The organism is Allotabrizicola aquatica (SeqCode) (assembly GCF_965194375.1).
GTDB classification, from domain to species: Bacteria; Pseudomonadota; Alphaproteobacteria; order Rhodobacterales; family Rhodobacteraceae; genus Tabrizicola_A; species Tabrizicola_A aquatica.
The window spans coordinates 55,978-112,504 of the sequence record NZ_CBDAEL010000007.1; the positions used below are offsets into that span (position 1 = coordinate 55,978).

The 56,527-nt window shown below is 61.8% G+C and carries 56 protein-coding genes and 1 pseudogene (1 of these 57 cut by a window edge); 19 read left to right on the forward strand and 38 right to left on the reverse strand.

Going from position 1 to position 56,527, the window contains the following annotated elements; all coding sequences use genetic code 11:
* Positions 1–107 precede the first annotated feature (107 nt).
* Together AC72UB_RS10250 and AC72UB_RS10255 are read right to left on the reverse strand one after the other, a co-directional pair.
* Positions 108–716, reverse strand: a complete 609-nt coding sequence (locus AC72UB_RS10250) for a glutathione S-transferase (protein ID WP_505189766.1) — start codon at positions 714–716, stop codon at positions 108–110.
* Between the two features lie 51 nt (positions 717–767).
* Positions 768–4,703 (reverse strand): non-ribosomal peptide synthetase, encoded by a 3,936-nt coding sequence (locus AC72UB_RS10255; protein ID WP_505189690.1) that lies wholly within the window; start codon positions 4,701–4,703, stop codon positions 768–770.
* A gap of 206 nt (positions 4,704–4,909) precedes the next feature.
* Between AC72UB_RS10255 and AC72UB_RS10260 the strand changes: the two genes are divergently transcribed.
* From AC72UB_RS10260 to AC72UB_RS10275, 4 genes are all read left to right on the forward strand, one after another.
* The gene (locus AC72UB_RS10260) at positions 4,910–5,119 is read left to right on the forward strand and encodes a twin transmembrane helix small protein (RefSeq protein ID WP_505189767.1); all 210 of its coding nucleotides are present in this window, start codon (positions 4,910–4,912) and stop codon (positions 5,117–5,119) included.
* Entirely contained in the window at positions 5,119–5,691 is a 573-nt protein-coding gene (locus AC72UB_RS10265) for a cob(I)yrinic acid a,c-diamide adenosyltransferase (RefSeq protein WP_505189691.1), read from the forward strand. The genes AC72UB_RS10260 and AC72UB_RS10265 overlap by 1 nt, the downstream gene beginning before the upstream one ends.
* Before the next feature lie 138 nt (positions 5,692–5,829).
* A complete protein-coding gene (locus tag AC72UB_RS10270; protein WP_505189692.1) occupies positions 5,830–6,591 on the forward strand; it encodes an electron transfer flavoprotein subunit beta/FixA family protein in 762 nt (253 codons plus the stop codon).
* Positions 6,591–7,502 (forward strand): electron transfer flavoprotein subunit alpha/FixB family protein, encoded by a 912-nt coding sequence (locus tag AC72UB_RS10275; RefSeq protein WP_505189693.1) that lies wholly within the window; start codon positions 6,591–6,593, stop codon positions 7,500–7,502. The genes AC72UB_RS10270 and AC72UB_RS10275 overlap by 1 nt, the downstream gene beginning before the upstream one ends.
* A gap of 238 nt (positions 7,503–7,740) precedes the next feature.
* On the opposite strand, the gene AC72UB_RS10280 is transcribed toward AC72UB_RS10275, so the two are convergent.
* The gene (locus tag AC72UB_RS10280) at positions 7,741–8,568 is read right to left on the reverse strand and encodes a DUF6473 family protein (RefSeq protein ID WP_505189694.1); all 828 of its coding nucleotides are present in this window, start codon (positions 8,566–8,568) and stop codon (positions 7,741–7,743) included.
* Positions 8,569–8,726: 158 nt separating this feature from the next.
* Here AC72UB_RS10280 and AC72UB_RS10285 point away from each other — a divergent pair, with 158 nt between their 5' ends.
* Positions 8,727–9,602, forward strand: a complete 876-nt coding sequence (locus AC72UB_RS10285; protein ID WP_505189695.1) for a 3-hydroxybutyryl-CoA dehydrogenase — start codon at positions 8,727–8,729, stop codon at positions 9,600–9,602.
* A gap of 68 nt (positions 9,603–9,670) precedes the next feature.
* On the opposite strand, the gene AC72UB_RS10290 is transcribed toward AC72UB_RS10285, so the two are convergent.
* Genes AC72UB_RS10290 through AC72UB_RS10320 form a run of 7 tightly spaced genes read right to left on the reverse strand, consistent with a single transcriptional unit; the run spans position 9,671 to position 15,017 of the window.
* Entirely contained in the window at positions 9,671–10,558 is an 888-nt protein-coding gene (locus AC72UB_RS10290; protein WP_505189696.1) for a lysophospholipid acyltransferase family protein, read from the reverse strand.
* Positions 10,559–10,588: 30 nt separating this feature from the next.
* Positions 10,589–10,858 (reverse strand): HPr family phosphocarrier protein, encoded by a 270-nt coding sequence (locus AC72UB_RS10295; RefSeq protein ID WP_505189697.1) that lies wholly within the window; start codon positions 10,856–10,858, stop codon positions 10,589–10,591.
* The gene (locus AC72UB_RS10300) at positions 10,855–11,256 is read right to left on the reverse strand and encodes a PTS sugar transporter subunit IIA (protein ID WP_463288732.1); all 402 of its coding nucleotides are present in this window, start codon (positions 11,254–11,256) and stop codon (positions 10,855–10,857) included. Before AC72UB_RS10300 ends, AC72UB_RS10295 begins: the two co-directional genes overlap by 4 nt.
* A gap of 7 nt (positions 11,257–11,263) precedes the next feature.
* Positions 11,264–12,175 (reverse strand): RNase adapter RapZ, encoded by a 912-nt coding sequence (rapZ, locus tag AC72UB_RS10305; RefSeq protein ID WP_505189698.1) that lies wholly within the window; start codon positions 12,173–12,175, stop codon positions 11,264–11,266.
* A gap of 14 nt (positions 12,176–12,189) precedes the next feature.
* Positions 12,190–12,624, reverse strand: coding sequence for an HPr kinase/phosphorylase (locus AC72UB_RS10310; protein WP_505189699.1), 435 nt, complete (start codon positions 12,622–12,624; stop codon positions 12,190–12,192).
* Complete coding sequence (locus AC72UB_RS10315) at positions 12,621–14,306, reverse strand: sensor N-terminal transmembrane domain-containing protein (RefSeq protein ID WP_505189700.1); 1,686 nt, start codon at positions 14,304–14,306, stop codon at positions 12,621–12,623. The genes AC72UB_RS10310 and AC72UB_RS10315 overlap by 4 nt, the downstream gene beginning before the upstream one ends.
* A gap of 9 nt (positions 14,307–14,315) precedes the next feature.
* A complete protein-coding gene (locus AC72UB_RS10320; RefSeq protein WP_463288736.1) occupies positions 14,316–15,017 on the reverse strand; it encodes a response regulator transcription factor in 702 nt (233 codons plus the stop codon).
* 352 nt (positions 15,018–15,369) lie between these two features.
* On the opposite strand from AC72UB_RS10320, the pseudogene AC72UB_RS10325 reads away from it, so the two are divergent.
* Positions 15,370–16,963 (forward strand): annotated as a pseudogene (locus AC72UB_RS10325) (phosphoenolpyruvate carboxykinase).
* Positions 16,964–17,044: 81 nt separating this feature from the next.
* Here AC72UB_RS10325 and AC72UB_RS10330 read toward each other — a convergent pair.
* On the reverse strand, positions 17,045–17,809 hold the full coding sequence (locus tag AC72UB_RS10330; protein ID WP_505189701.1) for a sulfite exporter TauE/SafE family protein: 765 nt from the start codon (positions 17,807–17,809) through the stop codon (positions 17,045–17,047).
* A 168-nt stretch (positions 17,810–17,977) separates the two neighbouring features.
* Between AC72UB_RS10330 and AC72UB_RS10335 the strand changes: the two genes are divergently transcribed.
* Both AC72UB_RS10335 and AC72UB_RS10340 read left to right on the forward strand, forming a co-directional pair.
* Positions 17,978–19,636 carry an acyl-CoA dehydrogenase family protein gene (locus tag AC72UB_RS10335; protein WP_505189702.1) on the forward strand — a complete coding sequence of 553 codons (1,659 nt, stop codon included), beginning with the start codon at positions 17,978–17,980 and terminating at the stop codon, positions 19,634–19,636.
* Between the two features lie 74 nt (positions 19,637–19,710).
* On the forward strand, positions 19,711–20,718 hold the full coding sequence (locus AC72UB_RS10340) for an NAD-dependent epimerase/dehydratase family protein (RefSeq protein WP_505189703.1): 1,008 nt from the start codon (positions 19,711–19,713) through the stop codon (positions 20,716–20,718).
* Here AC72UB_RS10340 and AC72UB_RS10345 read toward each other — a convergent pair.
* From AC72UB_RS10345 to folK, 12 genes are all read right to left on the reverse strand, one after another.
* A complete protein-coding gene (locus tag AC72UB_RS10345; protein ID WP_463288741.1) occupies positions 20,715–21,932 on the reverse strand; it encodes an MFS transporter in 1,218 nt (405 codons plus the stop codon). The genes AC72UB_RS10340 and AC72UB_RS10345 overlap by 4 nt on opposite strands.
* Positions 21,933–22,016: 84 nt before the next feature.
* Complete coding sequence (recO, locus tag AC72UB_RS10350) at positions 22,017–22,739, reverse strand: DNA repair protein RecO (RefSeq protein ID WP_505189704.1); 723 nt, start codon at positions 22,737–22,739, stop codon at positions 22,017–22,019.
* Between the two features lie 39 nt (positions 22,740–22,778).
* On the reverse strand, positions 22,779–23,117 hold the full coding sequence (locus AC72UB_RS10355; RefSeq protein WP_505189705.1) for a DUF1491 family protein: 339 nt from the start codon (positions 23,115–23,117) through the stop codon (positions 22,779–22,781).
* Between the two features lie 72 nt (positions 23,118–23,189).
* The gene (gene era, locus AC72UB_RS10360) at positions 23,190–24,116 is read right to left on the reverse strand and encodes a GTPase Era (protein ID WP_463288744.1); all 927 of its coding nucleotides are present in this window, start codon (positions 24,114–24,116) and stop codon (positions 23,190–23,192) included.
* On the reverse strand, positions 24,109–24,798 hold the full coding sequence (gene rnc / locus AC72UB_RS10365; protein ID WP_505189706.1) for a ribonuclease III: 690 nt from the start codon (positions 24,796–24,798) through the stop codon (positions 24,109–24,111). The genes era and rnc overlap by 8 nt, the downstream gene beginning before the upstream one ends.
* Positions 24,795–25,811, reverse strand: a complete 1,017-nt coding sequence (gene lepB / locus AC72UB_RS10370) for a signal peptidase I (protein ID WP_505189707.1) — start codon at positions 25,809–25,811, stop codon at positions 24,795–24,797. Before lepB (AC72UB_RS10370) ends, rnc begins: the two co-directional genes overlap by 4 nt.
* 2 nt (positions 25,812–25,813) lie before the next feature.
* Positions 25,814–26,593 (reverse strand): signal peptidase I, encoded by a 780-nt coding sequence (gene lepB, locus AC72UB_RS10375; protein ID WP_505189708.1) that lies wholly within the window; start codon positions 26,591–26,593, stop codon positions 25,814–25,816.
* Between the two features lie 105 nt (positions 26,594–26,698).
* Positions 26,699–27,448 (reverse strand): pyridoxine 5'-phosphate synthase, encoded by a 750-nt coding sequence (locus AC72UB_RS10380; RefSeq protein WP_505189709.1) that lies wholly within the window; start codon positions 27,446–27,448, stop codon positions 26,699–26,701.
* A gap of 19 nt (positions 27,449–27,467) precedes the next feature.
* The gene (locus AC72UB_RS10385; RefSeq protein WP_463288749.1) at positions 27,468–28,163 is read right to left on the reverse strand and encodes a DUF2062 domain-containing protein; all 696 of its coding nucleotides are present in this window, start codon (positions 28,161–28,163) and stop codon (positions 27,468–27,470) included.
* A gap of 66 nt (positions 28,164–28,229) precedes the next feature.
* Positions 28,230–30,347 (reverse strand): RelA/SpoT family protein, encoded by a 2,118-nt coding sequence (locus AC72UB_RS10390; RefSeq protein ID WP_505189710.1) that lies wholly within the window; start codon positions 30,345–30,347, stop codon positions 28,230–28,232.
* Positions 30,348–30,383: 36 nt separating this feature from the next.
* Positions 30,384–30,737, reverse strand: coding sequence for a DNA-directed RNA polymerase subunit omega (gene rpoZ, locus AC72UB_RS10395; protein WP_505189711.1), 354 nt, complete (start codon positions 30,735–30,737; stop codon positions 30,384–30,386).
* A 72-nt stretch (positions 30,738–30,809) separates the two neighbouring features.
* Positions 30,810–31,403 carry a 2-amino-4-hydroxy-6-hydroxymethyldihydropteridine diphosphokinase gene (gene folK / locus AC72UB_RS10400; RefSeq protein WP_505189712.1) on the reverse strand — a complete coding sequence of 198 codons (594 nt, stop codon included), beginning with the start codon at positions 31,401–31,403 and terminating at the stop codon, positions 30,810–30,812.
* A 141-nt stretch (positions 31,404–31,544) separates the two neighbouring features.
* On the opposite strand from folK, the gene AC72UB_RS10405 reads away from it, so the two are divergent.
* From AC72UB_RS10405 to ispH, 3 genes are all read left to right on the forward strand, one after another.
* On the forward strand, positions 31,545–32,120 hold the full coding sequence (locus AC72UB_RS10405) for a LabA-like NYN domain-containing protein (protein WP_463288753.1): 576 nt from the start codon (positions 31,545–31,547) through the stop codon (positions 32,118–32,120).
* 51 nt (positions 32,121–32,171) lie between these two features.
* A complete protein-coding gene (locus AC72UB_RS10410; RefSeq protein ID WP_505189713.1) occupies positions 32,172–32,606 on the forward strand; it encodes a YqaA family protein in 435 nt (144 codons plus the stop codon).
* Between the two features lie 69 nt (positions 32,607–32,675).
* Positions 32,676–33,629, forward strand: a complete 954-nt coding sequence (gene ispH, locus AC72UB_RS10415) for a 4-hydroxy-3-methylbut-2-enyl diphosphate reductase (RefSeq protein WP_505189714.1) — start codon at positions 32,676–32,678, stop codon at positions 33,627–33,629.
* A gap of 83 nt (positions 33,630–33,712) precedes the next feature.
* On the opposite strand, the gene AC72UB_RS10420 is transcribed toward ispH, so the two are convergent.
* The 3 genes from AC72UB_RS10420 to AC72UB_RS10430 form a co-directional block, all read right to left on the reverse strand.
* Positions 33,713–34,087, reverse strand: coding sequence for a hypothetical protein (locus tag AC72UB_RS10420; protein ID WP_505189715.1), 375 nt, complete (start codon positions 34,085–34,087; stop codon positions 33,713–33,715).
* Positions 34,088–34,095: 8 nt separating this feature from the next.
* Positions 34,096–34,869 (reverse strand): DUF6478 family protein, encoded by a 774-nt coding sequence (locus tag AC72UB_RS10425; RefSeq protein ID WP_505189716.1) that lies wholly within the window; start codon positions 34,867–34,869, stop codon positions 34,096–34,098.
* A gap of 130 nt (positions 34,870–34,999) precedes the next feature.
* Positions 35,000–35,578, reverse strand: a complete 579-nt coding sequence (locus AC72UB_RS10430) for a hypothetical protein (RefSeq protein ID WP_505189717.1) — start codon at positions 35,576–35,578, stop codon at positions 35,000–35,002.
* A gap of 193 nt (positions 35,579–35,771) precedes the next feature.
* Between AC72UB_RS10430 and AC72UB_RS10435 the strand changes: the two genes are divergently transcribed.
* Positions 35,772–36,662, forward strand: coding sequence for a peptidoglycan DD-metalloendopeptidase family protein (locus tag AC72UB_RS10435; protein ID WP_505189718.1), 891 nt, complete (start codon positions 35,772–35,774; stop codon positions 36,660–36,662).
* A gap of 144 nt (positions 36,663–36,806) precedes the next feature.
* Positions 36,807–37,712 carry a LysR family transcriptional regulator gene (locus tag AC72UB_RS10440; RefSeq protein ID WP_505189719.1) on the forward strand — a complete coding sequence of 302 codons (906 nt, stop codon included), beginning with the start codon at positions 36,807–36,809 and terminating at the stop codon, positions 37,710–37,712.
* Between the two features lie 32 nt (positions 37,713–37,744).
* Here the strand turns inward: AC72UB_RS10440 and AC72UB_RS10445 are convergent, their stop codons facing one another.
* From AC72UB_RS10445 to AC72UB_RS10455, 3 genes are all read right to left on the reverse strand, one after another.
* Entirely contained in the window at positions 37,745–38,641 is an 897-nt protein-coding gene (locus AC72UB_RS10445; RefSeq protein ID WP_505189720.1) for an OmpA family protein, read from the reverse strand.
* 142 nt (positions 38,642–38,783) lie between these two features.
* Positions 38,784–39,485, reverse strand: a complete 702-nt coding sequence (locus AC72UB_RS10450) for a GNAT family N-acetyltransferase (RefSeq protein ID WP_505189768.1) — start codon at positions 39,483–39,485, stop codon at positions 38,784–38,786.
* 2 nt (positions 39,486–39,487) lie between these two features.
* A complete protein-coding gene (locus AC72UB_RS10455; protein WP_505189721.1) occupies positions 39,488–40,207 on the reverse strand; it encodes a competence/damage-inducible protein A in 720 nt (239 codons plus the stop codon).
* 112 nt (positions 40,208–40,319) lie between these two features.
* On the opposite strand from AC72UB_RS10455, the gene map reads away from it, so the two are divergent.
* Positions 40,320–41,126, forward strand: a complete 807-nt coding sequence (map, locus tag AC72UB_RS10460) for a type I methionyl aminopeptidase (protein ID WP_505189722.1) — start codon at positions 40,320–40,322, stop codon at positions 41,124–41,126.
* Between the two features lie 156 nt (positions 41,127–41,282).
* Here the strand turns inward: map and AC72UB_RS10465 are convergent, their stop codons facing one another.
* From AC72UB_RS10465 to AC72UB_RS10480, 4 genes are read right to left on the reverse strand one after another with little or no spacing between them, the layout of a single operon-like run.
* Positions 41,283–44,672, reverse strand: coding sequence for an error-prone DNA polymerase (locus tag AC72UB_RS10465; protein ID WP_505189723.1), 3,390 nt, complete (start codon positions 44,670–44,672; stop codon positions 41,283–41,285).
* Entirely contained in the window at positions 44,669–46,096 is a 1,428-nt protein-coding gene (locus tag AC72UB_RS10470) for a Y-family DNA polymerase (RefSeq protein ID WP_505189724.1), read from the reverse strand. The genes AC72UB_RS10465 and AC72UB_RS10470 overlap by 4 nt, the downstream gene beginning before the upstream one ends.
* Positions 46,077–46,685: an ImuA family protein gene (locus AC72UB_RS10475; protein ID WP_505189725.1), complete on the reverse strand. Its 609-nt coding sequence runs from the start codon at positions 46,683–46,685 to the stop codon at positions 46,077–46,079. Before AC72UB_RS10475 ends, AC72UB_RS10470 begins: the two co-directional genes overlap by 20 nt.
* Entirely contained in the window at positions 46,675–47,331 is a 657-nt protein-coding gene (locus AC72UB_RS10480) for an SOS response-associated peptidase (RefSeq protein WP_505189726.1), read from the reverse strand. Before AC72UB_RS10480 ends, AC72UB_RS10475 begins: the two co-directional genes overlap by 11 nt.
* Positions 47,332–47,507: 176 nt before the next feature.
* Here AC72UB_RS10480 and AC72UB_RS10485 point away from each other — a divergent pair, with 176 nt between their 5' ends.
* Positions 47,508–48,260: a hypothetical protein gene (locus AC72UB_RS10485; protein ID WP_505189727.1), complete on the forward strand. Its 753-nt coding sequence runs from the start codon at positions 47,508–47,510 to the stop codon at positions 48,258–48,260.
* Between the two features lie 178 nt (positions 48,261–48,438).
* Entirely contained in the window at positions 48,439–49,428 is a 990-nt protein-coding gene (locus AC72UB_RS10490) for a flavin monoamine oxidase family protein (RefSeq protein WP_505189728.1), read from the forward strand.
* 242 nt (positions 49,429–49,670) lie between these two features.
* Here AC72UB_RS10490 and AC72UB_RS10495 read toward each other — a convergent pair whose 3' ends face one another.
* Positions 49,671–50,459, reverse strand: a complete 789-nt coding sequence (locus tag AC72UB_RS10495; RefSeq protein WP_505189729.1) for an exodeoxyribonuclease III — start codon at positions 50,457–50,459, stop codon at positions 49,671–49,673.
* A gap of 225 nt (positions 50,460–50,684) precedes the next feature.
* Between AC72UB_RS10495 and AC72UB_RS10500 the strand changes: the two genes are divergently transcribed.
* Positions 50,685–51,905 (forward strand): MFS transporter, encoded by a 1,221-nt coding sequence (locus AC72UB_RS10500; RefSeq protein WP_505189730.1) that lies wholly within the window; start codon positions 50,685–50,687, stop codon positions 51,903–51,905.
* Between the two features lie 179 nt (positions 51,906–52,084).
* Here the strand turns inward: AC72UB_RS10500 and AC72UB_RS10505 are convergent, their stop codons facing one another.
* On the reverse strand, positions 52,085–52,771 hold the full coding sequence (locus AC72UB_RS10505; RefSeq protein WP_463288819.1) for a response regulator transcription factor: 687 nt from the start codon (positions 52,769–52,771) through the stop codon (positions 52,085–52,087).
* 154 nt (positions 52,772–52,925) lie between these two features.
* Here AC72UB_RS10505 and ribA point away from each other — a divergent pair, with 154 nt between their 5' ends.
* Together ribA and AC72UB_RS10515 are read left to right on the forward strand one after the other, a co-directional pair.
* A complete protein-coding gene (ribA, locus tag AC72UB_RS10510; RefSeq protein ID WP_505189731.1) occupies positions 52,926–54,011 on the forward strand; it encodes a GTP cyclohydrolase II in 1,086 nt (361 codons plus the stop codon).
* A complete protein-coding gene (locus AC72UB_RS10515; RefSeq protein ID WP_505189732.1) occupies positions 54,008–54,508 on the forward strand; it encodes a L,D-transpeptidase family protein in 501 nt (166 codons plus the stop codon). The genes ribA and AC72UB_RS10515 overlap by 4 nt, the downstream gene beginning before the upstream one ends.
* 75 nt (positions 54,509–54,583) lie before the next feature.
* On the opposite strand, the gene pcaF is transcribed toward AC72UB_RS10515, so the two are convergent.
* From pcaF to AC72UB_RS10530, 3 genes are all read right to left on the reverse strand, one after another.
* A complete protein-coding gene (gene pcaF, locus AC72UB_RS10520) occupies positions 54,584–55,789 on the reverse strand; it encodes a 3-oxoadipyl-CoA thiolase (RefSeq protein WP_505189733.1) in 1,206 nt (401 codons plus the stop codon).
* A gap of 123 nt (positions 55,790–55,912) precedes the next feature.
* Entirely contained in the window at positions 55,913–56,263 is a 351-nt protein-coding gene (locus AC72UB_RS10525) for a DUF5368 domain-containing protein (RefSeq protein ID WP_505189734.1), read from the reverse strand.
* Between the two features lie 11 nt (positions 56,264–56,274).
* Positions 56,275–56,527 carry the 3' portion of an NAD(P)/FAD-dependent oxidoreductase gene (locus tag AC72UB_RS10530; RefSeq protein WP_505189735.1) on the reverse strand. Its footprint extends 1,091 nt past the window's final position, so only the last 253 of its 1,344 coding nucleotides appear in the window; its start codon lies beyond the right edge, outside the window; the stop codon is at positions 56,275–56,277.

Here is a 56,527-nt window from a genome sequence, read left to right on the forward strand (position 1 = left end):
CAAGGATTTTTCCGCCGTCCAGCGGTCAAAGGAGCGCAGGGGGGGCTGTTTTTCGCTTTTGTTGCCCGGCAGGGCTTGCAAAATCGTCCAGCGCGCCCAAAGGCCGCTTAGGCTGGGCGCGTTGAAACCATGGAGGCACGCGCCGAAAACCCTTGTTCCCAAGCTGCCAGCCGTGGCCGATCCTGCCGCCAATGCCGCTCGGCATGGCGGAAATCCAGATAGCTGAGCGCCACGGCCACTGCGACATGGGCCATGGTCAGACGCCCCTCCAAGAGCACCATGCCCCGGGCCTCAATCGCATCGAGCGCCCGGGAGACCTTGGCCCATTGGCCTTCAACCCAAGGGGCAAAGCGCAGCGCCTCGGGGCGCAGACGCGTCTCATAGACCATCAATAGCGCAGCCTCGAGCATGCCATCCGCCGTCGCCTCTAGCGTCAACACCGGCCAAAGGTCAGATCCGGCCGGGTACAGCCCCGCGCCCGACACATGGTCCAGATAGCGGCAGATCACCCGGCTGTCATAGAGGGCAGGGCCACCATCATCCGGGATCAGTGCAGGGATCTTGCCCAAGGGGTTCTGGTCCAAGGGCATCGAGCCCGGGTCCAGCGGGCTGCCCGCCACCGTCTGCACCTGCACTTGGTCAGCCAGACCCGATTCGTGGATCAGAACCATGACCTTGCGGCCAAAGGGCGTGGTCGGAGAGGTGAAAAGCTGCATGGTGGCCTCGCGCATGATCTGCCCGCAGACAATCCCGGCGGGGCGGCCCCGTCAAGCCGGGTCGCGCGCGCCTTGGCCACCGCCCTCAATCAGGCGACGCAGATGATCGGCCAAAACCTCGACATTGCCGGGGCGCAAGATTGACAGATGGGTGCCGGGCAGGTCATGCAACGTCATCCCTCCCCGTGCGACCGAGGCCCATCCCAGCCCCGTCGCCAGCGCCTCTGGGCTGTCCCAGAAACTGTGATCGGCGCGAAACACCGTGAGCGGCCCATCATAGGGTTTGGGCTTATAAAACTCGACCGCGCAGACATTGGCGGCAATCAGGTTGTGCGCGTTCACCTGATCCGGTGCCGCGCGCAGAGCCTCGCGCCGCTCGCGGTAACGATCCAGCCGGTTTTTCAGAACACGGCCAAAATGGCCGACGCCGTGCAGGCGCACCTGTTGGAGATGGGCGTGCAGTTTGTGGCGACCGGCCAGAGCGGGCCGACCATCGGGGCCCATCGCGTCCAATACCGCCAAAACCCGCACCTCACGCCCAGCGGCGTGCAGCAACTGCGCCAGCTCATAGGCGAAATACGCAGCCATAGACACGGCCCCCAGCCCGACGGGACCTGTCGGGAAATAGGTCTGGATCTCTTCAAAATAGATGCGCGCCGTGCGTTCAACATTGATGTCGTCCAGATTGCGCGGCATGCCGACCGAGAGGCCAAACACCGGCTGATCGGGGCCCAGCGCCGCTGCGAGAGGGCGGAATAGATCTTCGTTTCGTCCCAGAACATGAATGGCAAAAAAAGGGGGCTTCGATCCCTCAGGCTGGATCGCGATGGTATATCGCGGCGCGGTCACCCCGCTTTGCAGCATCTCGGCCAAGGCCGCAGCGCTGCCATGATGATGCAGATTTGCGGTCAACAAGGCATATCCGGTGCGCTGTTCGATCAGGCTGACCAACCGCAGCGCCAAGAGCGAATCGCCCCCCAGATCGCTGAACAGGGCGTCGGGTGGCACATGGGCGCGCTCCAACACCTCGGCCATGCAGGCCGCGATCACACGCGTTAATGGGTCGACAACCCGGCTGGCTGCCATCGCGCCACGCGCGGCCTCGGGGCGCGGCATCGGCAAGGCGCGGCGGTCGATCTTGCCATTGGCCCCAACCGGAAGGCTCTCAACGCCAATCACCAGCGGCACCATTGCGCGCGGCAGTTTGCGCCCAGCCGCAGCGGTGATGTCGTCAGCCGACAAACCCGGCTCTGCCACCACCCAAGCCACCAGCCGCGGGGCGGGTTCGTGCAGCACCGCGACATGCGCCGCGCGCACGCCAGGTAGAGCGGCCACCTGCCGCTCTACCTGATGCAGATCGATACGCTGGCCGCGCAGTTTGATCTGGCGGTCGCGGCGACCCAAGAACTCCAATTGCCCATCCGCCCGCCACCGCGCCTGATCACCAGTGCGGTAGATCCTCCCCCCCCGCACCCAAGGGTCTGGCTGAAATGCCTCTGCCTCGGCCAAATCGCCGAGATACCCGCCGGTCACCGCAGGTCCACCAATCCACAGCATCCCCGTGCCGCCCATCGGAGTCAGACTGCCGTCACAGGCGCGCAGTACCGTGCGGGCGTGAGCCAATGGGCGACCGATCGGCACCTCGCCTAGATCATCCGGCAAGGGCTGACTGGGCATGACCGCAAAGGCCGTCGCGGTGATCGTGGTCTCGGTTGGGCCATAGCCGTTCATGCAAGCCACATCCGGCGCAACCTCGCGCCAGCGGCGGAGCGCTTGGGGATTAATCCGTTCACTCCCCGCAATGACGAGCCGCAGTGCAGGCGCAAACCGCGCGCCAGTCAGGGCCATCTCCTCCACAAGCACATGCCAGAAACTCGCGGGGAGATTGGCCACCGTGACCGCCTCTCGCGCCAAGAAGGCGACAAAGGCGCGAACCGATTCCGCCGCAGCCTCATCGCGCACCACCACAGTGGCCCCGGCCAGAAGCGTTGGGAAAATCTCTTCCAACGCCACGTCAAAACCTAACCCGGCAAAATGCAAAACCCGGTCCGACGGCTGTAGCCCGAAGGCCGCGATCGTCGCGGACCCATGCGCCGAAAGCGCTCCACACAGCCCCCGCACCCCCTTGGGTGCGCCGGTCGATCCTGAGGTGAACACCACATACGCCAACCGATCCGCGTCAGGGATCGGGCGATCCGGCGGCACCTGCTGCTGATCCGCGAGATCAGGGGCCAGAACCACCGACGCGCCAAGCGCCTCCGCGCGGTCGCTGACCAGCACGCGGGCGCCGGCTTGGGCCGCCAGATCCGCCAGCCAACTGTCCGGCAGATCAGGGTCCAGCGGCAAAAAGGCTGCACCCAGCTTCAGCACCGCCAAAAGCGCCGTCACATGACCCGCCCCCCGCGGCATTTTGACCCCCACAACATCACCCGGCACGACCCCAGCCGCCTGCAACCGGGCGGCAAGGGCATTGGCGGCCAGGTCCAGCGCCCGATAGCTGAACACCCGCCCGACGGCAGGCTCGATCACCGCCGGGGCCTCAGGGTGCGCCGCTGCCACCGCCTCAAACCGGCTGGCAACACAGGGGGGTGCATCGCACAGCGCTGTGTCTGGCTGCCCCAACTTCAAAAGCACTGCGGTTTCGGATGTGGACAGCATGTCAACTTTGCCCAAGGGCGTTGCCGCATCGGCCTTGGCCATCTCGTTCAACAGCCGCACAACCTGCGCCAAAAGCGCCGCCGCCATATCCGGCGCGATACGCGCGGGATCATGTTCGATCACCATCTGCATTTCGGCATCATCGGCCACCGCCAAGGTGGCCGCCGCCGTGCCCTCCTCGACCAGCCGCACCGACCAATCCGCCCACTCACCCCCAAGGCCCCGCATCCGCGCCTCAAGCGAGCTGTGAGCGTGCATCACGATTGTGTCGAACAGCAGTGCCTCGCCCGAAAGCCCCGCCCAGCGCCGAACCTCGGTCAGGCTAGCATGGGCATGGGGGCGCATCTCCAGTGTCAGCGCGCGCAATCGCGCCAGAACGTCCCCAAGGCTGTCCTGCCCCTGCAACCGCAACCGCAGCGGCAAGGTGGAAATCAAACACCCCACAGTCCGGTCAAGCCCCGGCATCAGCCTGCGACCGGAGTCCACCAAGCCAAAGCACACCTCCTCTTGCCCCGTCCAGCGCGCCAGAACTATGGCCCAAGCCGATTGAACCGCGTTCAGGGGTGTTGCCCCCATAGCCCTAACCCGGTCCCGAAGGGTCACCGATTGGGCCAAAGACAGAGATGCCGCCTGTATCGCCATACGACCCGAGAGATCACCGCCCAACCGGGCCAAGGGTGCCGCGGCCGCCCCATCGGCAAACATCCGGGCAAAAAACGCCTCGGCCGCTGTCTTGTCGGTCTGGCGCACCTCGGCCGAAAACTTAGCAAAACTTTGTCCCTGATAGGGCGGCAACATCTGCCCGCCCAAAAGGATCCCCAACTCTTCGAGCATAATCGCCATCGACGCCCCATCGATCAGCGCATGATGAATGGTCCAGACCATGACAGCCCGTGAAGGGCTAAGCCGCAAGAGGTTGATCCGCCACCCGGGCCGTGCCTGCACATCCACGCCCGTAAGCCGGTCCTGTGCCAAAAAGGCCTGCAATGCAGCCGTCTGACCCTCAGGCGACAGATCGGACAGATCCTGCTCCGCTAGGACAAGATCGGGCTCGGGCAGAACCTGCTGCGCCACACCGCCCTGCGCATCCGGCACCAAGCGCATTCGCAACGCATCGTGCCGCGCGGCCAAGGCCAGCCACGCCGCGCGCATCGGCCCTGCCGCAAACTGTGGCAAGGTCCCGTCCACCACAATCTGCTCAAGATTGGCCCAAGGTCGCCCAGCCAGCGTGCTTTCCAAAAGCAAGCCCTGCTGCATCGCCGTCGCAGGGCCGACCCCACGAACCGTTTGTCGCGTCACACCAGACACTGACCGATGACCCCTACCCACGTTCCCGCCCCAACGCCCTTAAGCCGAGCTTGGCCCCAATTGCCGCGACACTGGCATTGAAGGCGGTCAATCCTGTGGCGCGTGGCGGGCGATTTCAAGACAAATGCCGCAGACCCAAGGCATTCGGCTGCGACAAAACTTTGCGGGTGAGAAGCCTTCGCTTTTTCCAATCCACACGCTAGATGGTGCGCAAAGAGGGACATATGATGCTCAACGATCCGCTGTTTATCGTCGCCGCCATCGCCAGCCTTATCGTTCTGGTCATCTTGATGATCGGCATCGGTGGCTTTGCCAAAGGCGGCGAGTTCAATCGCAAGCACGCCAACCGCGTGATGCGCTGGCGCATTGGCGCGCAGTTCGTCGCGGTGATCCTGATCGTGTCCTTCGCATATTTGCGCAGCCGGGGAGGCAACTGATGGTCGTTCTGTCGAAAATCTACACGAAAACTGGGGATGCGGGCGAAACTGCGCTGGGCAACGGCGCGCGTGTCGCCAAACACTCCACCCGCGTGTCGGCCTATGGCACGGTGGATGAAACCAACGCGACCGTTGGCCTCGCCCGCCAACATGCGACTGGTGACATGGACGCGGCCCTTGCCCGCATCTCGAACGACCTCTTCGATCTGGGTGCTGATCTGTGCACGCCGGACATGCACATGGATGCCACCCTGTCCTATACCCCGCTGCGCATGATTTCGGGCCAAGTCGACCGGCTGGAGCGTGAGATCGACGCGATGAATGACAAGCTGAACCCGCTGCGCAGCTTTATCCTACCCGGCGGCAGTGCGCTTGCCGCGCATCTGCACCTGTGCCGCACCGTTTGCCGCCGCGCTGAACGGTTGGTGGTAGAGCTTGCGACCATGGAAGAGGTGAACAACGACGCGGTGAAATACCTCAACCGCCTGTCGGATTGGTTCTTCGTCGCTGGCCGTATCGCCAACAACGATGGTAAGGATGACGTGCTCTGGGTGCCCGGCCTCACCCGCTGATCGGCTTTACCGCTCAATACGCGGCGTCTCGTCGCCCTTTCCTGTCGCATTTGCACTGTTGTCTGTGTCCGGGAATCGGTATTAGCCCATGCAAGAGCTTGAATTGGCCCTAAGGGCCGCTGTTGGGAGATTCTGCCGATGAAGGTCCTCGTGCCTGTCAAACGTGTGATCGACTACAACGTGAAGGTTCGCGTGAAGGCGGACGGTTCCGGTGTTGATCTTGCGAACGTGAAAATGTCGATGAACCCCTTTGACGAGATTGCCGTCGAAGAGGCGATCCGGCTGAAGGAAAAGGGCATCGCGACCGAGGTGGTCGTGGTGTCGATTGGCGTAAAGCAGGCGCAGGAAACCCTGCGCACCGCGCTCGCCATGGGCGCGGATCGCGCCATCCTGATCGAGGCCACCGCCGATGTTCAGACCGATATCGAGCCTTTGGCTGTGGCCAAGCTCTTGGCCGCAGTCGTCAAGGAAGAGGCCCCCGGCATCGTCCTGTGCGGCAAGCAGGCCATCGACAATGACATGAACGCCACTGGCCAGATGCTGGCGGCCCTTTTGGGCTGGTCGCAGGCCACCTTCGTGTCGGAACTCGCGATTGACGGCGACAAGGCTGTGGTGACCCGTGAAGTCGACGGCGGTCTGCAGTCCATCTCGGTCGCCATGCCGACCATCGTGACGGTCGATCTGCGTCTGAACGAGCCGCGCTATGCGTCGTTGCCGAACATCATGAAAGCCAAGGCCAAACCCTTGGCCACCAAGACCCCGGCAGATTACGGCGTTGACGTCGCGCCGCGTCTGACTGTGGTCAAGACCACCGAACCCGCAGGCCGCAAGGCTGGCGTCAAGGTTGGCTCGGTGGAAGAGCTGATTGCAAAACTCAAAGACGAAGCAGGGGTGATCTGATGGCCGTTCTTCTTCTTGCCGATGTGAATGGCGACCAACTGGCGACCGACGCGGTGGCCAAAGCGCTGACCGGTGTTAAGGGTCTGGGCGAAGTGCATCTTCTGGTCGCTGGTCCGGCTTCGGCTGCGGCTGAGGCGGCCAAGCTGGAAGGTGCCTCCAAGGTGCTGCACGCCGAAGACGCGGGCCACGGCCTTGCCGAATCGCTGGCTGATCTGGTGGTCGGTCTGGCCGGTGGCTACAGCCACATCGCCGCACCTGCGACCGCGTTTTCCAAGAATGTGCTTCCCCGCGTGGCTGCCCTTCTGGACGTGATGGTGCTGTCGGACGTGACCGCAGTGATCGACGCCGACACGTTCGAGCGCCCGATCTATGCCGGCAACGCGATCCAAACCGTGAAATCGGCTGACGCGAAGAAAGTCTTCACCGTGCGCACCGCGGCCTTCGCCGCAGCGGGCATGGGTGGCTCGGCATCGGTTGAGACGGTTGCGCCGAAAGCCTCGGCTCTGTCGACTTGGGTCGAAGACCGCGTCGCCGCCTCTGACCGGCCCGAGTTGACCTCGGCCAAGGTCGTGGTCTCGGGCGGCCGTGGCGTCGGCTCGAAGGAATCCTTCGATCTGATCGAAGGTCTGGCTGACAAGCTCGGCGCTGCCGTTGGTGCCTCGCGCGCTGCTGTGGACTCTGGCTATGCGCCGAACGACTGGCAGGTTGGCCAGACCGGCAAGGTTGTCGCCCCGCAGCTTTATGTCGCCGTCGGCATCTCGGGCGCGATCCAGCACCTTGCGGGGATGAAGGATTCCAAGATCATCGTTGCGATCAACAAAGACGAAGAAGCGCCGATCTTCCAAGTGGCCGATTATGGCCTCGTGGCCGACCTCTTCGCTGCTGTCCCGGAAATGACCGGCAAACTCTAAGGACGGAACCTGATTTCGTCTTCGCGGCGGGCGCCCTCGGGCGCCCGTTTGCGTTACAAGGGATGCAGATCTAGCCCCGGCATCCGCTCTGCTGCCAACGCGTTGACATACTGAAACTGCCACAGCGTGAACCTCAGCGGCATTGGCCCGCCCCGACCCTCTGGCGGTTTGACGCACCCCCACCCCAGGGGCGCCTTCTTTGCCCACAGAAGCGCGCAATAGCAATCAACCCGTCCAATCAGATCATCTGCCGCAGCACCGGAACCAGCCGCTTGGCCAATTCGTAATGCACGGCAGGCCCGGGCAGACGCGCAGCCGCCGGCGCCTCCAGCGGGCCAAAGGCCATACCCTCGGCCCCCTTGGCCCGCGCGGCGGCACTGGGCACCATCTCGACATAGGTGGTGGCCAAGGGTTTGACAGCGGCCACCATCTCCCTGTCCACCAGCATCGGCTCCCCGCTCAGATCGGCGCGCTTGCCGGGGTTGGGCGGCGGGGTATCGGCCAGCCACAGCAGCACCGTCGGACAACGAAGCTGCCCCAGAAGACCTTTCATCCGGGCGACCCAAGCGCTGCGCAACTCCTCGGCCAGCACCTCAAACCTGTCGGCCGAATGTCCCTGCAGCATGTGTATCATATGCCGGGTAAAGCTGAACTCGGTGAAATCCACCTGCCGAAACAGCGCCCGCAAAAGCGGCGTTGGACCGGTGAAACGGTCATTACGGCGCGGATGCACCGCGTAATACCGGTTCGTCAGGTTTTGCGCCCCAGTAATCTGCACCACACAGGCCGCTGCCCGCGACACCGATTCTAGCAGGGCATCTTCCCGCACAAAGACCTCAGGCCCGGCGTTCACGCAGCCGAAGTTCGCCACCTGCACATCCAGCATTTCTTCCAACAGGTCAGGAAATGGCGTTGGGATGAACTTCCCATAGGTCTCAGTCCCGCCCAGACAGGCCACGAAAGGCTCCCTCAAATCCGCTTTCGGACCCCGAAACAGAAGCCGCGAACCGGCATAGCTGCACGGTGAATAGTCAAGCGCCCCCGCGCCCGGAAAGGCATAGGCCATTTCACACACCCAAGTTTAGTCACACCCGGGACCAGATTGGCCGATTCCCCTTACCAACCTGCTAAACTTAGCATTTTCTTGAAATCCCATGAGTTTTGCTGGCCTTGCCCCCAAGGGTGGCCCCGGCCTATTGTGGGGCAGTCAAGCAAGAGGTCAGCATGGATATCCGGACAGTCGGGATCGTCGGCGCAGGTCAGATGGGCAACGGCATCGCCCATGTCTTCGCCCTGTCGGGATATGAGGTGCTGTTGAACGACATCTCGGACGAAGGGCTGAAACGCGCCGTCGCCACCATCGACAAGAATCTGGAACGGCAGGCCTCGCGCGGGAAGATCACCGAGGCGACCCGCGCTGAGGCCATGGCGCGCATTAAGACCACCCTTGTGCTGCCCGATCTGGGGGCTTGCGATCTGATCATTGAGGCGGCGACCGAAAAGGAAGCGGTCAAGAACCAGATCTTCGAAACGCTCGCCCCACATCTGGCGCCACAGACGATCCTGACCTCGAACACCTCTTCAATCTCGATCACCCGTCTCGCCTCGCGCACCGACCGGCCTGAACGCTTCATGGGGTTTCACTTCATGAACCCGGTGCCACTGATGCAACTGGTCGAACTGATCCGGGGTATCGCGACCAATGTTGAGACCTATGACACGCTCTTGGCCGTGGTCGGCCGTCTGGGCAAAACAGCGGCCAGCGCCGAGGATTACCCGGCCTTCATCGTCAACCGTATCCTGATCCCGATGATCAACGAGGCGGTCTATGCGCTTTATGAAGGCGTGGGCAATGTGCAGTCCATCGATCAGGCGCTGAAACTGGGGGCCAATCACCCGATGGGACCGCTGGAACTGGCCGATTTCATCGGGCTGGACACCTGCCTGGCCATCATGAACGTGCTGCATGAAGGGCTGGCCGATACCAAATATCGCCCCTGCCCGCTTTTGACGAAATATGTCGAGGCAGGCTGGCTGGGTCGCAAGACGCAGCGCGGATTTTACGATTACCGCGGCGAAACGCCGGTGCCGACGCGGTAACTCCTCGATCGCTTTGCGTCTCGTCGTGATGTCCCGACGAGCGTCTGAAAGACGACGAGGAGGGCGCGTTACATGCCCAAGTCCAGCGTGTGCTGACGCAACCACGCCAGAAAGCCGCGCGGGTTTCCTTCCCATTTTTCCAGCTCGCTCGCTGGAATGGGTGCACCCACAAAGGGCCGCTGGGGTTTGAACAAGGCGCGTTTGATCTCATGGAGCAGCAGCCCTTGCCGCAGCGTGTCGGACAGCTGATTTGCGATCTGAAACAGCCGGCTGTTCTGGCCTGTGAAATGCATTGGCACGATGGTCGCGCCGGAAGAGCGCACGATCTTGTGGGTGAAAACGTTCCACTCCGACTCAATCGCTGGGCCCCACCAGCCTTCGGACATTGCCACCTTGCCGGCTGGAAACAAAATGATCACACCGCCCGCGCGCAGGTGCTTCATGGTGTCGTCCCGCATCTGCAACCCCAGCTCGCGGGCGTTTTCCTCATGCGGGAAGGGAACCGGGATCATGAATTCCTCAACCTCGGGAATTCCGGTCAAAAGGCTGCGCGTCAGAATCTTGAAATCCGACCGCACCCGGTTGACCAGCTCGGCCATCACCATGCCATCCACCAACCCCGAGGGGTGGTTGGCCACAACGACCACCGGACCGGTGGCGGGGATGCGGGCAATTTCCTCTTCCGGGGTATCAATCCTGATCCCCATATGGTGGATTGCCTTAGGCCAGAACGGCGCCCCAAAGGGCGCGCCCGACTTTTCAAAGCTGCGGATCAGGCGCAGAAGCTGCACCTTCGCGGTCAACCACTCTAAGGTGCGGATCGTGTTGGCCTTGACGGGGCTTTTGAATGTCCCGGCATAAGACAGACGACGCATGTCATACTGACGCTCAGCCTTGGGCGTTTGCCCGGCCAAAACGGCGGCGCTGGCCTTGTCTGTATGCGGCGTGTCGGTCACGAACCTATGCCTTCCCGTTGGTGTCCAACCCTAGCGATCTTCGCCAAAGCGGCTGGCCACCAAAGCCTCAAGCGCGCGCGCAAGATCGCTGGCCTGCGTGCCACTTGTCCGAACCTCAATAGAGGTTCCGCGCGAGGCTGCCAACATCAAAAGACCCATGATCGAGTCGCCCGAAACGGTCATCCCGTCCTTCGTCACCTCGGCCATGGCGTCATGAGCCTCAACCACCTCGACGAACTTGGCCGAGGCGCGGGCGTGCAGCCCCTTTTCGTTCACGATTTTCAGGATCTGCCCAGTCATGCGGCGTCGCCCCCTCCCAGATCGAGGCTGTTGATATATTTGCGGCCCGCATCCATGGCCACCGCCACCGCCTCGGCCACCGGCAGGTCGCGCGACTTGGCCAGCTTGATTAGCATTGGCAGGTTGGCACCGTATAGAATCCGCCGTCCCGCCCCCGCACAGGCCATCAACGACAGGTTTGAAGGTGAGCCGCCGAACATGTCGGTCACCAGAACCACGCCGCTGCCTGCATCCACCTCATCGGTGGCGCGACAGATCTCGGCCTGTTTCTGGGCACGATCATGGTCATCCTCAATCGTGATCGCCCGGATCGCCGATTGCGGCCCGACGACATGCTCAATCGCGGCGAGATATTCCCGCGCCAGCCCACCATGTGCGACGATCACGATGCCGATCACGCGCCGATTACCCCGATTTTCCGGCCGAGGCGTCAGCCGCCCGGCGTTCCAGTTCCCGATGACGTTTTGACACCGCCCAGCCCGCTTCCGCAAGGACCTTGCTTAGTTTTTCTGCAACTGCAACCGATCGATGCTGCCCGCCTGTGCAACCAAAACCAATCGACAAATGCGCTTTTCCTTCAGCCAGATGGGCTGGCAACAACATCAACAAGAGCCCCGTGACACGATCCATAAACTCGAGAAATCGGGGGTCATTGCCGACATGGCTGGCGACTTCGAGATCGCGCCCATCCTTTTGCCGCAAAGCGGGGTCCCAATAGGGATTTCGTAAGAAGCGACAGTCGAACACCATGTCCAACCCCCGTGGCAGGCCACGCTTGTAGCTGAAGGATTGCACCGACACCGCCATGAGCGCCGTCGCCCCTTTGCGGAACCAGCCATGGATCTCGGCCTTCAGATCATGCGGCGACATTTCGGTGGTGTCGATCAGATGATCGGCGCGCACCCGGATGGGCTGCAGAAGGTCAATCTCACGCGTAATCCCGTCGGCCGGGGTTTCATCTAAGGCCAGTGGATGGCGTCGCTTGGTCTGGCTGTAGCGGTTGATCAGCGTGTCCGGCGCGCAATCTAGATACAAAAGCTCCAACCCCACCCGCGGATCGCGCGTCAGCGTGTCGACCAACTCGATCAGGGCCGTCGCGTTGAAGTCGCGGTTGCGCACGTCAATGCCAAGGGCGATGGGATGGTCCAGCGTCGGGCCGTCAATCAGATGAGGCACCAAAGACAAGGGCAGGTTGTCGATCACCTCATAACCGATGTCTTCCAGCGCATTGATCGCCGTGGAACGCCCTGCCCCAGAAGGGCCGGTGACCAGAACCAGCCGGTGTTCCGGCTGCGCTGCGTCGGTCTCTTTCGTCACAGGCCAACTTCCTTTCAGGCGCGCCGTCCATGAGCCAGATAGCACATAAGCGAAGCTGGAAGATGGGATGCCTCATGGGAATAGGCAAGGGCACAGGTGATGCCACAAAGCGTGATCTTGCGTTCGGGCGGCAGGCGTTCGGTCTCGCGGTGTGCCAGATCGATCACCAGTGCCACCTCGGCCTGTGGCACAGCGGACGCGTTGAGCAATCCCACAAAGCGCGCCTCGATCAAGCCCGAAAGCGCCTTAGGGGCGCGGGCAAGCAACCGGCCGTCCTGCGCCCAGACCAACGTCTGGTCATCGCTCACCAGACCGGCACCAAGCGCCATCATTTGCAAGGCGAGCGCCGACTTGCCAGCCCCTGACGGACCAAGGATCAGCAATCCCCGGCCATCAATGGCCACGCAACTGGCGTGCAAAAGAAGGTCAGGCACGACGGGGCCGGTCACACCGGCAGACCCACCACAAAACGAGCCCCGAGCGGTTCGGACGTCGGGTCGGCATTCGTGGGGCGAATGTTCTCGGCCCAGATCACCCCGCCATGGGCCTCGACAATTTGCTTCGAGATCGACAGGCCAAGGCCCGAATTGTTGCCGAAATGGGTGGCAGGCCGATCGGAATAGAACCGCTTGAACACCTTATTCAGCGCCTGATCGGGGATGCCAGGGCCGGTATCTTCAACAACGATCAGCACCCGGTTCTCACGCCGCCGCGTCCAGACCCGCACCGCGTCGCCATCATCACAAAACGAGATGGCATTGCTGATAAGATTGACGAACACCTGCGCCAGACGCCCTTCGAGCCCACGGATGGCAATCGGTTCCGCCGGGAAGTCGGTGATGAACTCCACCCCTTTTTCCGAAGCCTGCTGGCCGAGGAAATCGCACAGGTTGGTCAAGGTTGTGACAAGATTGAACTCTTCTTCCTCTTCCTTGACCAACTCACTGTCCAGCCGCGAGGCGTTGGAAATGTCACTCACCAAACGGTCAAGGCGGCGAACGTCATGATCGATCACATCCAGCAGCTTTTCGCGATGTTCTTCTTTCTTGACCATCCGCAAGGAGCCGACGGCCGAGCGCAACGATGCGAGCGGGTTCTTGATCTCGTGGCTGACATCGGCCGCAAACTGTTCGTTGGCGTCAATCCGGTCATACAGGGCGGCCACCATCCCTCGCATTGCAACAGACAGGCGACCAATCTCATCCGGCCGGGCGGCCAAATCGGGAATGCGGATGCGGCCGGGGGTCATCTTGCGTGCATCGCGGTCACGACCCAGCTCGGCAGCAGCGGCAAGATCTGACAACGGATTGGCAATAGTTGACGCCAGCACAAGGCTCAGGCCGATGGACACCAAAAGCGCGATCACGAACATCTGCAGGATCTGCTCACGCTCATAGCGCACCAAAAGGTCTATCTCGCCTTCGGCCGAAGCCAAAGCGACAACGCCCAAAACCGTTGTGCCTTGCACAACGGGCGTTGCGACCGAGAAGATCACCCCACCCTCTGAGCCCTTGCCAGTCACCGCAGTGGTGTCACCGGAAAGCGCCGGCACAAACAGACCACGCGCAAGCGATGCGCCCGTGTCAGGCTGATTCTGACCTTGGTCGCCGCCGATGACAGCGGATACCCCGCTCCAGATTGTATTGAGAAGGTCAGTGATGACGGTCGAGCGCGGTTGGTCCGGCGCGATGCCAGGGCGCTCTTGGCCAACCGTCTGGGCCACAAGTGCGCCACTTGGGTCAAACAAGAACACCTCAAGACCCGGACCAACAGAAACCCCACCCAAACTGCGCGGCAGGTTGCCCTCAGCCGTTTGAAGCGCGCTGACCACATTGGCGACCAACTGCGCCTCAGTCACCAAGGCGCGTTCGCGCTGGACGACCAGACTGTCGCGGAACGGGTTCAGGAACAGCACCCCTGCCACCAAAACGGTCAAGGCCAAGAGGTTAAAAACAATGATCTTGCGCGCCAAGGGCGACCGGTTGAGCGAAATCAGGCCACGCCGGGCGCGCCCCTCGCTGATGGTGGGGTCAACGCCAGCTTCGGGCGATTCCCAGTCTTCGCCAAGAAGAAGGTCTCCCTCCTTCACCGGCTTTGAACTGCGGATATCAATCTTACCGGCCACCGTCATCTTGCGGGGTCATTCTTCGTTATAGCGGTAACCGATGCCATACAGCGTCTCGATCGCCGAGAATTCCTCATCGACAGAGCGCATCTTCTTGCGCAAGCGCTTGATGTGGCTGTCGATCGTGCGATCATCGACATAGACCTGATCGTCATAGGCGACATCCATCAACTGATCGCGCGACTTCACAAAGCCGGGCCTCTGGGCCAAGGCCTGCAAGAGCATGAATTCGGTTACGGTCAAGGACACATCCTTGCCCTTCCAAGCCACGGAATGGCGCAACGGGTCCATCCGCAGATGGCCGCGTTCAATGATCTTGGTCTCTTCGCTGACCGCAACCTCGCCTGTGGCAATGGCGTCTTGACGACGCAAGAGCGAGCGGATCCGTTCAACCAGCAACCGCTGGCTAAAGGGTTTCTTCACATAATCATCTGCGCCCATCCGCAAACCTAAGACCTCATCGATCTCATCGTCTTTGGAGGTGAGGAAGATCACCGGCATGGTCGTTTTCTGCCGCAATCTTTGCAGCAGATCCATCCCGTCCATCCGGGGCATCTTTATATCCAGCACCGCCATGTCTGGCATGCGCCGGTTGAATGCGTCGAGGGCCGATTGGCCATCATTGTAGGTTTCAACTTCGAAACCTTCAGCCTCAAGAGTCATTGAAACCGACGTCAGGATGTTCCTGTCGTCGTCCACGAGGGCGATCCTTGCCATGGTTTGGGCTTCCCTATTCTGCTCGGCTTGCCTGATTTTTGCCACACAATCCCGTTTCCGCGCTCCGGAATCAACCAATATGTGCGAATCATCCCGCACATGGCCTCAATTCAACGTCGAAAAATGCCAAGGAATGACTAATTTGCCGCAGTTGTTTCCGATGGTGTCTATTGGTAGCCCTAATCCTGCGGTGGTTGCGCTAGCTGTGCGATTGCGTCCTATTCCCACCTAAATCAGAATGTTATCGGGCGGCCATGGGCGCGAATGCCCCATGGAACAGAGGCGGCCCATGGCCCGCGGGCGCCCAATCTCAGACCACCCCGCCTTACCGGTGGGAATAGGGCCTTGCAGGATGACAAATGGACGTATGAACCCCAAGGCAAGGCTTGAGGGGCAAAGCGTCATGGGACTGGGCAGCGTCGATTACAACTATATCGAGCTTGCTTTGGTCGAGACCACCATCGCACGCGGCGAAGGTCGTCTGGGCAAGGGAGGTGCCTTCCTGCGCACCACTGGCCAGTTCACTGGCCGTTCGCCGAAAGACAAATTCGTGGTCCGCACGCCTTCGGTCGAAAACACCATCTGGTGGGAAAACAACGCACCGATGTCGCCTGATGCCTTCGATCACCTGCATGCCGACATGCTGGCGCATATGAAGGGCCGCAACTATTTCGTGCAGGATCTCTTTGGTGGGGCGGATCCCGCATATCGGCTAAATGAGCGCGTGGTGACATAACTGGCATGGCATGGCCTGTTCATCCGCCACATGCTGCGCCTCCCCGAGCGCGCCGAGCTTGACAGCTTTACGCCCGAATGGACGATCATCAACTGCACGACCTTCAAGGCCGACCCGACCCGCCATGGCTGCCGCACAGAAACCGTGATCGCGCTGAACTTTGACAAAAAGCTGATTTTGATCGGCAACACAGCGTATGTGGGCGGGAACAAGAAGTCGGTCTTTACGCTCTTGAACTACCTGCTGCCCGAAAAGGGCGTGATGCCGATGCACTGCTCGGCCAACCATGCGCCGAGCAACGTGGATGAAACGGCGGTGTTCTTTGGCCTGTCCAGCACCGGCAAGACCACCCTTTCCACAGCTCCAGATCGCAGGCTGATTGGTGATGATGAACATGGCTGGTCGGATCGCGGCACCTTCAACTTTGAGGGCGGCTGCTATGCCAAGACTATCAACCTGTCAGCCGAGGCCGAGATCTATGCCACCACCCATGAATTCGCGACCGTGTTGGAAAACATGGTCAACGACCCCGAGACGCTGGAGCCGGACTTTGCCGACGCATCGCTGACGGAAAACACCCGCTGCGCCTATCCACTTGACTATATCTCGAACGCCTCGGCGACGGGTCTGGGCGGGATGCCGAAGAATGTCATTATGATTACCTGCGATGCCTATGGCGTGCTGCCACCCATCGCGCGGCTGACACCGGCACAGGCAATGTATTACTTTCTGTCCGGTTTCACCTCAAAAACCCCCGGTACCGAACGGGGTGTGGTCGAACCCACCCCACCTTCTCAACCTGCTTTGGCGCGCCTTTCATGCCGCGCAGGCCGGAAGTTTACGGCAAGCTGTTGCAGGAGAAGGTTGCAAAGACCGGGGCCGCTTGCTGGCTGGTCAACACCGGCTGGTCGGGGGGGGGGCGTTTGGCGCCGTACGGCGCATGCCGATCAGGGCCACCCGCGCACTCTTGTCGGCGGCTTTGGATGGCTCGCTGAACAAGGTGAAGTTCCGCGAGGATCCGAATTATGGCTTTGAAGTGCCCATCGAAGTGCCGGACGTTGACGCCACCCTTTTGGACCTACGCGCCACTTGGGCCGACAAGGCCGCCTGTGACGCGCAGGCGGCCAAGCTGGTCAAGATGTTCTCCGAGAACTTTGGCCAATATCTGCCCCATATCGATGCTGATGTGAAAGCCACCGCCATCGGCTAAACACCTGCTCTTCGAGCACATCGTGCACGCCTCGCGGATCGCCCGAAGGGTGCATGATGCACTTGAGGAGGGTTTCTAGCCTCAAAAGGCCCGCCAGATCAGATTGAGCCCGGTTAGCACCAACAGCGCTTGGGTCCAGCGACTAAACCGCACCTGATCCAGCCTGTCTTGTAATCTTTGACCCAGAAGCTGTCCCACCATGGCTGGCAACACCAGCGCGGTTGAGAACCACAGGTTCGGCCCCGCCATTACCCCGGTTTGCAGATGCGCGCCAAGCAAGACCACCGCGCCAAGGAAAAACACCACTCCCTGAACCCGCACGGTTTCCACCTTATCGGCGCCGATCGACAAGAGATACACAATCAACGGCGGCCCCCAGACCCCTGACACCCCGCCATATAGCCCGCCAATCGCCCCCATCGCCCATTCAGCCCGGTTGCGATGCTGAAGCTTCAGCGCCAACTTGCGCCCGGAAAGTTGCGCCAAGGCAAAGGCGGTGATCGGCACACCCAAAAGCATCAGGAATAGCCCTTGCGGAATAACTCGCACGAATTGGGCCGAGACGACAATCAACACCAGCGTTGCAATCAGAAAACGGTGATACTTTGTGACGCTTTCCCGCGCCGCGCCCATTCCCTGCCGGGTGGCTTGGCTGATATTGGTCACCAAGGTCGGCAGGATGAGCCCGGCCAGTGCCTGTTCCGGTGCCAAAAAGGCCGAGAAGCTGGAAATCATGATCAAGGGCATGGCAAAGCCCACCGCACCTTTGACAAAGCCCGCGAACAGGGTGATCGCCACGGCAGCCCAAAAGGCCGCAGGCCCAAGACCAAAAATCCCAAAATCCATTGCGCGCCCCGCTGTTTGGCAAAGCCATAGCGCGATGCAGGGGCTGCTGCACGGTGAAAAACGGCTGCGACATTTTAGATCGGAACACCACCCCCTTGACGAAAGGATGTTGCGCTGCAGATGCAAAGCTTCTAACCGTTTCGCAATCGCAGAATCTGAAGGTACGCCATGGCCCTTGATGCCCGCACCCCCGCCCTTCTTGACGACATCCTGTCCTTGACCGGATCCGCCCTTCCTGAAGTGGAAGCGCTCTTCACCGAGGCGCGCGAAAAGCTGCGTGGTCTGGTGACGGTGAATGGCAAGATTTCAAGTGCGGCACTCGAGGAACATCAGTTCGCCGCCCATGCCTTGGCTTGGCTGGCCACTTACACCGAAGCCTTGCGCCAAACGCAGGCTTGGGGTTTGCGCCTGAAGGAACAGGGCAGCTTTGGTGACATGGAGGCCCTTATCGTTCAGATCGCCTTTGGCGAATATCTAACCCAAATCCGTGGCGGCATCCCAATGTCGCAAGGCGAGATGGCTCGGCCGTCTGATTTGGGTATTTCCATGCCCGCACCTGGCGCTGCTGCGTCACGGCTGATCGCGATGGGCAACACCCATTCAGCAAGGGCCGAGCTGGTGTGTTTGATGCGCGACAATCAAGGCCGTGCGACCTTTGGCGCCTCAGGTCTGGGTGAAGAACTGGAAATGATCCGCGACCAGTTCCGCCGCTATGCCGAGGAAAAGGTTATCCCCTTTGCCCATGGCTGGCACCTGAAGGACGAATTGATCCCGATGCAGATCATCGAAGAACTCGCCGAAATGGGCGTGTTCGGCCTGACCATTCCGGAAGAATTCGGCGGCTTTGGCCTGTCAAAAGCATCAATGGTCGTGGTGTCAGAAGAGCTTTCGCGCGGCTATATCGGCGTCGGGTCGCTGGCCACCCGCACCGAGATTGCCGCCGAGTTGATCCTTTGCGGTGGCACGGCCGAGCAAAAGGCCAAATGGCTTCCGCGTCTGGCCAGCGGTGAGACGCTGCCGACGGCCGTGTTCACCGAGCCGAACACCGGGTCGGATCTGGGGTCCTTGCGCACCCGCGCCGTGCGGACCGAGGAGGGCTGGGAAGTCACCGGTAACAAGACATGGATCACCCATGCCGCGCGCACGCATGTGATGACCCTTTTGGCCCGCACCAACCCCGACACCACAGACTATCGCGGCCTGTCGATGTTTCTGGCCGAAAAGACCCCCGGCACCGACGAGGCCCCCTTCCCGACCCCCGGCATGACCGGCGGCGAGATCGAGGTTCTGGGTTATCGGGGCATGAAAGAATACGAGTTGGCTTTTGACGGGTTCAAGGTCTCGGCAGATAATCTTCTTGGCGGCGTTGAAGGCCAAGGCTTCAAGCAACTGATGCAGACCTTTGAATCCGCCCGCATCCAGACCGGCGCGCGCGCCATTGGCGTGGCACAATCGGCGCTGGAAATCGGCATGAAGTATGCCGAGGACCGCAAACAGTTTGGCAAATCGCTGGTTGAATTCCCACGGATCGTTTCGAAGCTCGCCATGATGGCGGTGGAAATCATGGTCGCCCGGCAGCTGACCTATTTCAGCGCTTGGCAAAAAGACAACGACAAGCGCTGCGATCTTGAGGCTGGCATGGCCAAGCTTCTGGGCGCCCGCGTGGCGTGGTCCAGTGCCGACAATGCCCTGCAGATCCATGGCGGCAACGGCTTTGCGTTGGAATACCAGATCAGCCGCATCCTGTGCGATGCCCGCATCCTGAACATCTTTGAAGGAGCCGCCGAGATTCAGGCGCAGGTGATCGCGCGCCGCTTGCTCGACTAAGCTTGATTGAGCTGGATTTGGGGGCAGAGACGGCTATCTAAGCCTCTCTGCCCTTTCTCATTTGGACTTTTGCAATGCCCCAAACCGTCTTTCTGACCGGCATTTCCGGTTTCATCGCCAAACATGTCGCGGCCAAGCTTCTGGCGGCAGGTCATACGGTCCGCGGATCGGTGCGCCGGCTGGACCGCGCAGATGAAGTGCGGGCTGCCCTTGCCCCGGTGGTGGGGCCAGAGGCGCTAGAGCGGCTGTCCTTCGTCGTGCTGGATCTTGAGGCGGATGCAGGCTGGCAAGACGCCATGCACGGGGTAAGCGCGCTGATCCACACCGCCTCGCCCTTTCCAGTGGCCCAGCCGAAAGACCCGCAGGTGCTGATCCGCCCCGCCGTTGAGGGCACCTTGCGGGCGCTTCGGGCGGCCAAGGCGGCAGGAGTTTCGCGGGTGGTGCTGACGTCCTCAACCGTGGCGGTGAGCGATACGTCCAAATCCGGGCTACAGGATGAGGCCGATTGGTGCGACCCGAACGCGGCTGACACCTCGGCCTATGGCCAGTCAAAGACCTTGGCCGAACAGGCCGCGTGGGAGTTCGCCGCGGCCAACGGGCTTCGCCTCACCACGATTAACCCCGGCTTTGTGATGGGCCCGCCGCTGGACCGCCATTACGGCAGTTCGATCGGGGTGATTGCCCGCATCCTGCGCGGCAAGGATCCGATGGTGCCGATGCTGGATTTCCCGGTGGTCGATGTGCGCGATGTCGCCGAAATGCACCTGCGCGCGCTGGAACGCCCCGCGGTGGCTGGCATGCGCATTCTGGCCGTGGCGGGCAATATGACCATGGCCGCCATGGCGACCGAGCTAAAGCGCGCCTACCCAAAGCGCCGGATCGCCACCCGCATCGCCCCAAAGGTGGTGCTGCGGCTTTTAGCGCTGTTTGACCCACAGATCAAAGCCATCCTGCCCGCCGTGGGCAAGTCGCACCCCATGTCAAACGCCCGCGCGCGTGAGGTTTTGGACATGCGCTTTATCTCGCCCGAAGGGGCCTTGCGCGCCAGCGCCGAGTGGCTTTTGCAAAAGGGCGAAGTCTAGGCCCCGCCGCGCGACGGGCGCTGCGTCCCAAGACGCGGGTGCAGGTTCAGCGCCAGCCACCATGACAGCGCAAAGGCCATGCCGCTGGCAGCAAAAATGCCCGAAAGCGGCAAGACCAACAGGACCAAATAGGCCGCACCTGGGGTCAGAATGCCCGAGACATCCCGGAAGCTGGAATACACCGCCGCCATCTCGGCCCGCTCCGACGGCTTTACCGACATCAGGAAGGGCAAGCCCCCCACAACGTCCAGCATCACAAGCCCAAACGAGGCAAGGAACAACAAGCCCAGCGCCAACCAAGGCATGGGCGATACCACGGTGGCCAAGATGAAGAGACCCGCACAATAAGCCATCGTCCAAAGCAAGGTCCGCCGCACCGAAAGCCGCCGCACAATCCCCGCCATCATCGGCGACAACAAAAGCGTCGCGTTGCTGATCGACAGCATGACGCCACCCAGCTTGTCGCCCAGCCCGCTTTCAATGCAAAAGACCGGCACATACACCACATAAACCCACCAGCCACAGCTGCGGAACACCGCAAACAGCCAACCAATGATGAGACGTGGCTGCCGGAAGAACCGTCCCAGATAGGCCAAGGGATTAACCGCCGGCCCCTTGGCCCGGGTGATCTGCTTGCCATTGCCCAGCCGCAGATACCAAAACACCGCCAGCAAGATCACGGCAAAGCCGCCTGCCACCAGAAACGGCAGCGGGTCCCAGATGCTGCGCAGCCAAACCCCGGTCAGCGGCCCGACGGCCCAAGGCACAGCGGCATAAACCATCTGCTGGCCTTGGGTCTTGCCAAGATCGGCCCGCGCGACATAGTCCAGCACATAGGCGTTCAGACAGACAAAGGTTGTCACCGTCGCCATGCCTGAAATCAAGATCGCGGCCTGAACCGACATTGGCGTGCCCATGATGAACAAAGCCATCGCGACGAGATACAGCGCACATCCCGTCGAATAGACCCAGCGGCGCGGAAGCATCTGGGTGATGCGGGGCACCAAAAGGCCCCAAAATAGCGTGATGATCCCCGCCGCAAGGTACACCGTCGACAGATCACTCGCCGAGCCAAAGGCATCATAAACCGCGATCGGCACCGTCGAAATCAACGTGCCACGCACCGCCGCCTCAAGCCCGGACAACACAGCAAAATCGGTAATCTTCGGCGTGGCCGAATGTTTCAGATGCAGGGGAATATATCGTAACGCCATAATCCGACCCTAATGGCTCCAACATAGGCATCTGCCACGCAGGCGACACAAGACGAGTCTGTTGGCGACCTTGGCGACGCCTGTTCAGGCCTTGTCGTTCAACATGTCGATCAATCGCATCCGCGCGGCGGGTAAGGCTTGACCGAACAGCACAGGCTCCAGCCCCTTCAACAGAAAATGCCCCGTCAGCGCAAAGCCTTGCCCCAACTCCTGCGGGCTGGCCGGCCCCTGACCCATCACCACCGACGGCAAAGGCAACAACCGCGCCGCCCACTCTCCCGCCCCCGCCACACTCACCGCGCGGCCGGTTCTCGGGCTGACATAGGCCAAGCCTTCGCGGCTGCCGGTCACCGCACAACGACCAAGGTCCAGCCCAAAGCCTAATTCATCCAACAGCGCGACCTCCCAACGCAGATACTGCGCAGGCCAATCGCCACCTTGCTCAATGTCAGCCAAGAGTGCCATCGTGCCGCGCCAAAGTGCGGGATGCGGCGCCCGTTCCGGCAAACAAACATGAATCATGGCGCAGATCGCGTTCAACCCGGCCAAGGACAGCCGATCCGCCATCAGCGCCGCCCGCGATTGCACCGGCTCCACGGCGAAAACGCCCATATGTTCAGAAAGCCGGGCCTGCCATTGTACGGCAACCTGACTGCCGGGCTGCAACACAGCCGCCATCCGGCGCGAAGCGCCCCCGCGCACCACGCCCGCATGACGGCCATGGGCCGCCGTGAACACCTCGATGATCGCAGCCGTTTCGCCATGCGCGCGCACAGCAATGACACAGCCTTCGTCCCGCCATTCCATGACTTGACTATCGACACGCCCGGGCAGGCTTGGCAAGCATCAGTCGCTGGCAAAGCCCTCTTCGCCAAGGAGCGCCAACCCCGACGGATCTTCGACATCAATCACCCAAAGATCAGGGTCGCGGCCACGTTCGCGCTGCAAAAGGGCGTCCACTTCGCGCTCATCACCCTCAGCCAACACGCGCCACAGGCGCGCCCCGCTGGCCAGATCAAAGCCGCGCACCATGGCCTTGCCGCGCCCGCCCGGCAGAACGACCTTGACCACCACTGCCCCAGCCGTCGCATCGCCCTTGGCCACCACATAGGCCGCCATCCCGGCCATCCGCAACCGTGCGAGATACGCCGCCACCCAGACCCCGGTTGCCAGACGCGCACTCATAATTTCATCTTGGCCAAAATACTCCCGCCGGAGGCTTCAACAGCCCCGCAAAAGCAACAGCTCAAGACACTCTCAAGCATCGCCGTCCTTGAACTCAAGCCCCATCTCGGAATAGCGCTCGGCCTCTTCCTGCCAGTTTTCCCGCACCTTGACCTGCAGGAAGAGATGCACCTTGCGATCCAAAAAGGACGAGATTTCAGCCCGCGCTGCCGTGCCGATGGATTTGATGGTCTCACCACCATTGCCCAGCACAATCCCCTTATGCCCATCGCGCGAGACATAGATGATCTGGTCGATCCGGGTTGATCCGTCGGGCTTGTCTTCCCATTTTTCGGTCTCAACGGTCAGCTGATAGGGCAGTTCTTCGTGCAGGCGAAGGGTCAGCTTTTCGCGCGTCATCTCGGCGGCGATCATCCGCATCGGCAGATCGGCAATCTGATCCTCGGGATAGAACCATGGGCCCGCAGGCACCTCGGCGGCGAGCCACTCGCGCAGATCATCGACCCCATACCCGCGCTCGGCCGAGATCATGAAGGTCTTGGCGAAGGGGAAGGCCTCATTCATCTTTTGGGTCAGCGCCAGCAGCACCTCAGCCTTCACCCGGTCAATCTTGTTGATCGCCAAGGCAACCGGCTTGCCGCGCGGCATCTCGTCCCGCAGACGGTCAATGATCGCCTGCGCCCCCTCAGTCAAACCGCGATGCGCTTCGATCAACAGGACCACAATGTCAGCGTCCGACGCACCGCCCCAAGCTGCCTTGACCATCGAGCGGTCCAAACGGCGGCGCGGGCGGAAAATGCCGGGCGTGTCCACGAACACGATCTGACTTTGCGCTTCAATCGCGATCCCCCGAATTCGAGCGCGGGTCGTTTGCACCTTATGGGTGACGATCGAGACCTTGGCCCCCACCATTCGGTTCAAAAGCGTCGATTTCCCCGCATTCGGTTCGCCGATCAGGGCGACGAATCCGGCGCGTGTTCCAAGGTTCGTCTCAGTCATTCAATTGCTCCATCCGGGCCAAAAGCGCCCGGGCTGCGGCCTGTTCGGCGGCGCGTTTCGTGCTGGCGCGGGCGGTTTCCACCTCGCCATTGTCAAGCTTTACCTCGACGGTGAATTGTGGGGCGTGATCGGGGCCATCACGACCAAGCTCTGTGTAACTGGGCACCTTCATCGCGCGGGCCTGCGCCCACTCCTGAAGGCTGGTCTTGGGATCGCGCGCATCGGTCTCGACCATGCCAACCCGCTGGCCCCAGAGCCGCAGGACCAAGACCTTGGCCGCCTCGAACCCGGAATCCAAATAGACAGCGGCAATCACTGCCTCCAAAGCATCCCCCAGAAGCGCATCCTTCCGCCGTCCGCCTGACAGCATTTCAGAGCGGCCAAGCTTCAGCACATCGCCCAGACCAATCTCGCGCGCCACATCGGCACAGGTTTCCTTGCGCACCAGCGCATTAAAGCGCGGCGCCAATTGCCCCTCGCTCGCCTTGCCATCAGCAGACAAAAGCGCCTCGGACATCACAAGGCCCAACACCCGGTCGCCCAGAAACTCCAGCCGCTGGTTGTCGGGCCGCGTCGGCGAGGAGATTGAGGAATGCGTGACAGCCCGCACCAAAAGCGAAGGCTGGCGAAACTGGTGCCCGATGCGGCCCTGAAAGGCCAAAAGATCCGCCGAAAGCCTCATTTCACCGACCTGAAGATGCGATCGTTGCGCCAAGCCCATACCGCCCAAGGCGAGCTGCCCGCTGACGAGAAGATCACCCGTGTCACACGTCCTATCACATTTTCAAGCGGGACAAAGCCCAGCCCTCCGGCAGCTTGGGCAAAGCGACTGTCAGCGGAATCGTCGCGATTATCGCCCAGCAGAAACATCTGACCCTCTGGCACGGTGAAGGGCCCAATATCATCGGCAAAGCCTCCATCCTCGATGTTCGCGACCCGATAGCTCCGCCCCTCGGGCAGGGTTTCAGACCGCAGATCCGTCTCGCAGATCGCGCCAACGCCAACCACCGTATTGGAACAGCGCGGCAAGCTGCCCAGCGGGCCTTGGGTCCCATAGATCTCTTGCAAAACGCCAGCATCCTCTTGCGGCAAGGTCTGGCCGTTCAAGACAAGCTGACCGCCCTGCATAGCCACGACATCTCCTGCAAGGCCGATCAACCGATGGATATGCGCCTCACCGCTGACAGGGTGGCGAAACACCACGAGATCTCCGCGCACCAAAGCAGCGGCCCCAAGATGGCGAACAGCAAGATAGTCCCCAGCGCTAAGCGTAGGCTTCATCGACACGGCCGGCGCCCAGTATGGGGCCCATGTCAGACGGCTCGCCGAAAGCAGGGTCAACAGCACAAGGCCCAGTGACCCAGCGAGTTGCAAGCCGGCCAAACCCCCATTGAAGGGCCTGTCAGCGCGCAGAAACAACACCATAAGCGAGGCAAGAAGGCCAAGGACGGGCACACACAAGGCCAAGGCCCAGACGCCGCTGCGCCCCGCATCATGCAACCGACGCACAGCAGTGGCCCACCACCAAACATAAACAAAGCCGACTAGCGGCACGACAAACCGGCTGTAGTTAGGCGCTAGCCGTTCGACCAGCATCGCCACAGCAATAGCGACCAGCAGCACAGCGAAAACCCGCAAGGCTTGCTTGCGGGTTGCCGTTCCATGCAAATCGAAAAGCGCCGTCAGAAGGGGCATGCCTATTCGATGGCCTCGTAGTAGCGGTCGCTCCGCCACGTCCAGAAATACAGCATCCGGCTGCCTGCAGATGAGAACATCACCCGATCGGCTCGGCCAATCAGGAACTCTTCCGCGACAAAGCCCACGCCACCCGCAGACTGCGGATAGCGGCTGTCGGTGGAATTGTCGCGGTTGTCACCCATGAAGAAGTAATGCTTCTCGGGCACGGTAAAGATGTCAGAATTGTCCGGAAGCCCGGTGGCATCCCCAATGTTCAAGATCGTATGGGTCACGCCATTGGGCAGCGTTTCGCGGAAGCGCGGCTTTTCACAAATCTCGCCCATCGAGGGGGCATTGGCGCAGCCGGGGCGGTTGGCCATCGGGCCTTGCGGCTCGAAGATTTCTTCAAACACCCCATCAGCCACCTGCGGAGCCGCAGCACCATTGATGTAAAGCACACCCTGCTTAATCTGGATCTGATCGCCCGGCAGACCGATCAGCCGCTTGATCATGTCAGACCCGTTGACCGGATGGCGGAACACCACCACATCGCCACGTTCGGGATCTGATCCCAGAACGCGCCCTGAGATTGGGCAGATGCCAAAGGGGCAGGAATAGCGCGAATAGCCGTAGGCCATCTTGTTGACGAAGATAAAGTCGCCGATCAGCAGCGTCGACTTCATCGACTCGGACGGGATCCAGAAAGGCTGAAAGAACAGTGAGCGGAAGGCACCCGCGATCAACAGCGCCCAGACCACGGTCTTGATGGTCTCGCCAATTCCGCCTTCGGATTTTGCCATCTTGGTCGCCTTCTTTCGTAGGGTTCGCCGTGCATCCTCGGCGCTACATGCGCGCGGGGGGACGGGGAGTCAAGTTGCAGGGGCGAAGCCCGGCAATGGGCGCGGTTATCCGCGCCGCGGCCGCGCCATGTCCATCCGGCGGCGCATTTCCTCGATGGCCGGGCCAAGACCCATGAACACCGCCTCGCCGATCAGGAAATGCCCGATGTTCAGCTCGCGCAGCTCGGGGATGGCTGCAATCGGGGCAACATTTTCATAAGTCAGCCCGTGCCCAGCATGCACTTCAAGGCCCAGCGCATGGGCCAGTGCAGCCCCCTTGCACAGGGCTGCCAACTCAGCCTCGGCCTCATCATGGCGGCCTTCGGCATGCAGGTCGGAGTAGTGGCCGGTGTGGAGTTCGACCACCGCCGCCCCGATGCGGGCCGAGGCTTCGATCTGGCGCGGATCATGACCGATGAACATCGACACACGGCAACCCGCATCACGCAGGGGCGCGATATAGCGGGCCAGCCGGGCTTCATCACCCGCGACATCCAAACCGCCCTCGGTCGTGCGCTCCTCGCGCCGCTCGGGCACAAGGCAAACCGCATGGGGCTTGAGCCGCAGCGCAATGGCGGCCATCTCATCGGTGGCGGCGCATTCGAAATTCAATGGAATACCGATGCCTGCCATCAGCGCCTCCATATCGGCGTCGCGGATATGGCGGCGATCTTCGCGCAGATGCGCGGTGATGCCATCGGCCCCGGCAGCTTCGGCCAAAAGCGCGGCACGCAGCGGATCGGGCCAAGCCGATCCACGCGCATTACGCACAGTGGCCACATGGTCGATATTCACACCCAGCCGCAGCTTTTCCAAAGCCCGCTTCCTTTCTTGGTCAGATCTTGGGGTCGCCCGAATCTTTGCGGTCGCCCCGTGTGTCTAGCTTGTCGCCGTCGCGGTGCGGGCGCAAGCGCGCCGCCGCCTCGGCAATGGTCGCCTTCAGCCGGGACCGCTTTTCTTTGCGATCATCCGCCTTTGCTGCGCGGGCCTTTTGATACGCCTCGACCAGCGGGATGGTGATGTAATAGCCAATCAGGCTTAAAATGATGCCCGGCCCCAAAGCTCCAATGAAGTAGGGCCAGTAGATTTCATGCCAAAACTGATAAAGCCCATCCCAGCGGGTGACATCGGCGGTGAATATGGCGGTGAAGTTGAACCAAAGGTCCACCGCGGCCTGCTCGGTTGCGCCTGAGATGTATTCCCACGACAAGGGCTTTTCTATGCCCAGCATCCAGTGGCCCAGCGTCATGGCCAGAACGGCAAAGAAAGGCGTGGTGATTGGGTTGGTGTTGAACGTGGCCAGCAGCGCGGCCAAAAGGTTGCCGTTGATCGCCCGGCTGGCTGCCCATGCAGCAAGGAACTGCAAGCCGGGCAAGGGCAGGAAACCCACCAAAGACCCAGCAAACACCCCGCGCGCCACCTTGTGAGGTTGGTCTGGTAGGCGGGTCATGCGGTGGATGACATAACGGGTCGCGCGGCGAAAACCGCTGCGCGGATAGATCTGCTCACGCAGCCATGCGCCCCAACTCATGGGATCTCGGCGCTTGAAAACCAACCCGTTTCCTTCCTTGCGGGCCAATACCCGCATTTGCCCAGCTTAGGGCTTTCGCGTCACATCCCGATGACGGGCAACCTGTGCCACATCCGTCTCGGCTTCAAGCGCGGTCATGACCATGTGCAAATGTTCAACGTCGCGCAAGTCAACGTCAACGATCACTCGGTAAAAATCTGGTTTGCGTTCTGTGAACCGCAGATCCGAGATATTGGCCTTCTGTTCGCCGATCAAGGTACAGACGCGGCCCAAGACCCCGGCATCGTTCGAGATCGTGATTTCAAGGCTGACCGCGTTCACCGCCTTGTGACGACCTGCATGCCAGTGAAGATCAACCCAACGAGACGGTTGTTCTTCGAATTCTTCGAGCGCCGGGCAGTCGATGGCATGGATAACAACCCCCTGCCCGCGATAGGCGATGCCAACGATCCGTTCCCCCGGCAGGGGTTGGCAGCATTGGGCGCGGCGGAAGGTTTGGCTGTCGTCCAGCCCGACAACCGGGCGGGCGGTCTCAACCTCTTCGGTCGCAGACTTGGATAGCTCAGGATAAAGCGTTTCGACCACCTTACGCGCCGTCAACTCGGCCGAACCGAGCCGGGCCAGAAGCTCTACCTCATCCGGTACGCCCAGCATTTTGGCTGCCGTACGCAGCGCCTTGTCGGTGGCCTTCTTGCCGACATGCTCAAACGCCGCCCGTGCCAGCTCTTGACCCAGACGCACAAAGCGCCCCCGGTCCTCTTCGCGCAAAGACCGACGGATCGCGGCCTTGGCGCGCCCGGTGGTGACAATGTCAATCCAACTGGCCTGCGGTCGCTGGCCCTCGGCCGTAATGATTTCCACCGACTGGCCGTTCTTCAGCCGCGTCCACAAAGGCACGCGGATGCCGTCAACCTTGGCCGACACGCAAGAGTTCCCGATGCGCGTATGGATCGAATAGGCATAATCCAAAGGGGTCGCCCCGCGCGGCAGCTGCACGACATCGCCCTTGGGCGTAAAGCAGAACACCTGATCGGAATACATCTCAAGCTTCACATGCTCGAGAAACTCGTCGTGGTCCTCTTCGTCCAGACGCTCGGTCAGGCTGGCGATCCACTTGGCAGGATCAACGGCAAAGGGGTTCTTGGCACGCACGCCTTCGCGGTAAGACCAGTGCGCGGCAACGCCAGCCTCGGCCACCTCATGCATCTCACGCGTGCGGATCTGCACCTCAACTCGTTTGCCGTCGCGGCCAGACACCGTGGTGTGGATCGACCGATAGCCGTTGTTCTTGGGCTGGCTGATGTAATCCTTGAACCGCCCCGGTACGGCGCGCCAGCGCTGGTGGATGACGCCAAGGATCCGATAGCAGTCAGCCATAGAATCGCAAATCACTCGAAAGCCGTAGATGTCGGACAGGCGCGAAAAGGCCAAATCCTTCTCTTGCATCTTGCGCCAGATAGAATAGGGCTTTTTCGCCCGACCATAGACCGAAGCTTCAATCTGCACTTTTTCAAGTTCAGAGCGGATGTCGGCGGTGATCTTGTGAACCACATCGCCCGCTTCTTTCTGCAAGGTCAGAAACCGGCGGATGATCGAGTTGCGCGCCTCGGGGTTCAGAACCTTGAAGGACAGATCCTCCAACTCCTCGCGCATCCATTGCATCCCCATGCGACCAGCCAAGGGCGCATAGATCTCCATGGTTTCGCGGGCCTTTTGCACCTGCTTTTCCGGCTTCATGCTGCGAATGGTGCGCATGTTGTGGAGCCGGTCAGCCAGCTTGACCAAAATCACCCGCAGGTCTTTCGACATCGCCATGAACAGCTTGCGAAAGTTCTCAGCCTGCTGCGATTCGGTCGAGGAGAGCTGCAGGTTGGTCAGCTTGGTCACGCCATCGACCAACTCGGCCACTTCGGTGCCAAAGAGCCGCTCCACCTCAGAATAGGTGGATTTGGTGTCCTCGATCGTGTCGTGCAACAAGGCCGTGACGATGGTGGCATCGTCGAGTTGCTGTTCGGTCAGAATGGCCGCAACGGCAACGGGGTGGGTAAAGTAAGGCTCACCCGATTTTCGAAACTGCCCCTCATGCATCTGAATGCCGTAGGCATAAGCACGGCGGATCAGATCAGCGTTGGAACGGGGGTTGTAGTTTCGGACAAGGGCGATGAGGTCTTCAACGTCGATCATCACCGCCCCGCCCGGCCTTGCGGCCTTGAGTCACGCTCAGTTTTCGCCCTGGGCTTCCATCAGCATGCGCAGCATCCGCTCTTCCGACATGTCGTCGGCCATCGGGCGATCAATCTCGCCCGACATCAAAAGCGCCATCTGGTCTTCTTCCGGCTCGTCCACCTCGATCTGGGTCTGGTGCGACTCGATCATCCGCTCGCGCAGCGAACCGGCAAGCTGGGTTTCTTCTGCAATCTCGCGCAGAGCAACAACGGGGTTTTTGTCGTTGTCGCGGTCCACAGTGGTGACAGACCCAGACTGAATTTCGCGCGCCCGATGGGCGGCCAGCATCACCAGTTCAAACCGGTTGGGAACCTTGTCAACGCAATCTTCGACCGTCACGCGGGCCATGGGATGCTCCAGGGGCTTGGGAAAATGGAAGCGCCTATTTAGGCGCGAACCGGGGGCTTGACAAGCCTATAATCAAAAGGATGCAGCGGGGTTCAGGCGGACGACCTCGGCGCGGGCACTGGCAGGCAAAGCGGCCAGCATTTCGGCCACGCTCAGCCCCAAAACCGGGTGGCGCCAGTCGGCAGCCACATCTGCAAGGGGCACCAGCACAAAAGCCCTGTCTTGCAGGCGCGGATGTGGCAAAATCAAGCGGTCCGGCGCAACTCGCGCCTGATCTTCGGACGGCAGGGTGCGCCATCTGCCTTGCTCGGCCAGATCGGGCAGCACCGCATCGCCCATGGCCAAAAGATCAATGTCCAGCGTGCGGGCACCCCAACGGGTGATGCGCTGGCGGCCAAAGCGGGCCTCAATCTGGTGCAAGGTCTGCAAGGCCTGATCCGCCGCAACCGGACGTGGCACAGTCACCAGCGCTGCGGCGTTCACATAATCGGGGCCCGCGCCAACCGGAAAACACGGCGTCCTATACAGCGCACTCAACCGCAGCGCGCCACCGAATTCGAGCGCGATCTGGCGCGCGGCTTCGGGCACAAGCTGATCTGGCGTCCATCGCTCGAACGGTTGATTGGCCCCCAGCGCGACCAAGAGTTGGGTTCCCGCACTATCCACCGATGAAACCCTCTCTTTAGTTAGGCTTGTCGCGACATCAGCAGCGCTGCTATCGAACCCCGTTGGCTCGATGGATCTCTACATCACGAAGACCACTGGCAGAAGTTCGATTGACGCGCAACTGATTGAGGGGACAAGGCAATGTTTTACAAGGACGAGCGGCTGGCGCTGTTCATTGACGGATCAAACCTTTACGCGGCGGCAAAGTCGCTGGGGTTCGACATCGACTACAAGCTTCTGCGTCAAGAATTCCTGCGCCGCGGGAAACTGCTGCGCGCCTTCTACTACACAGCGCTTTTGGAGAATGACGACTATTCCCCGATCCGCCCGCTGGTGGACTGGCTGCATTACAACGGCTTTACCATGCGCACCAAGCCGGCCAAGGAATACACCGACAGCCAAGGCCGTCGGAAAGTCAAAGGCAACATGGACATCGAACTGACCGTCGATGCGATGGAGCTGGCCAACCGTGTTGATCACATCGTGATCTTCTCGGGCGACGGCGATTTCCGCCCGTTGGTCGAAAGCCTTCAGCGTCAGGGTGTGCGGGTTTCGGTCGTATCGACCATCCGCAGCCAGCCGCCGATGATCTCGGATGAACTGCGCCGCCAGTGCGACAACTTCATCGAACTGGACGAGCTGCGCGATGTCATCGGCCGCCCGCCGCGCGACCCGCGTCCCTTGGAGCGTGACGAGCTACAAGTCGAAGAGAAGTGATCGAAACCCATTGGGCTTGGAAGTCCGCTCCTGCGGGACTACCTATGCCCGATGTGGTCTGAAATTTCTGTGCTTTCGGGAATGTTTCTGGCGGCCTTTCTGGCCGCCACCCCAATTCCCATGCAGTCAGAACTGGCCTTTATCGCCTTGGCGGCAAGCGGCTGGTCGATCACAGCCCTTGTGATCGTGGCCAGCCTTGGCAACATCCTTGGATCCTGTGTGACCTATGCCGCAGGCCGTGGCCTTGGCGGCCTTGGCCTTTGGCGCTGGTTTCGTCTGCCACCCGAAAAGATGGCGCGGGCCGAAACATGGTTCGCACGCTGGGGCCGCTGGTCGCTTTTGCTGTCTTGGCTGCCCGGCGGTGATCTGTTGGTGCTGCTCGCCGGGACCTTGCGGATGCCGCTTTTGCCCTTCATTGCGCTGATCACACTGGCCAAGACGGGGCGCTATGTTGCTTTGGCAATGGCAACCAACGCCGCACTTTGACACAATCCCCTCTAGACCAAAGCCGCGCGACGCCTTAGCTCTGTGCTGCCCCCTCTCAAAGGTGACACCATGAGCCTGCCGCCCCTGACCCTTTACCTTGCCGCGCCGCGTGGCTTTTGCGCTGGTGTAGACCGCGCGATTAAGATCGTCGAACTGGCGATCGAGAAATGGGGCGCGCCGGTCTATGTGCGCCATGAGATCGTGCACAACAAATTCGTCGTTGACGGGTTGCGCGCCAAGGGCGCGGTCTTTGTCGAAGAGTTGGACGAATGCCCGACGGACAGACCTGTCATCTTTTCGGCCCATGGCGTGCCCAAGGCCGTTCCAGCCGAAGCGGCCAGCCGCAACATGATTGCCGTCGATGCCACCTGCCCCCTTGTCACCAAGGTGCATAACGAGGCGGCCCGGCATTTTGAAAACGGCATCCAGATGATCATGATCGGCCACGTGGGCCACCCCGAGGTGATCGGAACCATGGGTCAGTTGCCGCCCGGTGAGGTGCTTTTGGTTGAAACCACCGAGGATGTCGCCAAGCTGAGCGTGCGGGATGAAAGCAAACTTGCCTTCATCACTCAGACGACCCTTTCGGTGGATGACACGGCCGAAATCGCCCTTGCCTTGCAAGCCCGCTTTCCCAAGATCATTGCGCCTGCCCATGATGATATATGCTATGCCACCACCAACCGGCAGGCGGCGGTCAAGGCGATTGCGCCAAAAATCGACGCGCTTTTGGTGATCGGTGCGCCGAACTCGTCCAACTCCAAACGGCTGGTCGAGGTCGGCAGCGCGGCGGGCTGCGGTTATAGCCAGTTGATCCAGCGGGCAACCGACATTGACTGGCGCGCGCTGGACGGCATTGGTGCGGTTGGCGTGACCGCCGGGGCCTCGGCGCCTGAGCTGTTGGTCAATGAGGTGATCGACGCGTTCAAAGCGCGCTTTGCCACCACGGTGGAGCTGGTGGAAACCGCGCAGGAACATGTGGAATTCAAAGTGCCGCGCGTGCTGCGCAGCGCCGAAACCTGATCACGCATCGCTCATCGTTGTCTGCGACACTCTTCGCGCGGGCCACCCGACGAGACGCCGAAGGCGCCCGAGGAGGCCCGTCGTCAGCCCATGGTTTCCAGACAATGCCGCCGAAACGCGCGCTTGAGCATGTCCAACTCAGCGCGTAACAGATCCACCTCGGCGCGAAGGTCATCCTCCATCGCCACCCCGGTGATGATGGTGAAATGCTGCAGCTTTTCGCCCGTCGCCGCATCGCGGATCAAAAAAGTCTGAACGCCCTCGCTGAGCAACTCGACCGGCACCGGCACGCGAACCAGCCATTCCCCCTCGCGCTCTGGCACAACCGACACCGTCACCCCCGCCACGGGTTTTTCCAGATGCTGGACATCAAGCACCGGTTCTACGGGGCTGCCCGCCAGCACGCCCTCCCAGACACCGGCGCGAATGCGGGTTTTGGTCAGGGTCAATTCGGTCATCATCGGCCTCACAGTTCCGCACGGGGACGGCGCGAGAAGGTGACATCGCGCAAGATCACCTGATTCATCTCTGGCCCCTCAAAGATCAGGTCCACCCACAACCGTTCGACGCGCTTTTCGTTCATCTTGGAATAGGCGAGGTCAAATTCCACCATCACCTCTTCCTCGTTCAGCGGCAATTCACGCACGATCTGTTCGACGTTCGGCCCGTGCTTGATGTTCAACCGCGCGAAAATCTCCAGCGGCTTCTCCATTTCCACGATCACATCCATCCGCAACAAATGCTTTTGCCGCAGACCGCGCGCGGCCTCTTCGGGCAGGTCCAGCACCAAGGACAGGAAGGATCCGTCAAAGCGAAACACGTCCATGCGAAAGCCAAAGGGCGCGATATCGGCCTCACGGGTGTTGCGAATCTGGCGAACCGTCAACTCGCTGCGGCGGCAATCATGAAAGATCGTGGCACCGGGATAGACTTCGGCCTTGTTCGGCACAGATGAAAAGCCCGGCACCGGGATTGCCCCTTTCCACAGATTGGGGCGCCAAGCCCAATCGGTCCCCATCGGCTTGCGGATGATGTTTGACCCGATGACCGGCAAGGCAAGCCGATGTTCGGCTTCGTGGATAACACGGTCCAGATTGCGGCGCAGCGCACGGGCCCGCGCGCGCATGCCACGCAGCGATTCCAGATCGGTAGAGTTGGCCACGTCTCCGGCCTGCGCCCAGCGCCGCAGGACCCTTTTGTGCAGGACCCTGTCGAAAAACTTGCTGACCACCCCAGCCATTCTAGCCCAATCTACGTCTTGTAAAAGCATAGAGGCAAAATTGTTGCCCAAATAGAAACGAATCGCTTATCGCCTGAAATGGTTAATGAGTTGGCGGGGTCCGGTCCACGGGAATATCGCGCAGGGCCTGTCAAAGCCGGTTGGCACGTTGCAGCGACGCGATGGCACGATCCAAAACCTCACGGCCTGACTCGCTTGCAAGGGCGTTGTCGCCCGCAGCCCTAACAGAAACCGACACCAGCCGACCACGCGTGCCCATGATCGCACGCCAATAGTCCGGGCCGCCACGCTCTTGCAGACGCATGACAAAGATTTCCCCGGTCTCCCCCGTCGAGCGCGCCTCAAGCACACGCACAGCTGAGGCTTCGCCACTGGCCGAAAGGGTCGCCCGTCCTTCGTCCGAGGTAAAGAAGGCCGCAAGTTCTTCGCCTCCCGCCAGCATGACACCGGCTGAACCTGGTGCGCCCACAGAAACGCTGATCAAGGCTGGCGCGACCGGGCTGTTCTGCCGGCAGCGCCCGATCAGATAGATGCCACTGTCTGCGGTTTCCCGACTGGCCTTTGCGTCCATGCAATAGCCTGTGGGCGCATCAATGGTGAATCCCCCCTGCAACACTGGTCGCGCAGCGCCTGCACCAAAACCTAAGCCCTCAACGCAGCCCAGCAGGATCAGTCCACCTGCCAAAAGCGCCCATATCGGATGTTTCAATCTCATGCCCCGCCACTGCTGCCCTGACGCAGCCGTGCAGCCGCTCTTTTCTGGTCAGGCAGGCTAATCCAGCACGCTTTGCCACAACAAGCGGGCAGGCACGAGATTTTCAAACCGTTGCCGCCTTGCGCCGTTTGGGGCTTTGACCTTGGCCAATGCGGCATGCAACACAGGCATCAAAGGGAGAAACACCATGACACGCGCCGCCAAGATCTCTGCCGCACTGACCGGAAAGGCCGATCTTTACGCCGCCCTGCGCGGGCTTGCGGCACAACTGCCAGACCTGTCGCTGACCGAGGTGCTGGCCGCAGCGCCAAAGCATGAGGCCGCACGGTTGCGTGGCGTGGATCAGGGGTTGCTGCGCGCGGTGATCCGGCGCGGCCAAGGTCTGCCTGCGGCGGCGATAGAACCAGCGCTGCGCCAGTATCTCACACAGGCCAAGGTATCGCCGCTTTTCCTGCCCGCCATCAGCGAAGGACCCAGCCTTGCCCTGCTGACGCGCGGTGAGCATCCCGACATGCCCGCCTTTTCTGACCGCACCTTTGACGCTTGGTTTGCTGCCAAGGGCGTGCCTTACGGTCTGGGCAGCTATGGCGAGAAACGCTCGGTTTATGCCACCGACCAATTCGCCGACAGCGCCAGCCCGGAACGGCGCACCTATCACCTTGGGATTGATGTCTTTGCCCCAGCGATGACGCCGGTTTATGCCCCGCTGCCCGGCAAAGTGGCCTTTGTCACCTATAACGCCGATCCTTTGGACTACGGCCACACGCTCATTCTAGAACACGAGGCAGAGGATGTGACCTTCCACACGCTCTATGGCCATCTGGCCGAAACACTGCCGGGCCTGTGCAAGGTGGGCGATACCGTGGCGGTGGGTCAGTTGATTGCCCATCTGGGTGACTGGCACGAAAACGGCGGTTGGGCGGCGCATATCCATTTCCAGATCATGGCCGATATGCTGGAACAGACCGACGGAAACTTCTTTGGCGTCGGCCATGAAAGCCTTTGGGACGTCTGGCAATCCATCTGCCCAGACCCCAATTTGATCTTGCGCTTGGCGCCTGAACGGTTTCGGGTCTGACGTCCATGACAGGCGGCAAGTTCGTTTCCGCGCCATGAACGATCCGCGCAATTACCCCGGATAGAACGCACCCGCGCCCCGTTCCTGCCCGATTTCGAGGTCAATAACAGTCCATCTGCCCACTCTGCTCGCTTGGGGAAACAAATGGACCGACTGACTGAAATGGAAGCCTTTGCCACGGTCGTAGACCAAGGCGGCTTCACCGACGCCGCCAAAAAGATGGGGATTTCGAAATCTGCCGTTTCGAAACACGTCTCGGCGCTGGAGGCCCGCCTTGGCGCGCGCCTCTTGAACCGCACCACCCGCCGCGTCTCACCGACCGAGATCGGCCTTGCCTATTACGACCGCGCCCGCCGCGTGCTGAACGACGCGGGCGAGGCCGACGCGCTGGTCACTTCGATGCAATCCGCGCCTTCGGGCCTTTTGCGCGTCTCGGTGGCCACTGATTTCGGCGTAAACCTTTTGTCCCCCATTCTGGGCGACTTCCTGCTGGAATACCCCGATATCACTGTCAACATGGTGCTGAACAACCGCTATGTGGAACTGATCTCGGAGGGTTTCGATCTGGCCATTCGGGTTGGAGAGCTGGAGGACAGCTCGCTGCGCGCCCGCAAGCTGACCGAAACCACCCGCCGCATGATCGCCTCGCCGTCCTATTTCCATAAATATGGTCGGCCGTTGAAGATTGACGATCTGAACGATCACAAGCTGCTGCATTATTCCAATCAGGCCAACGGCAACGTCTGGAAGCTGACCGCACCTTCAGGCGAAAAGCGTCAGGTCCGCACGGCTGGCTGGCTCACGGTCAACGACGGCCAATCGCTTTTGAACGCGGCTGTGTCCGGCCTCGGCATCGCCTATCTGCCCTCGTTCCTTTATGCCGATGCGATGAAAGACGGTCTGGTGGAGGAGGCTATTCCGGGCCTTCCGGTTGAAACCCTTGGCATCTATGCGGTTTACCCGCCGGGCCGCTTTACCCAGCCCAAAGTTCGCGCCTTCATCGACTTTCTGGCGCGCCGTTACATCGACAAAGGCCCTGACCTGTGGTGACGGCCTAACCCCGCCCCACAATGGCGCCATTCTTAACGCTCAAGCAGTTCGGTCGAGGTCACCATGACCTCGACCCTTCTGTTTTGGCGCCGACCTTCTTCGGTCAGGTTGGTGACACGGGGGGCCAGCGGGCCGATGCCCTCTACCTGCACCTGATCTGGCACAACCCCTTGGATCGACAGCAAGGCCTGCCGCACACTTTCAGCGCGCAACCGCGACAGACGGAGGTTTGCCTCAAATCCCCCCGATGCGTCGGTATGCCCGACAAGCATAACCTTTCGGCGCGGATCAGTAGCCAGCCAGCCAGCAAGTTGCACCACCGATTCATATTGCCCGGTTGAAAGACTGGATGAACCGGGTTCAAAGACAAGATCAGCCATCACCATCGAGAGGCCAGACTCAAGACCCGCGATCAGCGAAGGCGCGGCCATCGGCGTCGCCGTCTCACCAAGATCGGTGACAAGTTTTGGTGGATCACCCGCAACAAGCGGCGTCGTAACCTCTGGAGTGGTCAACCTCCCTGCGTCACGCGCCACTCGCATGACTTGCACGAACCCGATCTGACCCGCGCGGCTGACCAACACGGCCAAGTCCTCTGCCGCGCCGCGCCGGGCGGACAGATATCGAAAATCGCTAAGATTCACATGCATGTCAGGCTCGGGTAGCACATCAAGGCCATAGCGAAAATCAAACCCGCCACAAACCTCGGTCTCGCAGTCAAAGATCACCGCAAAGCCCGCTGTGGCCAATTGCTCTTGCAGGATCTGCATCAATTCCAGCGTCGAGCCATTCTCTAGGGGCACCCGATAGGCCGTGATTTCCACCGCGCCCTCAACCCGCTCAGTCGGCAAGGTTCCATTTGCATAAGGCCCAATCGGCAATTGCAGCGATGACATCGCTTCGGCACGACCGGCGGTCGTTTCGGTCAAGGGGGGAAAGGCCAAATCAAGCGCTCGTGCCTGCGGCGCGAGGCCCCAAAGCGCCAGCGTTGCACAGACCACCCCAACCCGGGTAGGCGACCCTGTCAGCCCGTCAAGAAACGCCATTATCATGCAGAGCCCTTGGAAGAGGCTATCGTTGCCGGTAGTGATAGCGCCCAACTGGCCTCATGCCCATCCGCGCATAAAGTGCGCGGGCCGGGCCATTGGCTTCGGTCACCACCAAGCCAAGAGTATCAGCCCCTTGCGCCCCGGCCCATCCCGCCGCCGCGCGCAGCATATCCTGCGCGGAACCTTGCCGACGCAGGGCAGGCACGACCTCCAGCGCATGCAGCATAGCCTGCCGCCCATGACAGGCGATAAAGGCCACGCCAGAGGCACGATCATTGGCCCGCCCGAGGATCACCGCTTTGGCCCCGTCAACCCGCTCCATCACCGCAAGCCGCGCCGGGCCGATCCCGGCATCAGCCCAGATCTGCCGCGCAATCTGCATCGGCGGCCAATGGGGAAAGGTGGTCATCCGGCGAGGACCCTCGCCGATTAGGTCCGCCACGGGCGCTTCATAGGCGATGACGGGATCAACCACCCGATAACCACGCGCCACCAAGGCCTCATCCAGCGCGCCATCCCCTGCCCGGATCAAGAACAATGGATCCACGCCCATTTCGGCCTCGGCCAGGGTCAGATCCTCTTGCTGCCAAGGGCCTTCGACCGTTGCCGCCGAAACCCGCTTGCCCCCACCTTTTCCCTCACGCAAGAGGAACGGGCCGCAGGGATGACACGCGGCAGGGGGCCAAGTGGCCTCCATCACTTCGGCGAGGGTTTGCGGATCCATGCTCATCCGAACAACGCGCAGAGCCGGGTCATTGCCTGATCCAGCCGCCCCGGATCGGTGCCCCGGATCACCAAATTGGTGCCGTAAACCCCATTGGTGTTGAACGGATAGCTGCCCATCTGCAAATCGGGGAATTCGCCCGCCAAGGCCCCGAAGTCGGCGGCAATCTCGCCCTCACCCCGGTTCACCCGCAAAGACTGGCTCAGAAGCGGTGCCCCGCCGGTAAGCTTGGGCAGAACACTTGCCACCATGGCCTGAAAGATCGACGGCACGCCGGCCATGACATGGACATTGCCCAAGGTGAAGCCGGGTGCTGTGGAGATCGGATTTTCGATCAACACCGCCCCATCGGGAATGCGTGCCATACGTTGACGCGCCTCGTTGAAGGGCAGCCCCTGCCGCTCATAATGCGCGCCCAAAAGGGCCATGGCGTCGGCTCGGTGGGTGATCGGCGCGCCAAAGGCCGCCGCAATCGCATCGGCGGTGATGTCATCATGGGTGGGACCGATGCCACCGCTGGTGAACACATTGTCATAAGCCGCGCGCAGGGCATTCACCGCAGCAACGATTGCTTCATGTTCATCGGCCACCACCCGGACTTCGGCCAACCGGATCCCGATCCGCGTCAGTTCGCCGGCCAGATAATGCATATTGCTGTCACGGGTCCGACCGGACAGGATTTCGTCGCCGATGACCAGCATCGCAGCGGTGGGGTTGGACATGACGCGCCTCCTTGGCTTTCCTCAGGGTATAGCCCTGCGCCGGGGCAAGGCAAACCCCTCTGGCCAAGAACCGACGCTTGGCCTATCTAGGCGCAGAACCGGAGAAAGACTGATGGACGACACCCGTGGCCGCGTGACCAAAGACGGCATCCGTATCTATGAGGACGCGGATTTTGCCGGCATGCGCACAGCCGGTCGGGTGGCCGCTGAAATTCTCGACATGATGGGCCCGATGGTGGAACCCGGTGTCAGCACGGCCGCGCTAGATGACTTCATCCGGGAAGAGATCGTGCGGCGTGGCGTGGTGTCGGCCACCATCGGTTACAAAGGTTACCAGCACGCGAGCTGTATTTCGGTCAACCACGTGGTCTGCCATGGCATTCCGGGGGGCAAAGTGCTGGCCGATGGTGACATTCTGAACATCGATGTCACAGTCATCGTGGATGGCTGGTTCGGGGACACCAGCCGCATGTATGTGGCCGGCACCGCCCCGCGAAAAGCCGAACGCCTGATCGAAGTGACCCACGAATCCCTGATGCGCGGGATTGCGGCCGTGAAGCCCGGGAACACCTTCGGCGACATCGGGTATGCCATTCAGGCCTATGTCGAAGCCAACCGCATGTCGGTTGTGCGCGATTTCTGCGGCCACGGCCTTGGCCGAGTGTTCCACGCGCCGCCGAATGTCCTGCACTATGGCCGCCCCGGCAAGGGTGCGGTGCTGGAAGAGGGCATGTTCTTCACCATCGAACCCATGGTGAACCTCGGCCGCCCAGAAACCAAGACGCTGGCCGATGACTGGACGGCGGTCACCCGCGACAAGTCGCTCTCGGCGCAGTTCGAACATTCCATCGGCGTGACCGCGACAGGCTGCGAGATCTTCACGCTCTCGCCGGCAGGTAGATTCTTCCACACCCGCTGAAGCGCCCAAAGCAGGCGCGTCGAGTCGTTCCGGCGCTCTTTGCTTTCATCTTGGTCTAAATACTCCCCGCGGAGCGTTCGGCATCGGCCATAGGAGCCTCCGGCGGGAGTATTTTTGCCAAGATGAAATTATGGGCCGTCTGGTGTTTTGAGGGGGTCAGTGAAAATCGCGGCTGGGAAACAGCGCCTTGGCTTGGTCGCGGGGGTGGTATTTGCGCGGGGCGACGGCGCGGCGGGTTTCGTCGGCGCGGCCTTCGGTGGGGTCGATGAGATGGCTTCGGCCAAGGCTCGACAGGAGGGGGGAGATGTCTTCGACCTGTTCAGCGATCAGGTGGGTGATGGGGCCGTCGTGTTCGATACGTCCGGTGACCCGCAAAAGGCGGCCCGCGATCACGGCGCGGCGGAAGGTCTCGTAGATACGCGTCCAGACCACCACGTTGGACACCCCGGTTTCATCCTCAAGCGTCAGGAAGATCACGCCCGAGGCAGTGCCCGGGCGTTGGCGGGTGATGACCAGCCCGGCGACGCTGATGCGGCCTTTGGCGGTGGGCAGGCGGTCATGTGGGGTCAGGCCGGGCAGGCGGGGGCGCAACAGTTCCATCGGATGGCCACGCAGCGACAGGCGCAGCGAAAGGTAGTCTTCGATCATTTCCTGCCCAAGGGTCATGCCGGGCAGGGTGACTGTCGGTTCCACCCCGCCCTCGCCATCCGCGCCAAACAGGGGCAGAGGAGCAGGCCCACGCAGTGCCTTGGCGGCCCAGAGTGCTTCGCGCCGTGTTAGGCCAAGCGGCGTGAAGGCATCGGCTTCGGCCAGACGTTCCAGAACATCAGGGCCAACACCAGCCCGGCGCCACAGGCTTTCAACATCCGGGTAGCCATTGCCGCGCGCCGCCACGATCCAGTCGGCATCTTCCGCCTTGAGGCCCTTGATCTGGCGAAAGCCCAAGCGCAGGGCAAGCTGGCCATCGGGGCGGGGTTCCAGCGTACAATCCCATGCCGAATGGTCCACCGAGATCGGTCGCACCTCGACCCCGCGCTCACGGGCATCGCGCACCAGTTGGGCGGGGGCATAAAAGCCCATGGATTGCGAGTTCAAAAGCGCACAGGTGAAGGCCGCCTGATGATGGCGTTTCAGCCAAGCCGAGATATAGACCAACCGGGCAAAGCTGGCCGCGTGGCTTTCGGGAAAGCCATAGCTGCCGAACCCCTCGATCTGGGCAAAGCAGCGCGCGGCAAAATCGGCCTGATAGCCGCGTTCAAGCATGCCCGAGATGAACCGATCGCGAAAGCCACCGATGGTACCCATGCGTTTGAAGGTGGCCAAGGACCGCCGCAGCCGGTCTGCCTCGGCCGGGGTAAAGCCTGCGGCCACCACGGCGATCTGCATGGCCTGTTCTTGGAACAAGGGCACGCCATAGGTGCGGCCCAAGACCTCCATCATGGCGGGGCCCAGATCTTCTACCGGTTCCTTACCCTGACGGCGATTGATGAAGGGATGCACCATGCCGCCCTGAATGGGGCCGGGCCGGACAATGGCAACCTCGCAGACCAGATCGTAAAATTCTCTCGGCCGCATGCGGGGCAGAAAGTTAAGTTGCGCCCGGCTTTCCACCTGAAAGACCCCAATCGCATCGGCACGGCACAGCATGTCATAGACCTGCGGATCCTCGGCTGGGACATTGGCGAGCGTCAGACCAAGGCCGCGATGCTGCGCCAAAAGGTCAAACGCCTTGCGGATGCAGGTCAGCATCCCCAGCGCGAGGATATCCACCTTGAGAAGCCCCAGCGCGTCGATGTCGTCCTTGTCCCATTCGATGATAGTGCGATCCTCCATCGCGGCGTTCTCGATGGGGCAAAGCTCATCCAGCCGCCCTTGGGTGATGACAAAGCCGCCGACATGTTGCGACAGGTGGCGGGGAAAGCCGATGATGTCGCCGATCAACTGCAAGGCCAGCATCACGCGGCGGTCGGCAGGATCAAGCCCCGCGTCACGGACCCGATCTGCCGAGGGGGCAGAAGAGGACCAGCCCCAGATCTGCCCTGCCAGACGCGCGATCACGTCTTGGCTGAGGCCCATCGCCTTGCCCACCTCGCGGATGGCGGCGCGGCTGCGGAAGTGGATAACCACCGCCGTCAGCCCCGCGCGGTCGCGGCCATAGCGGTCATAGATCCACTGGATCACCTCTTCGCGCCGTTCATGTTCGAAATCGACGTCAATATCAGGCGGCTCGCCGCGTTCTTTACTGATGAAGCGTTCGAAGATCAGAGTGATGCTTTCAGGCGGCACCTCGGTGATCCCCAGAAGATAGCAGACCACCGAATTCGCCGCCGAGCCGCGCCCTTGGCACAGGATGCCTTTGGATCGGGCGAATTGCACGATGTCATGCACGGTGAGGAAATAAGGGGCATAGTCCACCTCGCGGATCAGGGTCAGTTCCTTGTCGACGCGGGCGATGATCTTGGGCGGGGCACCTTGGGGATAGCGCCACAACAGGCCCTCACGCGTCAGCCGTTCTAGCCGGGATTGAGCCGGTTCGCCGTTCTGCGCCTCATCGGGGTATTGATAGCGCAGCTCGTCCAAGCTGAAACTGCAGCGGGTGGCGATATCAATCGTGCGGCGCAGCGCGGCGGGGTAGCGGTGAAAGAGCCGCGCCATTTCTGCGCCCGATTTCAGACGACGCTCGCCATTGGGCAGGCGGTGCGGGCCGATTTCATCAATGGTGATGCCAAGGCGAAGGCAGGTCAGCACATCGGCCAAGGGGCGGCGGGCGGCGCGGTGCATCAGCACATCGCCCACCGCCACCATGGGCAAGCCGGTGGTCTGGCAGATCTGAGCCAGCGCATCCAGCCGGGGCTGATCGCGCCCATCATAGCGCGGGGCGGCGCCCAGATGGGCAAAACCCGGAAAGCGACGGGCGATCTGCATCAGATCAGCCTTGGGGGATGGGGCCGACAGCGGATCAGGCGGCAGGGCGATCAGCACCATGCCCTGCCCCCAATCCAGAAGATCGGCACGGGTCAGGTGACATTCGCCCTTGGGCGCACGGCGTTTGCCCAAGGACAAAAGCCGCGTCAGCCGGGAATAGGCGGCCATGTCGGTGGGCAGCGCCAACCAATCCACGGCGCTATCGGTCAGCACCAGCCGCGCGCCGATGATGAGGCGTGGCAAGGATTGCACCATGGGCACCGGAGTTTCGGGGGCATGGGCTTGTCGGCTGGAGGGATCGGTGCGCGCTTGCGAGCGGATGGCTGCACCATGCTCGGCAGGCTCCTCGCCCAAGCGGCGCAATTCCTTGAGCGCCGAATGGGCCCGCACCACCCCGGCCAGCGAATTGCGGTCGGTGATGGCGATGGCGGCAAGGCCCAGTTCGGCGGCGCGGGTGACCAGTTCCTCGGGGTGGGAGGCCCCGGTGAGGAAGGTGAAATTGGAGGTCACGCAAAGCTCGGCATAAGGGGGGGCGTTGCCCCCGTCGCGACCCCGATCAGATCGGGGCCGCGCCTCCCCCAGAGTATTTGGGCCAAGATGAAAATGGGGGGGCGGTGTCATGCAAACTCCCCTTGGGCATACCAGCCAGGCGATTGCGGCGTTTGGAACAGCCACAGGCGCGGGCCTTCGCAGGTTTCGATCCGCCAATAGTCGCGCAGGCCCGTGCGCCAGTTCGGATCATCAAACCACCATTCGGGGGCGATGCGTTCAGGCCCGGTGGCGCGCAGGGTGGAAAAGGACATCCGCCGCCAGCGAAAGCGCACGGGCGGAAGGCCCGAGGCGCTGACAGGTTCAGGCGGGAAAAGGATCAGCGGGCGCGGATGGGCCGGCACGGGGCGGGGAGCAGGGGTGGAATAGGCCGATGGGGCGACAAGAAAGCTGCGCTCGGGGATCAGGCTGGTGGCGGGCAGAAGATGCTGGATGGCGTCGAAACCAAGGCGATTGCCCAGCCGCGTCACAAGATCGGCCAGCCCGTCCTGCGGGGCGGCCTGACCGGGCGTGATCTGGGTGGTGGCGATCTGGGTTGGCGCAAGGGGTTCGGTGACGGGGGCCGTCAGGCGCAAAGCGTCAATGCCGAACCCTGCGTCCACGTCGTCGACCCCGCGTTGGAAGAGGGCCGCGATCCGGCCTGCATCGCGCATGGCCTGGGCAAGGCCGATCTCGACTGTGACCGTTTCACGATCCACCCGCTGCAGATCCAACCTCAGACGGCGCGCGCCCCTTTGGTGATGGGCAAGCGTGGCGCAGAGCCGGTCAAGCAGCCGCAGCAGGCCTGCCATGACATCGTCCTGCCGCCCGATCGGTTCGGGCAGGGTCATCCGCACGCCGAAATGCGGCGCGTCCACGGGAGCGGCGACGGGTTCAGGCTGCGTGCCCAGCATCTGATCCAGCCGATACATCAGATCCGGACCAAAGCGGCGCGCCAAAGGGGCGCGGGGCTGCGCCATGAGATCGGCAATGCGCGCGAGGCCAAGGCGGGCAAGGCCTTCAGCCGTGGCCCTGTCGATCCGCAGCGCCGCCACCGGCAAGGGGCCCAGCGCGCGGGACAGCCCAGCTTCACCAATCACGCCGCCCGCGCCGTGGCGCGCCAAGGCATGCGCCGCCCCCCGAGTTTCGGCAATGGCGCTGACAGCAGTCAGGCCCATCCGGTCAAGGGCGGCATGCAGATCGGCGCGCAACTCACTCTCACCGCCAAAAAGATGCCCGACCCCGGTGACATCAGCGATCAACCCATCGGGGCCATCTGCCGCCACCATCGGCGCATAGCGCACCGCCCAGCGCCGCACCGTTTCCAGCGCCGCGGCCTCGGCCTGCAGATCGGCCGGGCGGGTGGACAGATCGGGGCAAATGGCACGGGCATCCGCCAGCGCCATGCCCCGCACAAGCCCCAAGGCCAGCGCCGCCCGGTTCACACAATGCAGATGATCGGTATTGCCTGACCGCAGGGTCAGGGCAAACGGCCCCTCACAGGGGCGGCGGCGCAAGGCTTGGTCGCTCGCCAGCCTTGGAAACCAGATAGAAAGCAGCCGACGCACCATTCCAACGAACCGTCCAATCTCCAAGTGTTCCTGATTTGTTCTTGATAAGGGACCACCGATGCAGAGTCGAGTCTGCATCTGCAGGGACGGCAGGATTGGGCATAGGTGCGCAGACCCAACGGGTTTCCGTGGCGTTGCTGCCCTGGCCCTGCCGGATCAGCATCAGCCCCAGCGTGCGCCCGGCCTCGGCGGCCAGTTGCAGCCGACGCCCGGCGGTCAGGCTTAGGGGTTTGTCCGGCTCGGCCAGAACGGCCCCGACATTGGCGCTGCGCAGGGCCTCTTCGGTGGCCCATAAGAGATCGGTTTCGCCCTTGGCCCGCACCAGATGCAGCCGTTCAGCCATGCCTTGCGGCAGCCCCCAGAGCATCGGGCCTTCGGGCACATAGGCGGGCAGGATCCAGAAGATCGGCCCCTTGGTCTGCGCGGCCTGCAAGAGGGCAAAGAGCCGTCCGCTACGGCCTTCCACCTCATGCACACGGCGCGCACGGAGGGTCAGGGGGTCGTCCGGGGCCTTGGGTCTGAGATCAAGGCCCATCGGCGCGCGAACCTTCGGCCACGATGTCCAACTCGCCATCGGGCAAGGGGCGCTGGAGTTCCAGCGCGCGCGGCGTGGGGGCGCTTAGCCATTGCGCCCATTCTTCGGGCCGGGTCAGGATCACCGGCATCGCCTTGGGGTGAATACGGCCCACCTCGCGGTTCGGATCGCAGGTGAGAAAGGCGAAACAGGGCACTGTCACCTCGCCGTCCTTCACCTTGCGCACCGAGGTCCACTCGGTCCACAGGCCTGCAAAACAGGCCAGCGGGCGGTCAGGACCCAACGCGAACCAGATCGGGTGGTTGCGCGGAGCGTCAGGCCGGGTGTCGATTTCACAAAAACTGGTGAACGGCACCAGACAGCGATGCTCCACCCCCAGCCAGCGCCGCCAATGCGGCGAGGCGGTGTTGCGGATATTGGCTACGCCCGGATCGCTGCGCTTGCCTGTCAGAAACTGGGGCGGGGTCGGCATACCCCAACGCGCCAGAGACAGACGTCGGCCCTGCGGCGTGGCGGTGATGATCGGCGCCGGGTAATCGGGGAAAATCCCGGTCAGGGGTGGCAGATTGCCAGCCTGATCGTCAACCACGTCAAAGACATGGCGCATGGCGTCTTGGCTTTTGGTTTGCGAGTAAAGGTTGCACATGGCGGCCACGCTGAGGGAATCATATAGAACAATAGAGGAACATTTGGCAAATTCAAACGGGGCGGAATTGCCACGCCTGCAGGGTCCGCATTGTGCCCTTGGGTGACAGCATGGCGCGCTTGGGCTAAGTTGCCGCCAATTTCAGCACGCACAGGTTCCCGGCCCCCATGTCGAACATGTCGAAAAGCCCCTTTGTCATCATCACCCTGCCCCGCAGCGGATCTTACCACATGCGCGCCCTTCTCGACAGCGCGCCCGACATTCGCTGCTATGGCGAGATTTTCAAAGGCAGCGAGGTGGAATTGCCGCCCGAAGAGCTGGCCTTTGTCGAGCTGGGCAAGAAAGACACCGACAAGCGTGACGAGTTGGGCATGGCGCTGTTGAACCGCCTGCGCAAAAAGACTGACGCCGAGGGGGTGATCTTTGGCTTCAAGGATTTCCGCTTCAACCTGACGCGGGTGAAAATCTATCAGCAGATACTGAACTCAAAGGGCTGGCGGAAGGTGTTTTTGTTCCGCAACCCGATTGAGCGCTACATCTCGATGGAGCGAGCCGATCTGACCGGGGTGTTTGTGGTGACAGAAAAGAACAAGGACGCGGGCCTTGATCTGAAACGCCCGATCCGGTTCGACGCGACGCGGTTTGAAAAGTCGATGGGCAGCCACCGCCGCCTGACCGAGGACGCGCAAAAGGCGCTGGAGAAAAACGGGCCAGAGGTGACGCATGTGCTGGACTATGACCGCATCAACGACGTGACCGCCCGCAAGGCGCTGATGGGGTTTCTGGGGTCTGCCGGCGACGGGGCGCTTTTGGCCTCTGACCACGTGAAGCAATTCACCGCACCCTTGGAAAGCGGGGTGGAGAATTGGCAAGAGATGGCGGCCTATCTGCGCGACACCCAGCAGATGGGGCTGATGCCGGGGCGGTAGAGAGGCTTTTGGCCTCTTGGGTCGGCGCTGTGGAACGGGCAAACCGTTCCAGTGTCTGGCAGGTCTGGCCAGACATACCTTTAACACTGGATGAAGCTGTGCAATTGCTACGGCGCGCGCGGGCGTGTTGGTGGGCGGGTCGCCACCCGCATCAAAAAACAAAAGGCCATGCATAAACATGGATACAGATATCTGCATCATCGGCGCAGGGCTTTCAGGTCTTTCACTGGCAACAGCGCTAAAAGCTGAGGGGCGAGATGTGATGGTGCTGGAAGCCAGGGACCGGGTCGGCGGCAGAGTTCTGTCACACAACGGCTATGACCTTGGGCCATCTTGGATTTGGCCGCACAACCACCGCATGTTGGCGCTGCTTAACGATCTGGGTCTGCAGACCTTTGACCAACACGCATCCGGGCGGCTGGTGTTTGAAGACATCGAAGGAAGGATCCGTCGGGATCTCGATTTTGCAACCATGAGCGGCGCGCTGCGTGTCGAGGGTGGGTTGTCGCGGGTAACCCATGCCTTGGCGGGAAAGCTGGGCACCAACCTGCGCCTTGCGTGCCGCGTGCGCCAAGTGGTCGAAGAGGCCAGCGGCGTGAGCGTCTTGACGATGGAGGGCATCACGCGCGCCAAACGCGTCGTCGTTGCGATGCCACCACGTCTGGCCGCAGGTCTCGGCATTTCTGTCCCCGATGTGCCCACATGGATGGCAGGGCATGCCAAGCTGGTTGCGATCTATCCCAAGGCCTTTTGGCGCGAAATGGGGCTGAATGGTGATGCGATCTCGCACTGTGGGCCAATGGCCGAAATTCACGACGCCTCGCCCGTTAATGCAAAGACAGGTGCGCTGTTCGGTTTCGCCCAACTCGGTGCGGCGCGTCAGCCCGGCTTTCGTGACGCAGCCATCGCCCAATTGGTGCGGCTGTTTGGGCACGGGGCGGCGTCGCCCGATGATGTGATCATCAAGGATTGGAGCACGGACAGCGCAACGGCCACAGATGCCGACCGAACACCACCTCCCGCTCACCCGACCTACACCGCATTACCACCCACCCGCCGCCTGATCTTCGCCGGAACCGAGGCAGCGCCTGAAGCTGGCGGGTTTTTGGAAGGTGCGCTGGAGGCCGCCGAAGCGGCGCATACCGCCCTTCGTGTTGTCGCGGTCTGATTTTAACGTAGCGAAGCTCCCCATACCGCAATCTGCTCTGCTTCGGGGCTAAGCGTTCGGTGACGCCGTTGCATATCCGAGTGGATCAAATTTGGACGATAGGTGCGCCCTTCGCTGAAGGGCTGGACATGTTCCATGAACCACCTTGTCGGGGAAACCAAACTGCAGGGTTAAGGCCGGACCTGCGATTTCGGTCTTGCCTTCCTGCAGTTCCGCTTATTGGACTTTTCTCCCCCCACGCATCACACATCAAACGTCGCGAAAACCGGCACATGGTCGCTCGGCTGCTCCCAACCACGGGCGGGGCGCAGGATCCGGCTGCCATGCGCAGCACTCGAAATGTCAGGCGTGGCCCAGATATGGTCCAACCGGCGGCCCTTGTCGGCGGCATTCCAGTCGGCGGCGCGGTAACTCCACCAGCTGTAAAGCTTGCCCTGGGGAGCATCGGCGCGGGTGATATCCACCCATTTCCCGGCCTCTTGCGTGTCCGTCAGATGCGCCACTTCGATCGGGGTGTGCGACACAATCTTCAACAGCGATTTGTGATCCCAGACATCATCTTCGCGCGGTGCAATGTTCAGATCGCCCACCAGAATGGCTTTCTGCGGCGCATCCGCCCGGAAGGCATCACGCATCTCGGTCAGGAAATCGAGCTTCTGGCCGAATTTTTCATTCTCGGTCCGGTCGGGAATATCCCCACCTGCAGGCACATAGAAATTGTGGATGGTCACGCCGTTGTCCAGCCGGGCCGCCACATGCCGGGCATGGCCAAGGCTGGCGTAATCCTGTCCACCCGCATCGGTGAGCGGCAGCTTCGACAGGATCGCCACGCCGTTATAACCCTTTTGACCCCGCGCCACCATGTAGCGGTAGCCAAGCGCCTGAAACTGCTCAACCGGGATCTTCTCCACCGGGCTTTTGCACTCTTGCAGGCACAGCACGTCCGGGGCCTCCTCGGACATCAGTTTGGCCACCAGCCCCTCGCGCAAGCGGACAGAATTGATGTTCCAGGTGGCAAGGGTAAAGGGCATGGCGGTCTCCTTGGTGACCGCCCGCTTATGCCGCCCCAGCCGGAAAAAAGAAAGCCCGGCCAAACGGGGCCGGGCGAAGTCCAACAGGGAGGTGAGCATTGTATACCACGGAATCCCGCCTCTGCGAATTGATGTAAATCAAATGTCCTGAAATCATGGTTTTTGCGTCACAATCCGAGGCTGCATCTGGTTGACGATGCGAAGCCACGCCCGGAAGATTGGAGAATGAGCGCGCGTCTTTGGGTGAACAGAAACTTCCGGCTGTTGTTTGCGTCGGCCTTGGCCACCAATCTGGGTGACGGGTTGATCGCGGTTGCCGTGCCGTGGCTGGCCACATTGCTGACGGAAGATCCTTTGCTCATAGGTCTGGTGGCGGCGGCGCGGCATCTGCCTTGGGCACTTTTTGCGCTGCCCGCAGGTGTGCTGACCGACCGCCACGATCACCACCGCCTGATCCTTGGGGCCGATGCAGCGCGGCTGGTGCTATCGGTCGCGCTTATGACATTGGCACTGACCGCCAGCCCCGGCACCGGCCCAGTTCTGGGGCTGGCTGCTCTGGCCTTTCTTCTGGGCGCGGCAGAGGTCTTGCGCGACAACACCGCGCAAACCTTTCTGCCCGATGTGGTCGACAAGACCCAGCTGGAACGTGCCAACGGTGCCCTCTGGGCGACCGAGCGGCTGGCCGGGCAGCTTCTTGGCCCACCCTTGGCAGGCTTCCTGATCGGGCTGTCCATCGCCTTGCCCTTTGGCGCGCAGACCCTTTTGCTGCTGGCCGCCCTAGGCCTGATCGGTGCGATGCGCCTTGTGTCGCGGAGGCATGACCGCGGCCATCAACCCGCCCTTCTTGCCATCCGCGAGGGCCTTGGCTGGCTCTGGTCAAACCCCAAGCTGCGCCGCCTTGCGCTGGTCGCGGGCGGCTTCAACTTTGTGGGCTATGGCTTTTTCGCCATCTTCGTCCTTTATGCCCAAGACGTGCTGGGCCTTGATGTCTTTGGCTATGGTCTGTTCCTGACGCTGGTGGCCGTGGGCGGGTTGGTCGGATCGGTCCTCGGCCCCATGGTCGCGGTGCGGATTGGACCCACGGCCTCGCTACTTATCAGCATTGCTATGTTTTCTGCCAGTTCCGCCGCGCTGGCCCTGCAAGCGCCTCTGTGGGTGATTGCCGCCTTCATGCTGGCGGACGCTTTTTGCAGCATGTTGTGGGACATTACCGTGGTCAGTTATCGCCAGCGGCACATTCCAGCACCGCTTTTGGGCCGGGTGAACAGCGCTTATCGCTTCATCGGCACCGGACCTGCAGCCCTTGGGGCCTTTGCCTTTGGCGCGCTGGTGTCTTGGGCCCAAACCGCCGATGATCCGGCAAGCGGTCTCCTGCTCCCCTATGCAGTCGCCTCAGCGGTCACCGCCGCCCTTGCCCTTTACGCGGTCTTCCGCCTGCGGCTTTAGCACAAAAAAACCGGGCCCAAAGGCCCGGCCAGTTCCAACAGGGAGGGATGTCGTGCCATGACCCCGACACGACAAGGGGAAAGATGCGAGCTCACAAGAGGGAGGAGGTCACCCGCACAATTTCAAGATAGGCATCGAATTGGGCAACATTAAGTCCCAAACCGCCAGTTTTTTCACGATCACGCCACCAGCTTGTAGCCACCGCTTTCGGTGACCAAGAGGCGCGCGTTCGAGGGATCGGCCTCGATCTTCTGGCGCAGACGATAGATGTGGGTTTCCAGCGTATGGGTGGTAACCCCCGCATTATACCCCCAGACCTCATGCAGCAGCACATCACGCGCCACAACGCTGGACTGCGCGCGGTACAGGTATTTCAGGATGTTGGTTTCCTTGTCGGTCAACCGCACCTTCTTGTCCTTAACATCGATCAGCATCTTCTGCGCGGGCTTGAACGTATAGGGCCCAAGCTGGAACACCGCGTCTTCCGATTGTTCATGCGTGCGCAGCTGCGCCCGGATGCGCGCCAACAGGACCGGAAACTTGAACGGCTTGGTGACATAGTCATTGGCACCTGAATCAAGACCCAGAATGGTGTCGCTGTCGGTGTCATGGCCGGTCAGCATCATGATCGGGCATTTCACGGCTGCCTTACGCATGCGCTTGCACAGCTCGCGCCCATCGGTGTCGGGCAGGCCAACATCCAAGATCACAAGGTCATATTGGCCCTGTTTGACCTTCTCCATGCCCTCGGCCCCGTTTCGGGCCTCGAACACATCGAAATCTTCGGTCATCACCAGCTGTTCCGACAAGGCCTCGCGCAGGTCATCGTCGTCGTCCACCAGCAGGATCTTGCGCAACGTCGCCATCTTCGCCTCCATCACATCAGGCTGTCTGCCCGTCTTTGGCAACACATGCCCATGCCGCACACATTCGGCAAGAATTGCAACATTTGCCTCACGCGGTCGTGTCGTGGGGCCGCAGTATGTTTCAATTCCGAAATCTGCGGCCTATGTAGAGGGCATGAGTTTGCGCCCAACCCAGACCGAAACCCTTGCCCGCGCCCGCAGTGATTTGCGGCTGGGGTTGCCGGTTGTGTTGGTGGGCGGGGGTCAGGCCGCGCTGGCCGTCGCGGTCGAGGCGCTGACGGCAGATCGGCTGGCCGATCTGCGCAGCTTGGGCCCCATGGACCTTGCACTGACAGCGCGGCGGGCTGAAACACTGAAGGCGCGGGCCTATGACGGCGATCTGGCCCGCATCGCGGTGCCCGAGGATGCAGGCACGCGTTGGCTTTTGGCGGTGGCCGATCCGGCTGATGATCTGCGCGTGCCGATGAAAGGCCCGCTTCACAGTCGGCGTGAGGGCGATGCCGCCCTGCACCGGCTCGCACTGTCCTTGGCCAAATCGGCGCAGCTTTTGCCCGCCGCCGTGCTGGTGCCCGTGGCCGATGGCATGGCCTTTGCCGCTGCCCATGCGCTGACCCTTCTGGCAGAGGTGGACGCCGCTGACCTAGACCGCCTTGCTCCCGTGGCACCCGTAATCTCGGCCCGCTTGCCGATGGTGGCCAGCGCCGCAGGCCGCGTTCATATCTTTCGCCCCGATGATGGTGGGGCCGAACATTACGCAATTGAAATCGGCCGCCCTGACCGTGATGCACCCGTCTTGGCGCGGCTGCATTCCGCCTGTTTCACCGGCGATGTGCTCGGCAGCCTAAAATGCGACTGCGGGCCCCAGTTGCGGGCGGCCTTGGCACAGATGGGGACCGAGGGAGCGGGTGTCCTGCTGTATCTGAACCAAGAAGGTCGTGGCATCGGCCTTGCCAACAAGATGCGGGCTTATTCCTTGCAGGATCAGGGCTTTGACACGGTCGAGGCCAATCATCGGCTGGGCTTTGAGGATGACGAGCGTGATTTTCGCATCGGGGCGGACATCCTGAAACGGATGGGATTCTCAAAGGTCCGGCTTCTGACCAACAATCCGAAGAAACTGGCCATGCTGTCAGCCTGCGGGCTGGACGTGGTGGAGCGCGTGCCCTTGAAGGTGGGCGAAACCCGCGAGAACGCCGCCTATCTGGCCACCAAGGCCGCGAAATCGGGGCACTTGCTGTGAAGCCGCAAGATCTGGTCGTGACCCCCATGGGCGTGCGGTTTCTGAACCGGACCTTCCCGTGCACCATCGGGCGCGGTGGCATCGTTTCGGCCCGGCACAAGCGGGAAGGCGACGGCGCAACTCCGGCCGGGGTGCACCGCATCGTCGGGATGCTTTACCGCCCCGATCGCATGGCAAAGCCAACCGACTGGGCGCTGCCCATCGGGCCGATGGACCTGTGGTCCGATGATCCAACGGATGACGATTACAACCTGATGGTCCGCGCCCCGCATGGCTTCAGCCACGAAAAACTGCGCCGCGCGGATCCCTTGTATGATCTGGTAATCCTGAGCGACTGGAACTGGCCCCATGCCGAGCCGGGACGCGGATCGGCGATCTTCCTGCACCGCTGGCGCAGGCCCGGTTATCCGACCGCGGGCTGCGTGGCCCTTGATCCGCAGGATCTTTTGTGGATCGCCAAGCGGATTACCTATCAAACACGGCTTGTGGTGCGCTGAACCTCCTCGAGCATTTCATGCACGCGTCGGGACGATCTGCGAGGAGTGCTCAAAGTGCTCGACGAGCGATCCGGTTCAAACCCGTTCGATCAGCACCGCAGCACCCTGCCCCACCCCGACGCACATCGTCGCCAGCCCATAGCGACCCCCGGTCCGTGCCAGTTCCAGTGCCACCGTGCCGGTGATGCGCGCGCCGGTCATGCCCAAGGGATGGCCCAGCGCAATCGCACCGCCATTGGGGTTCACGCGCGGATCATCATCGGCAATCTGCAGCCCCCGCAGGACGGCCAAGCCCTGTGCGGCAAAGGCCTCGTTCAACTCAATCACCGAAAGGTCGGCCACCGTCAGCCCATGCTGCGCCAACAGCTTTTGCACCGCGGGCACCGGACCATAGCCCATAATGCGCGGCGCGACCCCGGCAGTCGCTGCACCCAAAATCCGCGCAATGGGCTTCAACCCATAGGCTTTTGCCGCCTCGGCGCTGGCGATGATCATCGCCGCCGCCCCATCGTTCACGCCGCTGGCATTGCCCGCCGTCACAGTGCCATCCGCCCGGGTGATCGGGCGCAGCTTGGCAAGATCTTCGGCCTTCGTATCCCCTCGGGGATGCTCGTCCTCGCGAACCTCCACCGTCTTGCCGCGCCCCAGATCCACCGTCACCGGCACGATCTCGGCCCCAAGCCGCCCGTTCTCCTGCGCCGCCCCCGCGCGCCGCTGTGAGCGCAGCGCAAAGGCGTCCTGATCGGCGCGGCTGATCCCATAGTCATCTGCCAAATTCTCGGCGGTCTCAGGCATCGAGTCGATGCCATAAGCCGCCTTCATTTTGGGGTTCACAAAGCGCCAGCCAATGGTGCTGTCGGCAATTTCCGCTGTCCGGGCAAAGGCGGTGGTCGCCTTTGGCATCACCATCGGCGCGCGGGTCATGGATTCCACGCCGCCTGCAATCGCCAAACCAATCTCACCCGCCTTGATCGCCCGCGCGGCCGCCGACACCGCCTCCATCCCCGAGCCACAAAGCCGGTTGACCGTGGCCCCCGGAACAGTTTCCGGCAGACCGGCCAAAAGCAAGGCCATGCGTGCAACGTTGCGATTGTCCTCACCCGCTTGATTGGCGCAGCCCATCCAGACCTCTTCCACGGCGGCAGGGCTCAGCCCCGGATTGCGCGCCAAAAGGGCAGCCAAAGGGATCGCGGCCAAGTCATCGGTGCGCACTTGGGCCAAAGCGCCGGCATAGCGGCCAATCGGGGTGCGGATGTAATCGCAGATGAACGCGTCGGGCATTCTGGCCTCCTGATGTTCCCGCTAAAGTCCTTCGAACTTGAAGCAATTGCAAGGCCGGGTTTGACGCCGACCAAATGAAAAGGGCCGGGAAACCCCCGGCCCATTCAAACGGCTTTTCAGCGCTTAGTCGGCCTTACGACGGCTGAGCGATTGCGCGGTATAGACCAAAATGGCCAGCCCCACAGCGCCCAGCACGGCCACACCCAGCAGCACAATCACATCAATTGGCCCGCCAATATCTTTGAACCCTGACGAGGTGATGCCTTGCACGAACAAGACCGCAGCAATCGCCCCAATTGGCATCGACAGCTGCGCCCAGAGGAACTTGCGCATCGACAAAGACCGGTCGCGGACCAGAACGAAGACATAAAGCGCGGTGATGACCAAAGCTGCCAAAACCAGTGCCCAGAACAGACCCCGGCCGAACATCTCTTCGAAAACCGCGATCAGGGTGGAAAGTGTCAGTTCTTTCATAGCGTGCCCCCTTATGCCTTGCCGCGCAGCATGGCGTTATAGGTGGCCTTCAACGCCACCTCTTTCATCAGCCAGCTGATCCACAGCTCTTCCAAGGGCGCAATCACGCCGGGGAAGCTGGGAACCAGATTGTTGTTATAGTCAAACTCGACCAGCATCGCGCGGCCCACGCGCGTGATCAGAGGGCACGAGGTGTAACCGTCATAGGTGGCGGTGCTCTCTTTCCCCTCGATGGCCGCGATCAGGTGATCTTCGACCACCGGA

Bases quoted from the DNA above. Each gene is read 5' to 3' on its own strand.
- AC72UB_RS10250 (WP_505189766.1), bottom strand. From the start codon at position 716: ATGCAGCTTTTCACCTCTCCGACCACGCCCTTTGGCCGCAAGGTCATG.
- AC72UB_RS10260 (WP_505189767.1), top strand. From the start codon at position 4,910: ATGCTCAACGATCCGCTGTTTATCGTCGCCGCCATCGCCAGCCTTATC.
- AC72UB_RS10265 (WP_505189691.1), top strand. From the start codon at position 5,119: ATGGTCGTTCTGTCGAAAATCTACACGAAAACTGGGGATGCGGGCGAA.
- AC72UB_RS10270 (WP_505189692.1), top strand. From the start codon at position 5,830: ATGAAGGTCCTCGTGCCTGTCAAACGTGTGATCGACTACAACGTGAAG.
- AC72UB_RS10275 (WP_505189693.1), top strand. From the start codon at position 6,591: ATGGCCGTTCTTCTTCTTGCCGATGTGAATGGCGACCAACTGGCGACC.
- AC72UB_RS10280 (WP_505189694.1), bottom strand. From the start codon at position 8,568: ATGGCCTATGCCTTTCCGGGCGCGGGGGCGCTTGACTATTCACCGTGC.
- AC72UB_RS10285 (WP_505189695.1), top strand. From the start codon at position 8,727: ATGGATATCCGGACAGTCGGGATCGTCGGCGCAGGTCAGATGGGCAAC.
- AC72UB_RS10295 (WP_505189697.1), bottom strand. From the start codon at position 10,858: ATGACTGGGCAGATCCTGAAAATCGTGAACGAAAAGGGGCTGCACGCC.
- AC72UB_RS10315 (WP_505189700.1), bottom strand. From the start codon at position 14,306: ATGACGGTGGCCGGTAAGATTGATATCCGCAGTTCAAAGCCGGTGAAG.
- AC72UB_RS10320 (WP_463288736.1), bottom strand. From the start codon at position 15,017: ATGGCAAGGATCGCCCTCGTGGACGACGACAGGAACATCCTGACGTCG.
- AC72UB_RS10330 (WP_505189701.1), bottom strand. From the start codon at position 17,809: ATGGATTTTGGGATTTTTGGTCTTGGGCCTGCGGCCTTTTGGGCTGCC.
- AC72UB_RS10335 (WP_505189702.1), top strand. From the start codon at position 17,978: ATGGCCCTTGATGCCCGCACCCCCGCCCTTCTTGACGACATCCTGTCC.
- AC72UB_RS10340 (WP_505189703.1), top strand. From the start codon at position 19,711: ATGCCCCAAACCGTCTTTCTGACCGGCATTTCCGGTTTCATCGCCAAA.
- AC72UB_RS10345 (WP_463288741.1), bottom strand. From the start codon at position 21,932: ATGGCGTTACGATATATTCCCCTGCATCTGAAACATTCGGCCACGCCG.
- recO (WP_505189704.1), bottom strand. From the start codon at position 22,739: ATGGAATGGCGGGACGAAGGCTGTGTCATTGCTGTGCGCGCGCATGGC.
- AC72UB_RS10355 (WP_505189705.1), bottom strand. From the start codon at position 23,117: ATGAGTGCGCGTCTGGCAACCGGGGTCTGGGTGGCGGCGTATCTCGCA.
- era (WP_463288744.1), bottom strand. From the start codon at position 24,116: ATGACTGAGACGAACCTTGGAACACGCGCCGGATTCGTCGCCCTGATC.
- rnc (WP_505189706.1), bottom strand. From the start codon at position 24,798: ATGAGGCTTTCGGCGGATCTTTTGGCCTTTCAGGGCCGCATCGGGCAC.
- lepB (WP_505189707.1), bottom strand. From the start codon at position 25,811: ATGCCCCTTCTGACGGCGCTTTTCGATTTGCATGGAACGGCAACCCGC.
- lepB (WP_505189708.1), bottom strand. From the start codon at position 26,593: ATGGCAAAATCCGAAGGCGGAATTGGCGAGACCATCAAGACCGTGGTC.
- AC72UB_RS10385 (WP_463288749.1), bottom strand. From the start codon at position 28,163: ATGAGTTGGGGCGCATGGCTGCGTGAGCAGATCTATCCGCGCAGCGGT.
- AC72UB_RS10390 (WP_505189710.1), bottom strand. From the start codon at position 30,347: ATGATCGACGTTGAAGACCTCATCGCCCTTGTCCGAAACTACAACCCC.
- rpoZ (WP_505189711.1), bottom strand. From the start codon at position 30,737: ATGGCCCGCGTGACGGTCGAAGATTGCGTTGACAAGGTTCCCAACCGG.
- AC72UB_RS10405 (WP_463288753.1), top strand. From the start codon at position 31,545: ATGTTTTACAAGGACGAGCGGCTGGCGCTGTTCATTGACGGATCAAAC.
- AC72UB_RS10410 (WP_505189713.1), top strand. From the start codon at position 32,172: ATGTGGTCTGAAATTTCTGTGCTTTCGGGAATGTTTCTGGCGGCCTTT.
- ispH (WP_505189714.1), top strand. From the start codon at position 32,676: ATGAGCCTGCCGCCCCTGACCCTTTACCTTGCCGCGCCGCGTGGCTTT.
- AC72UB_RS10420 (WP_505189715.1), bottom strand. From the start codon at position 34,087: ATGACCGAATTGACCCTGACCAAAACCCGCATTCGCGCCGGTGTCTGG.
- AC72UB_RS10425 (WP_505189716.1), bottom strand. From the start codon at position 34,869: ATGGCTGGGGTGGTCAGCAAGTTTTTCGACAGGGTCCTGCACAAAAGG.
- AC72UB_RS10435 (WP_505189718.1), top strand. From the start codon at position 35,772: ATGACACGCGCCGCCAAGATCTCTGCCGCACTGACCGGAAAGGCCGAT.
- AC72UB_RS10440 (WP_505189719.1), top strand. From the start codon at position 36,807: ATGGACCGACTGACTGAAATGGAAGCCTTTGCCACGGTCGTAGACCAA.
- AC72UB_RS10450 (WP_505189768.1), bottom strand. From the start codon at position 39,485: ATGGATCCGCAAACCCTCGCCGAAGTGATGGAGGCCACTTGGCCCCCT.
- AC72UB_RS10455 (WP_505189721.1), bottom strand. From the start codon at position 40,207: ATGTCCAACCCCACCGCTGCGATGCTGGTCATCGGCGACGAAATCCTG.
- map (WP_505189722.1), top strand. From the start codon at position 40,320: ATGGACGACACCCGTGGCCGCGTGACCAAAGACGGCATCCGTATCTAT.
- AC72UB_RS10465 (WP_505189723.1), bottom strand. From the start codon at position 44,672: ATGACACCGCCCCCCCATTTTCATCTTGGCCCAAATACTCTGGGGGAG.
- AC72UB_RS10475 (WP_505189725.1), bottom strand. From the start codon at position 46,685: ATGGGCCTTGATCTCAGACCCAAGGCCCCGGACGACCCCCTGACCCTC.
- AC72UB_RS10480 (WP_505189726.1), bottom strand. From the start codon at position 47,331: ATGTGCAACCTTTACTCGCAAACCAAAAGCCAAGACGCCATGCGCCAT.
- AC72UB_RS10485 (WP_505189727.1), top strand. From the start codon at position 47,508: ATGTCGAAAAGCCCCTTTGTCATCATCACCCTGCCCCGCAGCGGATCT.
- AC72UB_RS10490 (WP_505189728.1), top strand. From the start codon at position 48,439: ATGGATACAGATATCTGCATCATCGGCGCAGGGCTTTCAGGTCTTTCA.
- AC72UB_RS10495 (WP_505189729.1), bottom strand. From the start codon at position 50,459: ATGCCCTTTACCCTTGCCACCTGGAACATCAATTCTGTCCGCTTGCGC.
- AC72UB_RS10500 (WP_505189730.1), top strand. From the start codon at position 50,685: ATGAGCGCGCGTCTTTGGGTGAACAGAAACTTCCGGCTGTTGTTTGCG.
- AC72UB_RS10505 (WP_463288819.1), bottom strand. From the start codon at position 52,771: ATGGCGACGTTGCGCAAGATCCTGCTGGTGGACGACGACGATGACCTG.
- ribA (WP_505189731.1), top strand. From the start codon at position 52,926: ATGAGTTTGCGCCCAACCCAGACCGAAACCCTTGCCCGCGCCCGCAGT.
- pcaF (WP_505189733.1), bottom strand. From the start codon at position 55,789: ATGCCCGACGCGTTCATCTGCGATTACATCCGCACCCCGATTGGCCGC.
- AC72UB_RS10525 (WP_505189734.1), bottom strand. From the start codon at position 56,263: ATGAAAGAACTGACACTTTCCACCCTGATCGCGGTTTTCGAAGAGATG.